At 58.9% G+C, this 56,855-nt stretch carries 51 protein-coding genes (2 of these 51 cut by a window edge); 26 read left to right on the top strand and 25 right to left on the bottom strand.

Features of this window, described 5'->3' with window-relative positions:
• From ACP7A4_RS18550 to ACP7A4_RS18535, 4 genes are all read left to right on the top strand, one after another.
• Positions 1-706, top strand: partial view of an amino acid aminotransferase gene (locus ACP7A4_RS18550; RefSeq protein WP_165599925.1) — the 3' portion only. Its footprint begins 494 nt before the window's first position; 706 of the gene's 1,200 nt are visible here — the last part of the coding sequence; the start codon falls outside the window, past its left edge; the stop codon is at positions 704-706.
• Positions 707-898: 192 nt separating this feature from the next.
• Complete coding sequence (locus ACP7A4_RS18545; RefSeq protein ID WP_255163946.1) at positions 899-1,030, top strand: hypothetical protein; 132 nt, start codon at positions 899-901, stop codon at positions 1,028-1,030.
• 88 nt (positions 1,031-1,118) lie between these two features.
• Positions 1,119-1,295, top strand: coding sequence for a hypothetical protein (locus ACP7A4_RS18540; RefSeq protein WP_087148781.1), 177 nt, complete (start codon positions 1,119-1,121; stop codon positions 1,293-1,295).
• Positions 1,296-1,313: 18 nt separating this feature from the next.
• Positions 1,314-2,492, top strand: a complete 1,179-nt coding sequence (locus ACP7A4_RS18535) for an MFS transporter (RefSeq protein WP_426247924.1) — start codon at positions 1,314-1,316, stop codon at positions 2,490-2,492.
• A gap of 28 nt (positions 2,493-2,520) precedes the next feature.
• Here the strand turns inward: ACP7A4_RS18535 and arfB are convergent, their stop codons facing one another.
• The 8 genes from arfB to ACP7A4_RS18495 all read right to left on the bottom strand — a co-directional run bounded on the left by arfB (position 2,521) and on the right by ACP7A4_RS18495 (position 9,965).
• Positions 2,521-2,934 (bottom strand): alternative ribosome rescue aminoacyl-tRNA hydrolase ArfB, encoded by a 414-nt coding sequence (gene arfB, locus ACP7A4_RS18530; protein ID WP_059763045.1) that lies wholly within the window; start codon positions 2,932-2,934, stop codon positions 2,521-2,523.
• 91 nt (positions 2,935-3,025) lie between these two features.
• On the bottom strand, positions 3,026-4,447 hold the full coding sequence (locus ACP7A4_RS18525) for an amino acid permease (protein ID WP_203302431.1): 1,422 nt from the start codon (positions 4,445-4,447) through the stop codon (positions 3,026-3,028).
• A 674-nt stretch (positions 4,448-5,121) separates the two neighbouring features.
• A complete protein-coding gene (rluB, locus tag ACP7A4_RS18520; protein WP_426247923.1) occupies positions 5,122-6,318 on the bottom strand; it encodes a 23S rRNA pseudouridine(2605) synthase RluB in 1,197 nt (398 codons plus the stop codon).
• 144 nt (positions 6,319-6,462) lie between these two features.
• Positions 6,463-6,654 carry a DUF1289 domain-containing protein gene (locus ACP7A4_RS18515; protein WP_059763047.1) on the bottom strand — a complete coding sequence of 64 codons (192 nt, stop codon included), beginning with the start codon at positions 6,652-6,654 and terminating at the stop codon, positions 6,463-6,465.
• Positions 6,655-6,725: 71 nt separating this feature from the next.
• Positions 6,726-7,619: an SMC-Scp complex subunit ScpB gene (scpB, locus tag ACP7A4_RS18510; protein ID WP_059763048.1), complete on the bottom strand. Its 894-nt coding sequence runs from the start codon at positions 7,617-7,619 to the stop codon at positions 6,726-6,728.
• A gap of 12 nt (positions 7,620-7,631) precedes the next feature.
• Complete coding sequence (locus ACP7A4_RS18505) at positions 7,632-8,330, bottom strand: segregation and condensation protein A (RefSeq protein ID WP_165599927.1); 699 nt, start codon at positions 8,328-8,330, stop codon at positions 7,632-7,634.
• A 128-nt stretch (positions 8,331-8,458) separates the two neighbouring features.
• Positions 8,459-9,088 (bottom strand): L-threonylcarbamoyladenylate synthase, encoded by a 630-nt coding sequence (locus ACP7A4_RS18500; protein ID WP_203302429.1) that lies wholly within the window; start codon positions 9,086-9,088, stop codon positions 8,459-8,461.
• 13 nt (positions 9,089-9,101) lie between these two features.
• The gene (locus ACP7A4_RS18495; RefSeq protein WP_426247922.1) at positions 9,102-9,965 is read right to left on the bottom strand and encodes a PHP domain-containing protein; all 864 of its coding nucleotides are present in this window, start codon (positions 9,963-9,965) and stop codon (positions 9,102-9,104) included.
• An 84-nt stretch (positions 9,966-10,049) separates the two neighbouring features.
• Between ACP7A4_RS18495 and ACP7A4_RS18490 the strand changes: the two genes are divergently transcribed.
• The 6 genes from ACP7A4_RS18490 to ACP7A4_RS18465 all read left to right on the top strand — a co-directional run bounded on the left by ACP7A4_RS18490 (position 10,050) and on the right by ACP7A4_RS18465 (position 14,140).
• Positions 10,050-10,646 carry a septation protein A gene (locus ACP7A4_RS18490; RefSeq protein WP_048366208.1) on the top strand — a complete coding sequence of 199 codons (597 nt, stop codon included), beginning with the start codon at positions 10,050-10,052 and terminating at the stop codon, positions 10,644-10,646.
• Position 10,647: 1 nt separating this feature from the next.
• Positions 10,648-10,947: a YciI family protein gene (locus tag ACP7A4_RS18485; protein ID WP_203302428.1), complete on the top strand. Its 300-nt coding sequence runs from the start codon at positions 10,648-10,650 to the stop codon at positions 10,945-10,947.
• 114 nt (positions 10,948-11,061) lie between these two features.
• On the top strand, positions 11,062-11,469 hold the full coding sequence (locus ACP7A4_RS18480) for a translation initiation factor 2 (protein WP_426247921.1): 408 nt from the start codon (positions 11,062-11,064) through the stop codon (positions 11,467-11,469).
• 12 nt (positions 11,470-11,481) lie between these two features.
• The gene (locus ACP7A4_RS18475) at positions 11,482-12,159 is read left to right on the top strand and encodes a response regulator transcription factor (protein ID WP_059763053.1); all 678 of its coding nucleotides are present in this window, start codon (positions 11,482-11,484) and stop codon (positions 12,157-12,159) included.
• A 135-nt stretch (positions 12,160-12,294) separates the two neighbouring features.
• Positions 12,295-12,726 (top strand): Spy/CpxP family protein refolding chaperone, encoded by a 432-nt coding sequence (locus ACP7A4_RS18470; protein ID WP_059763054.1) that lies wholly within the window; start codon positions 12,295-12,297, stop codon positions 12,724-12,726.
• Between the two features lie 79 nt (positions 12,727-12,805).
• Positions 12,806-14,140, top strand: coding sequence for a sensor histidine kinase (locus ACP7A4_RS18465; RefSeq protein ID WP_426247920.1), 1,335 nt, complete (start codon positions 12,806-12,808; stop codon positions 14,138-14,140).
• Positions 14,141-14,220: 80 nt separating this feature from the next.
• Here the strand turns inward: ACP7A4_RS18465 and ACP7A4_RS18460 are convergent, their stop codons facing one another.
• Positions 14,221-14,781, bottom strand: a complete 561-nt coding sequence (locus tag ACP7A4_RS18460; protein WP_048366202.1) for an NAD(P)H nitroreductase — start codon at positions 14,779-14,781, stop codon at positions 14,221-14,223.
• A gap of 119 nt (positions 14,782-14,900) precedes the next feature.
• Here ACP7A4_RS18460 and ACP7A4_RS18455 point away from each other — a divergent pair, with 119 nt between their 5' ends.
• The 3 genes from ACP7A4_RS18455 (at position 14,901) to ACP7A4_RS18445 (ending at position 18,184) form a co-directional block, all read left to right on the top strand.
• The gene (locus tag ACP7A4_RS18455; protein ID WP_048366201.1) at positions 14,901-16,355 is read left to right on the top strand and encodes a TrkH family potassium uptake protein; all 1,455 of its coding nucleotides are present in this window, start codon (positions 14,901-14,903) and stop codon (positions 16,353-16,355) included.
• Positions 16,356-16,464: 109 nt separating this feature from the next.
• Positions 16,465-17,217: an AraC family transcriptional regulator gene (locus tag ACP7A4_RS18450; RefSeq protein WP_426247919.1), complete on the top strand. Its 753-nt coding sequence runs from the start codon at positions 16,465-16,467 to the stop codon at positions 17,215-17,217.
• Positions 17,218-17,293: 76 nt separating this feature from the next.
• Positions 17,294-18,184 (top strand): DMT family transporter, encoded by an 891-nt coding sequence (locus tag ACP7A4_RS18445; RefSeq protein WP_426247918.1) that lies wholly within the window; start codon positions 17,294-17,296, stop codon positions 18,182-18,184.
• On the opposite strand, the gene ACP7A4_RS18440 is transcribed toward ACP7A4_RS18445, so the two are convergent.
• Positions 18,178-18,465, bottom strand: a complete 288-nt coding sequence (locus ACP7A4_RS18440) for a SelT/SelW/SelH family protein (protein WP_048366198.1) — start codon at positions 18,463-18,465, stop codon at positions 18,178-18,180. The two genes, ACP7A4_RS18445 and ACP7A4_RS18440, sit on opposite strands and share 7 nt — an antisense overlap.
• A gap of 71 nt (positions 18,466-18,536) precedes the next feature.
• On the opposite strand from ACP7A4_RS18440, the gene ACP7A4_RS18435 reads away from it, so the two are divergent.
• Positions 18,537-20,720 carry a patatin-like phospholipase family protein gene (locus ACP7A4_RS18435; protein WP_203302425.1) on the top strand — a complete coding sequence of 728 codons (2,184 nt, stop codon included), beginning with the start codon at positions 18,537-18,539 and terminating at the stop codon, positions 20,718-20,720.
• A gap of 49 nt (positions 20,721-20,769) precedes the next feature.
• On the opposite strand, the gene ACP7A4_RS18430 is transcribed toward ACP7A4_RS18435, so the two are convergent.
• Positions 20,770-21,204 (bottom strand): MarR family transcriptional regulator, encoded by a 435-nt coding sequence (locus ACP7A4_RS18430; RefSeq protein WP_048366196.1) that lies wholly within the window; start codon positions 21,202-21,204, stop codon positions 20,770-20,772.
• A 117-nt stretch (positions 21,205-21,321) separates the two neighbouring features.
• Complete coding sequence (recQ, locus tag ACP7A4_RS18425; RefSeq protein ID WP_059763058.1) at positions 21,322-23,451, bottom strand: DNA helicase RecQ; 2,130 nt, start codon at positions 23,449-23,451, stop codon at positions 21,322-21,324.
• 271 nt (positions 23,452-23,722) lie between these two features.
• Between recQ and ACP7A4_RS18420 the strand changes: the two genes are divergently transcribed.
• Together ACP7A4_RS18420 and ACP7A4_RS18415 are read left to right on the top strand one after the other, a co-directional pair.
• Positions 23,723-24,310 (top strand): YecA family protein, encoded by a 588-nt coding sequence (locus ACP7A4_RS18420; RefSeq protein ID WP_059763059.1) that lies wholly within the window; start codon positions 23,723-23,725, stop codon positions 24,308-24,310.
• A gap of 7 nt (positions 24,311-24,317) precedes the next feature.
• Positions 24,318-24,716: a DUF454 family protein gene (locus ACP7A4_RS18415; RefSeq protein ID WP_203302424.1), complete on the top strand. Its 399-nt coding sequence runs from the start codon at positions 24,318-24,320 to the stop codon at positions 24,714-24,716.
• A gap of 177 nt (positions 24,717-24,893) precedes the next feature.
• Here the strand turns inward: ACP7A4_RS18415 and ACP7A4_RS18410 are convergent, their stop codons facing one another.
• Complete coding sequence (locus tag ACP7A4_RS18410) at positions 24,894-34,250, bottom strand: retention module-containing protein (RefSeq protein WP_426247917.1); 9,357 nt, start codon at positions 34,248-34,250, stop codon at positions 24,894-24,896.
• A 500-nt stretch (positions 34,251-34,750) separates the two neighbouring features.
• Between ACP7A4_RS18410 and ACP7A4_RS18405 the strand changes: the two genes are divergently transcribed.
• Genes ACP7A4_RS18405 through ACP7A4_RS18395 form a run of 3 tightly spaced genes read left to right on the top strand, consistent with a single transcriptional unit; the run spans position 34,751 to position 39,649 of the window.
• Positions 34,751-36,106, top strand: a complete 1,356-nt coding sequence (locus tag ACP7A4_RS18405; protein ID WP_059762053.1) for a TolC family outer membrane protein — start codon at positions 34,751-34,753, stop codon at positions 36,104-36,106.
• Positions 36,107-36,124: 18 nt separating this feature from the next.
• The gene (locus ACP7A4_RS18400; protein WP_059762052.1) at positions 36,125-38,284 is read left to right on the top strand and encodes a type I secretion system permease/ATPase; all 2,160 of its coding nucleotides are present in this window, start codon (positions 36,125-36,127) and stop codon (positions 38,282-38,284) included.
• A gap of 9 nt (positions 38,285-38,293) precedes the next feature.
• Positions 38,294-39,649, top strand: coding sequence for an HlyD family type I secretion periplasmic adaptor subunit (locus tag ACP7A4_RS18395; protein ID WP_059762051.1), 1,356 nt, complete (start codon positions 38,294-38,296; stop codon positions 39,647-39,649).
• A 79-nt stretch (positions 39,650-39,728) separates the two neighbouring features.
• Here ACP7A4_RS18395 and ACP7A4_RS18390 read toward each other — a convergent pair whose 3' ends face one another.
• Together ACP7A4_RS18390 and ACP7A4_RS18385 are read right to left on the bottom strand one after the other, a co-directional pair.
• Entirely contained in the window at positions 39,729-40,331 is a 603-nt protein-coding gene (locus tag ACP7A4_RS18390) for a tRNA-uridine aminocarboxypropyltransferase (protein WP_059762050.1), read from the bottom strand.
• 16 nt (positions 40,332-40,347) lie between these two features.
• A complete protein-coding gene (locus tag ACP7A4_RS18385; RefSeq protein ID WP_059762049.1) occupies positions 40,348-41,241 on the bottom strand; it encodes a LysR family transcriptional regulator in 894 nt (297 codons plus the stop codon).
• Between the two features lie 235 nt (positions 41,242-41,476).
• Here ACP7A4_RS18385 and speB point away from each other — a divergent pair, with 235 nt between their 5' ends.
• Complete coding sequence (gene speB / locus ACP7A4_RS18380) at positions 41,477-42,427, top strand: agmatinase (RefSeq protein WP_048366330.1); 951 nt, start codon at positions 41,477-41,479, stop codon at positions 42,425-42,427.
• A 109-nt stretch (positions 42,428-42,536) separates the two neighbouring features.
• Complete coding sequence (locus ACP7A4_RS18375; RefSeq protein WP_203303875.1) at positions 42,537-43,916, top strand: sodium:solute symporter; 1,380 nt, start codon at positions 42,537-42,539, stop codon at positions 43,914-43,916.
• A 106-nt stretch (positions 43,917-44,022) separates the two neighbouring features.
• Here the strand turns inward: ACP7A4_RS18375 and ACP7A4_RS18370 are convergent, their stop codons facing one another.
• Positions 44,023-44,148 carry a PA1414 family protein gene (locus tag ACP7A4_RS18370; RefSeq protein WP_003441703.1) on the bottom strand — a complete coding sequence of 42 codons (126 nt, stop codon included), beginning with the start codon at positions 44,146-44,148 and terminating at the stop codon, positions 44,023-44,025.
• A 159-nt stretch (positions 44,149-44,307) separates the two neighbouring features.
• Positions 44,308-45,180, bottom strand: coding sequence for a putrescine utilization regulator PtrR (ptrR, locus tag ACP7A4_RS18365; protein WP_203303903.1), 873 nt, complete (start codon positions 45,178-45,180; stop codon positions 44,308-44,310).
• 103 nt (positions 45,181-45,283) lie between these two features.
• Between ptrR and ACP7A4_RS18360 the strand changes: the two genes are divergently transcribed.
• Positions 45,284-46,465 (top strand): MFS transporter, encoded by a 1,182-nt coding sequence (locus tag ACP7A4_RS18360; RefSeq protein WP_426247916.1) that lies wholly within the window; start codon positions 45,284-45,286, stop codon positions 46,463-46,465.
• Here the strand turns inward: ACP7A4_RS18360 and ACP7A4_RS18355 are convergent.
• From ACP7A4_RS18355 to ACP7A4_RS18345, 3 genes are read right to left on the bottom strand one after another with little or no spacing between them, the layout of a single operon-like run.
• Positions 46,413-47,342 carry a DMT family transporter gene (locus ACP7A4_RS18355; protein ID WP_426247915.1) on the bottom strand — a complete coding sequence of 310 codons (930 nt, stop codon included), beginning with the start codon at positions 47,340-47,342 and terminating at the stop codon, positions 46,413-46,415. The two genes, ACP7A4_RS18360 and ACP7A4_RS18355, sit on opposite strands and share 53 nt — an antisense overlap.
• 18 nt (positions 47,343-47,360) lie before the next feature.
• Complete coding sequence (locus tag ACP7A4_RS18350; RefSeq protein WP_059762044.1) at positions 47,361-47,765, bottom strand: DUF2177 family protein; 405 nt, start codon at positions 47,763-47,765, stop codon at positions 47,361-47,363.
• 25 nt (positions 47,766-47,790) lie between these two features.
• Positions 47,791-48,627, bottom strand: a complete 837-nt coding sequence (locus ACP7A4_RS18345) for a CvfB family protein (RefSeq protein ID WP_059762043.1) — start codon at positions 48,625-48,627, stop codon at positions 47,791-47,793.
• 357 nt (positions 48,628-48,984) lie between these two features.
• On the opposite strand from ACP7A4_RS18345, the gene ACP7A4_RS18340 reads away from it, so the two are divergent.
• Together ACP7A4_RS18340 and ACP7A4_RS18335 are read left to right on the top strand one after the other, a co-directional pair.
• Positions 48,985-49,164: a hypothetical protein gene (locus tag ACP7A4_RS18340; RefSeq protein ID WP_019410559.1), complete on the top strand. Its 180-nt coding sequence runs from the start codon at positions 48,985-48,987 to the stop codon at positions 49,162-49,164.
• A 182-nt stretch (positions 49,165-49,346) separates the two neighbouring features.
• Positions 49,347-50,069 carry a TorF family putative porin gene (locus tag ACP7A4_RS18335; RefSeq protein WP_203303876.1) on the top strand — a complete coding sequence of 241 codons (723 nt, stop codon included), beginning with the start codon at positions 49,347-49,349 and terminating at the stop codon, positions 50,067-50,069.
• Between the two features lie 278 nt (positions 50,070-50,347).
• On the opposite strand, the gene ACP7A4_RS18330 is transcribed toward ACP7A4_RS18335, so the two are convergent.
• Both ACP7A4_RS18330 and ACP7A4_RS18325 read right to left on the bottom strand, forming a co-directional pair.
• Positions 50,348-50,740, bottom strand: a complete 393-nt coding sequence (locus ACP7A4_RS18330; protein ID WP_203303877.1) for a transcriptional regulator — start codon at positions 50,738-50,740, stop codon at positions 50,348-50,350.
• A 137-nt stretch (positions 50,741-50,877) separates the two neighbouring features.
• Complete coding sequence (locus ACP7A4_RS18325; protein WP_048366339.1) at positions 50,878-52,224, bottom strand: DEAD/DEAH box helicase; 1,347 nt, start codon at positions 52,222-52,224, stop codon at positions 50,878-50,880.
• 192 nt (positions 52,225-52,416) lie between these two features.
• On the opposite strand from ACP7A4_RS18325, the gene ACP7A4_RS18320 reads away from it, so the two are divergent.
• Positions 52,417-53,715, top strand: coding sequence for a mechanosensitive ion channel family protein (locus tag ACP7A4_RS18320; protein ID WP_059762040.1), 1,299 nt, complete (start codon positions 52,417-52,419; stop codon positions 53,713-53,715).
• Positions 53,716-53,773: 58 nt separating this feature from the next.
• Here ACP7A4_RS18320 and ACP7A4_RS18315 read toward each other — a convergent pair whose 3' ends face one another.
• From ACP7A4_RS18315 to ACP7A4_RS18305, 3 genes are all read right to left on the bottom strand, one after another.
• On the bottom strand, positions 53,774-54,337 hold the full coding sequence (locus ACP7A4_RS18315) for an RBBP9/YdeN family alpha/beta hydrolase (RefSeq protein ID WP_426247914.1): 564 nt from the start codon (positions 54,335-54,337) through the stop codon (positions 53,774-53,776).
• Positions 54,338-54,375: 38 nt separating this feature from the next.
• Positions 54,376-55,236, bottom strand: coding sequence for a carboxylate/amino acid/amine transporter (locus ACP7A4_RS18310; RefSeq protein ID WP_203303878.1), 861 nt, complete (start codon positions 55,234-55,236; stop codon positions 54,376-54,378).
• Positions 55,237-55,452: 216 nt separating this feature from the next.
• The gene (locus tag ACP7A4_RS18305; protein ID WP_426247913.1) at positions 55,453-56,052 is read right to left on the bottom strand and encodes an FMN-dependent NADH-azoreductase; all 600 of its coding nucleotides are present in this window, start codon (positions 56,050-56,052) and stop codon (positions 55,453-55,455) included.
• A gap of 226 nt (positions 56,053-56,278) precedes the next feature.
• Here ACP7A4_RS18305 and ACP7A4_RS18300 point away from each other — a divergent pair, with 226 nt between their 5' ends.
• Positions 56,279-56,855: the 5' portion of a LysR family transcriptional regulator gene (locus ACP7A4_RS18300; RefSeq protein WP_048366344.1), read on the top strand. 347 nt of this gene lie beyond the right edge of the window; only the first 577 of its 924 coding nucleotides appear in the window; its start codon is at positions 56,279-56,281; the stop codon falls past the right edge of the window.

The following is a 56,855-nucleotide window of genomic DNA, read 5'->3' as shown; positions in this document are numbered from 1 at the left end:
GGCCCTGGAACAAGCCCCCAAAGGCGATGTGGTGCTGCTGCATGCCTGCTGTCATAACCCGACCGGGTTTGACTTGTCACAGGAGGACTGGCACCAGGTGCTGGATGTGGTCAAGCGCCGCGAGCTGTTGCCGCTGATCGACTTTGCCTACCAGGGATTTGGTGACGGCCTGGAGCAGGATGCGTGGTCTACGCGCCTGTTTGCCAGCGAACTGCCCGAACTGCTGATCACCAGTTCCTGTTCAAAGAACTTCGGCCTGTACCGCGAACGTGTCGGGGCGTTGATCGTGTGCGCGAGCGACGCCGAAAAACTGACGGACATCCGCAGCCAACTGGCCTATCTGGCCCGTAACCTGTGGTCCAATCCGCCGGACCACGGCGCGGCTGTGGTGGCAACCATCCTGGGCGATGAGCAGCTCAAGACGTTGTGGGCCGGCGAAGTGGAAGCCATGCGCAGCCGTATCGCGCAACTGCGCAGCGGTTTGGTCGAAGCGCTGACGCCGTTTGGTCTGGCCGAACACTTTGCCCACATCAACCAACAGCGCGGGATGTTCTCCTACACCGGCCTCAACGCCGAACAAGTGCAATTGCTGCGCGAGAAACATAGCGTGTACATGGTCGGCTCAGGCCGCGCCAACATGGCAGGCGTCGACGGCACCCGCCTGAGCCTACTGGCCAAGGCGATTGCGCAGGTGTGTACGCACTAACGGTTGCAACGCCAGGCGCGGGCTTGCTCGCGCCTGCTTGCACGACAACAGCAAGATGAAAAGTTCGCCACAAAGCCCCGCCAGACGTAAAAAAAGACAAATTGTCACACCCGCTCATGTATCCTGCCCAAGCTTTTTAAAAGCGCCGATGTACCCAGCGATTTAAAAACACACCTTGCGAGGAGCGCGACGATGCACGAAATCCCAAACCTCCCCTTCCCAAGCCTGCATGAAACTCAGCAGCCGACCCCGCAACACACCAGTGGCGAAAACCCCGCACTGGACGAGGCCCCTGAAAGCCTCAAGGCCGACAGCGAAGACTGACGGTTCGCACTCAGGCGGTGCGAAAAGCTTTCAGCTTTTCATACCGCCTGACACAATCGCCGCACCGTTCTCAACCCCGGATTCCCGCGTGACTGATTCTTTCAGCGACACCCAAGCCAGCGTACTGATCGGCACAGCCGAAAAAATGATCGAGCTGTGGGAGCGCCTGACCCCCGAAAAACAAGCCACCCTGCTCCAGCGTTTCGGCACCCAGGAAAACGCCCTGGCCGCCCTGATTGCAACCCGCCTGGTTGCACCGCTTTAACCCGCAGGACCTGCGCCCATGCCTGAAACACAACGCCCACTGGCGATCACGCTGCAAGTGATGTCCATCGTGCTGTTTACCTTCATTGGCTATCTGAACATCGGCATTCCGCTGGCGGTATTACCCGGCTACGTTCACAACCACCTGGGTTACGGCACCGTCATCGCCGGGCTGGTGATCAGCGTGCAATACCTGGCCACGCTGCTGAGTCGCCCGTACGCCAGCCGCATCATCGACAACCTGGGCAGCAAGCGCGCGGTCATGTACGGCCTGGCCGGCTGCGGTCTGAGCGGCGTATTTATGCTGCTCTCCAGTTGGCTGTCGGCGATGCCCGCCCTGAGCCTTGCCAGCCTGCTGCTCGGGCGACTGGTGCTGGGCAGCGCCGAAAGCCTGGTCGGCTCAGGCTCGATTGGCTGGGGCATCGGCCGCGTAGGCGCGCACAACACCGCCAAAGTGATCTCGTGGAACGGCATCGCCAGTTACGGGGCAATCGCCATTGGCGCTCCGCTGGGCGTGCTGATGGTCAACCACTGGGGCATGTGGAGCATGGGTGCCAGCATCATTGCGCTGGCAGTGCTGGGCTTATTGTTGGCGTGGCCCAAGCTGGCGGCGCCGATCGTCAGTGGCGTGCGCCTGCCGTTTTTGCATGTTCTGGGCCGCGTGCTGCCCCACGGCACCGGGCTGGCGCTGGGTTCTATCGGGTTTGGCACCATCGCCACGTTCATCACCCTGTACTACGCAACCCAGCAGTGGGAAAACGCCGTGCTGTGCCTCAGCTTGTTCGGCGCCAGTTTTATCGGTGCGCGGCTGCTGTTCGGCAACCTGATCAATCGCATCGGCGGCTTCCGCGTAGCCATTGCCTGCTTGAGCGTCGAAACCGTGGGGCTGCTGTTGTTATGGCTGGCCCCCAACCCGCAACTGGCGCTGGTCGGTGCGGCGCTGAGCGGATTTGGCTTCTCGCTGGTCTTCCCGGCGCTGGGGGTTGAAGCGGTGAATCTGGTGCCTGCCTCAAGCCGCGGGGCCGCCGTGGGGGCGTATTCGCTGTTTATCGATTTATCGCTGGGTATCACCGGGCCACTGGTGGGCGCCGTGGCGGCAGGCTTTGGTTTTGCCTCGATCTTCTTGTTCGCCGCACTGGCCGCGTTTAGCGGGCTGATGCTGAGCGTGTACCTCTACCGCCAGGCCCGCGCAACCTAGGGTCCCTGCGTCAACCCCGGCAACGGGATCAAAAATCCACTTTGCCGCGCCCAGCCTTGATAGTGCCGCGCTTGGTTTTGGATTCGAGACGACGTTTTTTTGAACCCAGCGTCGGCTTGGTGGGACGGCGCTTTTTCTCGACCTTGGTCGCGCTCACAATCAACTCCAGCAAACGCTCCAGCGCATCGGCGCGGTTCTGCTCCTGGGTGCGGTATTGCTGCGCCTTGATGATCAATACGCCATCACTGGTAATGCGACTGTCACGCAGCGCCAGCAGTCGCTCTTTGTAAAACGGCGGCAAGGATGAGTGGGGGATGTCAAAGCGCAAGTGCATGGCACTTGAGACTTTGTTGACGTTCTGCCCGCCCGCGCCCTGGGCGCGAATCGCCGTGAGTTCGATCTCGGCGTCGGGGATGTGCACGTTGTTGGAAATCACCAGCATTACAAAAGGGTCCGTTTTCAGGGCGTGCAGGATACCCCACAAACAACAAACCCGGCGCCATGGCCGGGTTGGTTGTCAGTCAGGGTAACGCTTACTTGCCGGCCGAGCCGTAAGCGGCGGTCGAAGCGTGCGCTTCGCGCCTGCCCTTGATCAAGAAGCACACCCACATGAAGGCCACCCACACGGGGATCGCGTACACCGACACGCGAATGCCCGGGATCATCAGCATGATGACCAGGATGAACGCCACAAACGCCAGACAGATGTAGTTGCCGTACGGATACCACAACGCTTTGAACAGCGGAATTTGTGCGGTTTTGTCCATGTGCTGACGGAACTTGAAGTGCGAGAAGCTGATCATCGCCCAGTTGATCACCAGGGTGGCCACCACCAGCGACATCAACAACTCCAGCGCGTCGTGCGGCATCAAATAGTTGAGCAGCACAGCAATCACCGTCACCGCGGCCGAGGCCAGGATCGAGTTTACCGGCACGCCGCGCTTGTCGATTTTGGCCAGCACTTTGGGTGCATCGCCCTGCTGCGCCATGCCCAGCAACATGCGGCTGTTGCAGTAGGTGCCGCTGTTGTACACCGACAATGCCGCGGTCAAGACCACGAAGTTGAGGATGTGCGCAGCAGTGTTGCTGCCCAGCATTGAGAACACCTGCACAAACGGGCTGCTGCTGTAGCTGTCGCCACCGGCGTTGAGCGTTTCGAGCAACGCATCCCACGGCGTCAGGGACAACAGCACCACCAGAGCGCCGATGTAGAAAATCAGGATGCGGTAGATCACCTGATTGATCGCTTTAGGGATCACCGTGCGCGGCTTGTCGGCTTCTGCTGCGGTGAAACCGAGCATCTCCAGACCACCAAACGAGAACATGATGAAGGCCATTGCCATCACCAGGCCGGTGATGCCATGCGGGAAGAAGCCCCCGTGCTCCCACAGGTTACTGACCGATGCTTGCGGGCCGCCACTGCCGCTGACCAGCAAGTAGCTGCCCAGGGCGATCATGCCCACGATGGCCACCACTTTGATGATCGCGAACCAGAACTCGGCCTCGCCAAACACTTTGACGTTGGTCAGGTTGATTACGTTGATCAGCACGAAGAACGCCGCCGCCGACGCCCAGGTCGGGATCTCGGGCCACCAGTAGTGCACGTATTTCCCGACGGCCGTCAGTTCCGACATGCCGACCAGGATGTACAGCACCCAACAGTTCCAGCCCGACATGAAGCCGGCAAAGCCGCCCCAGTATTTGTGCGCGAAGTGGCTGAAGGAGCCGGCTACCGGCTCTTCAACGATCATTTCGCCGAGCTGGCGCATGATCATAAAGGCAATGAAGCCGCAGATTGCATAGCCCAGAATCATCGACGGGCCGGCAGATTTCAGTACCCCGGCCGAGCCGAGGAACAAGCCAGTACCGATCGCGCCACCCAGGGCAATCAGCTGGATATGGCGATTTTTCAGGCCGCGTTTAAGCTCGCCCGAATGCGAGGTTTGTCCACTCATTAAAAAGGGTTCCACACAAGGTTTGATGGCATTCAGTGCGTTTTCGCTTGAGCACCGGCAGTGATCGAAGGGTCTACAACACAAATCAAACCCCAGCGCAGACGCCAGGAATCCATGGTTGTTTCACGAGTCATGCGTCACCTGTTTGTTTTTATCTGTGACGGAATCGAACCCGCAAGGCTTATGGCATTGCGGAGTTAACAAGGCGGGTTAGCCTTGAGGTTTTGGCCAATCAGCACATCGCCGAGCGGCGCAAAAAGCGCGGTTACGCCATTGAGTCACAGTTAAAACGCCGCGCATTGTACACCCGCTCGTAGGCAAGATCCCATCACACAGCCGATAGCAAGACGAAACAAGCCGCAGCTCGGCCCTTAAACGTCACAAATCTGTAAAACGCGGAAAAATTTCTATACACAACCGTGGTTTCCTGGCTCCAAGGGGTAAAAGAGGCAGTATTCGTCACGATTTATTGACTGAGCGTAAAGAAATATTTCCACCCTAAACGCTACATGGACGCGGGCGACCGATTGTCGCAGCCCTAATCCTTTGATTTTGAATGAATATCTGTAGCCCCTGGCAAGGTGCGCAGGCTGCTGCTGACGACGCCACCAGGTTTTACACCCATAAAAAAACGCCAACCCGAGGGTTGGCGTTTTGTTTACCGCGCTACACGCTTACTGCGGCTTGCGACGACCGAAGCCTGGACGCTGACCGGAACCGGCCGGTGCGCCGCGGCGCTTGCCGGACGGTGCATCGTCAACCAGCTTGGGGCCTTGACGCGTCGGCTTGCCCGGGCGCTTGTTCATTTCGCTTGGACGCTCGGCAACCGGTGCACCACGACCTGCTGGCACACGGTCAGTACGCGCCGCTGGCTTGCGTGCCGGGCGCGCGGCTTCATCACGCGCCGGACGTGCTGGACGCTCACCTTCGATGTGTGGCTGGCGTGCTGGACGCGGTGCCAATGGCGCACCCTCGGCCGGACGCACAGTGCGTGCAACACGGTCGGCACGGGCCACAGGGCGCGAGGACTTACGCTGCAAACGCTCAAGCTTGTCTTTGTTCTTGGCATTCATCTCTGGCATGGCAACCGGCGTGAGGCCGACTTCAGCGCTGAGAATGTCCACCTCGTACTGACCCATTTCACGCCAGCGACCCATCGGCAGGTCAGAGTTGAGGAACACCGGGCCGAAACGCACGCGCTTCAGACGGCTGACCACCAGACCCTGAGATTCCCACAAGCGACGTACTTCACGGTTACGGCCTTCCATCACGACACAGTGGTACCAATGGTTAAAGCCTTCGCCGCCCGGCGCCTGTTTGATGTCGGTGAAACGCGCAGGGCCGTCTTCCAGCACCACGCCCGCCTTGAGGCGCTCGATCATCTCGTCATCCACTTCGCCACGTACACGTACCGCGTATTCACGGTCCATTTCGTAGGAGGGGTGCATCAGACGGTTCGCCAGCTCACCGTCAGTGGTGAACATCAGCAAGCCGGTGGTGTTGATGTCGAGACGACCGATGTTGATCCAGCGACCTTCTTTAGGGCGCGGCAACTTGTCGAATACGGTTGGACGGCCTTCCGGGTCGTCACGGGTGCAGATTTCGCCGTCAGGCTTGTTGTACATGATCACGCGGCGCACCGATTCGGCGGCCTCTTCGCGCTTGATCACCTTGCCATCAATGGAGATGGCGTCGTGCAGGTCAACGCGCAGACCCAGGGTTGCATCCTTGCCATTGACCTTGATGCGGCCCTGGCTGATCCAACTTTCTACGTCGCGACGCGAGCCAACGCCGATGCGGGCGAGTACTTTTTGCAGTTTCTCGCCTGCTGGGCCAATTTCCTGGCTGTCTTTAGGGTCTAGATCTTTCATCTGGGCACCTCCCGGTGTGTCAATTCAGGCGAGCGCCTGAGCTGTTAAAAATGGGCCTTGTGACGCAGTTGCGCCGCAAAGGGTCGCGAATCATACGCTGATGTTGCGCATTTCGCATCAAAGGCTAGTCGTGTTCTGCCAGGCTTACTTGTTTTTCCGCCGACCGGTGGCGCCAAGTGCCAGCAAACGCAAGTCGGCTTGCGCCAGCACCGCACGCTTTTCATCCTTGTCGAGTTTCTTCCAGACCTTGATTTCGCGCTTGGAACGTCCGCAGCCGAGGCAAACGTCATCGGCAAATTTACACACGCCAATACAGGGATCTTTGAGGGCACTCATGTGAGACCTCCAGAAAAATACGCAAATACCGTAGGCGCTGGCGCAGGCTGCGCCAGCGCCTATGGGCAACGTCAGTCTTCGCGCTCAAGTCGCTCTTGCTCGATGGCGTCAGCCAGGGCTTGCGCCTCCAACGCTTCATCGCTCATGGCAGGCGCCAGCTCAAGCGCCGCCACGGCTGCCAGCAGTTGGCTGCGTGCCTGTTCGGCATCGGTAGCCGGCACCTCAGGTGCGGGCGCCTCTTTAACCAAGTCTTCACGCAGCAAGTCATCGAAGTCGGTTTTAAGACCTTCTTCCATCGAGTCCAGTTCCGTGAGCAAGCTACGGAAGCTGGTTTCGTCTTTCGGCTCCTCAGGCTCTGCGCTTTCATCCGCCAGCGCCTGAATGTGATCAGGCACCGGGGCATCGTCAAAGTCGAGAATCGGATCGGGTTCAAGCTCGCGCAGTTCAGCGAGCGGCGGCAGGTCGTCGAGGTTTTTCAGGTTGAAGTGATCGAGAAAACCCTTGGTGGTGGCAAACATCGCTGGCCGCCCTGGCACTTCGCGGTAGCCGACGATGCGAATCCACTCGCGCTCCAGCAAGGTTTTAACAATATGGCTGTTGACCGCCACACCGCGCACATCTTCAATTTCGCCCCGGGTAATGGGCTGTCGATAAGCAATCAGCGCCATGGTTTCGAGCATTGCCCGCGAGTAACGCTGCGGGCGCTCTTCCCACAAACGCCCCACCCACGGCGAAAACGTGTCGCGAATTTGCAGGCGATAGCCAGAGGCGACTTCTTTGAGTTCAAACGAACGGCCCTGGCAGGATTTGCGCAGCAACTCCAGGGCCTTCTTGAACACCGGAGGCTGCGGGCGTTCGCCCTCTTCAAACAGTTCAAACAACCGTTCAAGGCTTTGCGGCTTTCCCGAGGCCAACAGAAAGGCCTCAAGCAACGTGGCCAGCTCACGGGGATCAGTCAAATTCATGGTTTCAGCTCTTTATTCGGCTCGCGCCCGCACATGGATCGCCGCGTAGGGCTCGTTCTGTACCAACTCGATCAAGGACTCCTTGACCAGTTCGAGGATGGCCATAAAGGTTACCACCACCCCCAAACGCCCCTCTTCTGCGGTAAACAGCTCACTAAAGGGTACAAAACCGCCGCCTTTGAGGCGTTCCAGCACATCACTCATGCGCTCACGGGTGGACAGCGCTTCGCGGCTGACCTGGTGACTTTCGAACATGTCGGATCGACGCAGCACTTCGGCCATCGACATCAGCAACTCTTCCAACGCCACATCCGGCACCAATTTGCGCGCACGGGCCTGGGGAGCGTCCAGCTTGGGCACGAACACGTCACGTCCGACCCGTTCGAGGCCGTCGATGCCTTCAGCCGCCGCCTTGAACCGCTCGTACTGCTGCAAGCGGCGAATCAGTTCAGCGCGCGGATCGCCTTCGTCTTCTTCGATTTCGACAGAGCGCGGCAGCAACATGCGCGACTTGATCTCGGCCAGCATGGCCGCCATCACCAGATACTCGGCCGCCAATTCAAGGCGCACCGTTTTCATCAGCTCGACATAACCCATGTATTGGCGGGTAATTTCAGCCACCGGGATGTCAAGAATGTCGATATTTTGTTTGCGAATCAGGTACAGCAGCAAGTCGAGCGGGCCTTCGAACGCATCGAGAAACACCTCCAGCGCATCCGGCGGGATGTACAGGTCTTGCGGCATTTCGATGACGGCCTGGCCATACACCATCGCAAATGGCAGTTCTTGCTGGGCACCGGCTTGCGGGTCTACAGCGTCAATCACTTCTACGTCAGACATCAGGCCTCGACCATAAAAGGCGTCGGATCACCACAGCCCACACGTACGACTTCAGGCTCATCACCCGTCAGGTTGATCACGGTGCTGGCCTTGCGCCCACCATCACCGCCATCAATGATCAGATCGACCTGTTTTTCCAGCGCATCGCGAATCGCGTACGGGTCTTCAAGCGGTTCGCTTTCGCCCGGCAGGATCAGGGTCACGCTCATCAGCGGCTCACCGAGTTCGGCCAACAATGCGAGCGCCAGAGGATGTTGAGGCACACGCATGCCGATGGTGCGGCGCTTGGGGTGCAGCAGCAGGCGCGGTACTTCGCGGGTGGCATTGAGAATAAAGGTGTACGGCCCCGGCGTATGCGCTTTGAGCAAGCGAAAGGTGCCGGTGTCGACCTTGGCGAACAGCCCTAACTGCGACAGGTCGCTGCACATCAGGGTGAAGTTGTGCTTGTCGTCCAGATTGCGCAAGCGCTTGATCTTGTCGATCGCGCCCTTATCGCCCATCTGGCAACCGACGGCGTAAGACGAGTCGGTGGGGTAGATCACCACCCCGCCTTTTTTGATGATCTCAACCGCCTGCTTGATCAGACGCGGTTGCGGGTTTTGCGGATGAATCTGGAAAAATTGACTCACGTTATTTACCTGTTCAGACGTTGGCGATGGGCGGATCTAATTTGAACCGACGCCACAATGGCGGCAGATCGTCCGGGATCGCGCGGTACTCGCCAATCTCGGACCAGCCGCCAGGGCCATGAAAGTCACTGCCGGCAGTCACCAGCAAACCAAACTCACGCGCCAGAATCGCCAGGCCGCCTACTTGTTCTGCAGGCTGATAGCCATTGACTACCTCAATCGCGTGCCCCCCCGCTTGAATATAGTCGCCAATCAGGCGTCGGCGCTTGCTGCGGGTGAAATCGTAATGCGATGGATGCGCCAGGCTGACCCAGGCACCTGCTGCACGCAACGTGGCGACGGTGTCTTCCAGGGCGGGCCAATGCTGTTTGACATCGCCCAACTTGCCCGCGCCCAGCCACTTGCGGAACGCTTCGGCGCGATCCTTGACGTAACCGGCACCGACTAAAAAATCCGCAAAATGCGGACGCGCTGGCGCATTGCCACTGTCACCCAGCGCTTGCTGAATTGCCCGCGCACCTTCAAGCGCGCCCGGCATGCCCTTGAGCGCCAGCCTGCGGCTGATTTCTTCGGCACGCAGCCAGCGGCCATCGTGCAGTGCGGCGATGGCAGCGACCAGTGCAGGGGCCTGGGTGTCGAAACCGTAACCGAGCACATGAATGGTCGCGCCACCCCAAGTGCAGGAAAGTTCGATGCCGTTGACCAGTTGCATGTTCAGCGACTGCGCCGCCGTGCGGGCTTCTTCCAGGCCTTCAATTGTGTCGTGATCGGTCAGGGCCAGGACTCGCACACCTTTCTCGAACGCACGCGCTACCAGTACCGCTGGCGCCAAAGCGCCATCGGAAGCGGTGCTATGGCAATGCAAGTCAATTTCCACGGGGATTTAATAACCTCTAGCTGACGCTTTCGCTGTCATTGATGTTTGTTATTATGCCGCCACATCCTGCTTCTGGCTGCCACTGTGAAACAATTCATCGACTTCATCCCGCTGTTACTGTTTTTCATCGTCTACAAAATCGAACCCCGCATCGTCGAAATCGCAGGCCATAGCCTGACCTTCGGCGGGATTTTCAGCGCTACGGCGATGCTGATCCTCAGTTCTGTGGTGGTCTACGGCATTCTGTTTTTCAAGCAACGCAAACTTGAAAAGAGCCAATGGCTGACCCTGATTGCCTGCATTGTGTTCGGCAGCCTGACCCTGGCGTTCCACAGCGAAACCTTCCTCAAGTGGAAAGCGCCGGTGGTGAACTGGCTGTTTGCGCTGGTGTTTGCCGGTAGCCACTTTATCGGTGACAAGCTGCTGATCAAACGTGTCATGGGCCACGCACTGACCCTGCCTGACGCAGTCTGGACGCGCCTGAACCTGGCCTGGATCGCCTTCTTTTTGTTCTGTGGGGCGGCCAACCTGTTTGTTGCGTTCACCTTTCAAAGCATCTGGGTCGACTTCAAAGTATTCGGCAGCCTGGGCCTGACCGTGCTGTTTCTGGTAGGCCAAGGCATTTACCTGTCGCGCCACTTGCATGATTCCGACACTCCAACCTCCAAAACCGAGGACTGACATGCTCTACGCAATCATTGCCACTGACGTCGCCCACTCGCTTGAAGCCCGCCTGGCTGCTCGCCCGGCCCACCTTGAGCGCTTGCAGCAACTCAAACAGGAAGGCCGCGTGGTGCTGGCCGGCCCGCACCCGGCCATCGACAGTAATGATCCGGGCGCGGCCGGTTTCAGCGGCAGCCTGATCGTGGCCGAGTTTGACTCGCTGGCCGACGCTCAACGCTGGGCCGATAAGGACCCGTACGTCGCTGCTGGCGTGTACGCAAATGTGATTGTCAAACCGTTCAAGCAAGTCCTGCCTTAAACCCTCGCTGCGCGACGGAACCGCTCATCGGGTTCGTCGCGTCGCTGTATGGCTCATTATTCTGGTTTAGCGGCCGACAACCTCTGCGAATCCCATCAGGAATGAGGAGTTGCGATGCGCCAAGGTTTGTTGTGTCTGCTGTTAATCATGTTATCGCTGGGCACTCTCGCCCACGCTGAAGACGCTCCTTCCTCTGATAACTCAGTGCCATTGTCACTGAGCGCCGGTGCGCGCATTACGGACTTGCAACAACGCCTTGACGAGAGTGAACGCCTGCGCGGCGAACTGAGCCAAGCCCTCAAAGACGCCGACGCCACCCGCGAAAGCAGCCAGTTGAGCCAACTGCGTCAAGAGAACCTGCGCCTCAAGCAACAGCTCGACAAAGCGCAGTCCAACCCCGGCTTTCACCTGCTGACCGACTCACAACAGTGGTTTGTGATTGGTGGCGCAGTTGCCCTATTGGCCCTACTCTGCGGTATCTTCGCCAGCGGCGGACGTAAACAGCGTCGGCAATGGCTATAAATAGAGTGAGTCATGAGCGACCTGTTACTGATAGATGATGACCAGGAGTTGTGTGAACTCCTGAGCAGTTGGCTGAGCCAGGAAGGTTTCCAGGTGCGTGCGTGCTACGACGGCGTGAGCGCCCGCAACGCGCTGGCCGAGTCCAGCCCTGACGCTGTAGTGCTGGACGTGATGCTGCCCGATGGCAGCGGCCTGGAACTGCTCAAGCAGTTGCGCAGCGATCACCCCGACTTGCCGGTGCTGATGCTCTCGGCCAGGGGTGAGCCGCTGGACCGCATTCTGGGGCTGGAACTGGGCGCCGACGATTACCTGGCCAAGCCCTGCGACCCCCGCGAGTTGACCGCCCGCCTGCGCGCTGTGCTGCGCCGCAGCCATCCGCCCGCCACCTCCAGCCAGATCGAATTGGGCGACCTGTGTTTCAGCCCGATGCGCGGTGTGGCCACCATCAATGAGCACGACATCACCCTGACCGTCTCCGAAAGCCGCATCCTCGAAGCCTTGCTGCGTCAACCCGGCGAGCCACTGGACAAACAGGCGCTGGCGCAACTGGCGCTGGGCCGCAAGTTGACGTTGTACGACCGCAGCCTGGACATGCACGTCAGCAACCTGCGCAAAAAGATCGGCCCGCACCCCGATGGCCGTCCGCGCATCGTTGCACTGCGCAGCCGTGGCTACTTCTACAGCGCCTGAGGGGACGCCGCCTGTGTAAAGGCACGCCACTCCCCTCTTTACCTAAGCTTTACGCTTGATTGACAGCGCTTGACCTTGATCTCCCTAAACTGGGCGCATCCGGATTCACCGGAACGTACTACAAGGAGACACACCATGCGTAAGACTCTTATTGCTTTGATGTTTGCTGCTGCTCTGCCAACCGTCGCAATGGCCATGCCCGGTGGCGATGGCCCAATGGGTCCACGTCACGGCGGTGAGCACCATGGTCGCGGCGACGCGCCTTACAGCCAACTGGACTTGACCCGCGAGCAGCGCCAACAAATCGGCAAGCTGATGGGCGAACAAATGCACGAGCGCAAGCAGCTGGTCGACAAGTACCTGCAAAAACTGCCCGCGGCTGATCAAAAAGCGTTGAAAGACGAAATCGCCGCCAAGCACGAAAAAACCCAGAAAGACATTCGTGCGCTGCTCAAGCCAGAACAGCAAAAACGGTTCGACGAGATGCAAAAACAACGCGCCGAACGTAAAGCTGAATGGAAAGAGTTCAAAGACTGGAAAGCACAGCAGGCGCCAAAAGCGCAATAATCTGCACATTCACCCAGCCCAACGGCCCCCCAGCCGTTGGGCTTTGCTCGTTTGAACCCATTTAGCGTGAGGAATTGCCGTGCGATCACTGTTTTGGCGCATTCTGGCCAGCTTTTGGCTGGCGATAGCCTTGGTCGCAGGGCTGTCGATACTGCTCGGACACATGCTTAATCAGGACGCCTGGATCCTGAGCCGTCATCCGGGTATTTCAAACCTGGCCCAGCAATGGACCGAACGCTATGAAACCCAGGGCGCGGACGCTGCCCAAGATTTTCTGGAGCGGCGCAAACGCCGTTACCACATTGACGTGCAAGTGCTTAACGAAAGTGGCGACCCGGTGGTGCGCGGCACCTTTCCGCGCCGGGCTGCCGCCTGGGAGGCGCGCCAGCATCCAGGACAAGACACGCTGCCGTGGCGACGCCTGACCGTGGAGTACACCAGCCCCAAGACGGCCGACACCTACCTGCTGATTTACCGCATCCCGCACCCCGAGCTGGACGCCTGGCACCGACAAAGCCTGATCTGGCCACTGAGTGCGCTGGGCATTGCGCTGGTGGTGTTGACGCTGTTCAGTTTGCTGGTGACGCTGTCGATCACCCGCCCGCTAAGCCGCTTGCGCGTGGCCGTGCATGATCTGGGGCAAACCACCTATCAACAAAACAGCCTGGCGCGACTGGCCTCCCGACGGGATGAATTTGGCGTGCTGGCCACCGACTTCAACCGCATGGGCGCGCGTTTGCAAAGCTTGATCAGCAGCCAACGCCAGCTGCTGCGCGATGTCTCCCACGAACTGCGTTCCCCCCTGGCTCGTCTGCGCATCGCTCTGGCACTGGCCGAACGCGCCAGCCCCGAGGAACGTGAAAAGCTCTGGCCGCGCCTGACCCGCGAATGTGATCGCCTGGAGTCTTTGATCAGTGAAATCCTGACGCTGGCGCGGGTCGATGCCGACCAGGCGAGCGCCGAGCACGTTGAACTCAATGCGCTGCTCAATAACCTGCAAAAAGATGCCTCACTCAGCGCGCCCGAGCAGCCAGTACAGCTGAATGCAGAACCGGGCCTGGCCCTCAGTGGCTGGCCCACCATGATTGAGCGCGCCGTCGACAACCTGCTGCGTAACGCGCAACGGTTCAACCCGCCGGGTCAACCGATTGAACTCACAGCACAGCGTGAAGGCGAGCACATCACCCTCAGCGTGCGCGATCACGGGCCGGGTGTGGCCGAGGAGCATTTGGCGCAGTTAGGCGAACCGTTTTTCCGCGCGCCCGGCCAGACGGCTGCGGGTCACGGTCTGGGGCTGGCCATTGCGCGGCGCGCGGCAGAGCGTCATGGCGGACGATTGACACTGGCCAACCATCCCGACGGTGGCTTTATTGCCGCGCTTGAACTTCCTCTTACCCCGGATGGCAATCTTTAACGCGGGCAAAGCACCGTGCACTGTGTAAGAGGATTTACCTGCACGATGCCTGACCGCCCACAGAGACCGACTGCCGTGGCTCAGGCGGACCACACCTGTACAAACTCTGCGCTGTCGACCTTGGGCGCATCCCGCATTTCTTTGAGCGGTGTGCCCAAGTACAGGAACGCAATAATCTCTTCACCCGCTTGCAGTCCCAGAGCGGCCGTCACCCGTGGCGCATGGGACAGCTCCCCGGTGCGCCACACCGCACCAATCCCTTGGGCATACGCGGCCAGCTCAATGGCATGGGCTGCGCAACCCGCCGTAATCAGCTGTTCGGATTTCGGCACTTTGAAGTGCTCCTGCAAACGCGCAATCACCACCACGACCAACGGCGCCCGCAACGGCATGGCGCGGGCTTTGTCCAGCGCGGCCTCGGTGACATCACCGCCTTGGGCCTGCACGGCCTGCGCGAGCACTTCACCCAACTGGTTGCGGGCCTGCCCTTCAATGCTCAAAAAACGATAAGGCCGCAGTTGCCCGTGGTCTGGCGCGCGCAGGGCGGCTGCAAAAAGTACTTCACGTTGCTCCCTCGTGGGGGCCGGTTCAACCAGACGCGGGGCAGAAACACGGTTGAGCAAAGCGTCGAGAGCCTCCATTGGCCACCTCCTGAAGAAAATGTGCGGCTATTCTAACGGTATCTGCCGAAGGCTTGGCGGTTTACATACCCCGGCCCACAGGTAGAATGGCGCCCCTCTTTCATGCCCGAGCTGACTTCATGGCGTTGCCGACCCTACGCATCATCGGTTTTGTAATCGGCATCTTCCTGATTACGTTGGCGATCAGCATGGCCGTACCCATGCTCACGCTGGTGATTTACGACCATCTGGGCGATCTGCCGTCCTTTTTGTGGGCCAGCCTGATCACGTTTGTCGCGGGCCTTGCGCTGGTGCTCCCCGGTCGCCCGGAGCAAGTGCACCTGCGACCACGCGACATGTACCTGCTGACCGTGTCGAGCTGGGTGATCGTGTGTATTTTCGCCGCGCTGCCGTTTTTGCTCACCCAACACATCAGTTACACCGACTCCTTTTTTGAAAGCATGTCGGGCATCACCGCCACCGGCTCCACCGTTTTGAGCGGGCTGGACACCATGTCGCCCGGCATTTTGATGTGGCGCTCCATGCTGCACTGGCTCGGCGGTATCGGCTTTATCGGTATGGCGGTGGCGATTTTGCCTTTGCTGCGTATCGGTGGCATGCGCCTGTTTCAGACCGAATCGTCAGACCGCTCCGAAAAAGTCATGCCACGCTCGCACATGGTGGCGCGCCTGATCGTGGCGACGTATGTCGGCATCACCATCCTCGGCAGCCTGGCGTTCTGGTGGGCGGGCATGAGCGTGTTCGATGCCATCAACCACGCCATGTCAGCCATCTCCACGGGCGGGTTCTCGACCTCCGACCAGTCACTGGCCAAGTGGTCACAACCGGCGGTGCACTGGGTGGCCATCGCGGTGATGATCATGGGCAGCCTGCCCTTTACGCTGTACGTGGCCACCCTGCGCGGCCATCGCAAGGCGCTGATCAAAGACCAGCAGGTGCAAGGATTACTCGGCCTGCTGCTGGTGACCTGGCTGGTGCTCAGCGCCTGGCTGTGGTGGACCACCAACATGGCGTGGTGGGATGCGTTCCGCCATGTCGCACTGAACGTGACCTCGGTGGTGACTACTACCGGTTTTGCCCTTGGGGATTACAGCCTTTGGGGCAACTTCTCACTGATGCTGTTTTTCTATCTGGGCTTTATTGGCGGTTGCTCCGGCTCGACAGCGGGCGGGATCAAAATCTTCCGCTTCCAGGTCGCCTATATCCTGCTCAAGGCCAACCTTAACCAGTTGATTCACCCCCGGGCAGTGATCAAGCAGAAGTACAACGGCCATCGCCTTGACGAAGAAATCGTTCGCTCGATTCTGACGTTCTCGTTCTTCTTCGCCATCACCATTTGCGTGATTGCGCTGGCGTTGTCGCTGCTGGGACTGGACTGGATGACCGCCCTCACCGGCGCGGCGAGTACCGTGTCGGGCGTGGGACCTGGATTGGGCGAAACCATTGGCCCCTCCGGCAACTTCTCGACGCTGCCGGATGCTGCCAAGTGGATCCTGTCGCTGGGCATGTTGCTGGGGCGGCTGGAAATTATTACCGTGTTCGTGTTGTGCATCCCGGCATTCTGGCGGCACTGAGATACACACGGGCTAAACCTGTAGCCGCCGCCGAAGGCTGGGCGCTTTTGATTTTATGTACAGATCGAAAGGCCTCAGCCTTGGCCAGCGCCTACGTGAGGGCATCACCATGAGCCACCTCCTTTCGCTGCGCCACTACCGTGATGAGGTGATTGCTCACAGCCATGAGCACGCGCAGGTGGTGATCAATTTATCCGGCTCGCTCGACTTCGAGGTTGAAGGCCGCGCCAGTCTGTTGCGCCAACAGCAACTGATGGTCATCCCCGCTGGCGCGCACCATACCTGCGCCAGCGCACAGGGCAGCCAGTGCCTGGTGCTGGATGTGCCGAGCGAACACTGGTTGGGGCAAACGTTGGGCGCCCACGCCGAACACAGCCGCCGATGGCTCAATACCGTCGGGCAGCATCGGCTCGACCCGCGCCAGCACCAGTTGGTCGATTGGCTCGCGGCCAGCCCGGCGACCGATCCGCTGATCGATCAGCAAGGGGCAATCCTGCTGCTGGCCAGTTTGAATACCCCTCAAGCCGTACCGCGTAAACGCCTGCCCTTCCCTCAGTTCGATACCTACATCGACCAGCACGCCGCCTACCCTGTGCAAGTCGCCGACCTGGCGCGCGTTGCCGACCTGTCCTGCGCTCGCTTGCACAGTCGCTTTCTCAGCGAGTGCGGCCAAACGCCGATGGACTACATCCGCCAACGCCGTTTGCGTAGCGCCTTGAACCTGTTGCGTCACACCACGCTCGCGGTAGGCGAAATCGCCAGCCGCGTTGGCTACGCCTCGCAAAGCGCGTTTTCGGCGGCCATGTTGCGCGAGTTCGGTGCATCACCCAGCGTGTTGCGCCGCGAGTCTGGCGACAACTGAGGCCCGTTTGGCGACAGACAGCGCCTCGCCGCACGCCTTAGACTGCACGCCAGACTGACTCACCCCAAGGACTGCAATGACTGCGCGTAACGCCTTGGGCGCCCTGCATATCGGCGCCTTACTGTTTGGCCTTACCGGCGTGTTCGGCAAGCTCGCGGCAGCTTCAGCCAGTGTGATTGTGTTTGGCCGCGCAGGTTTTGCGGTCATTGCGCTCGCCTGCTTTGCCGCCGTGTCCCGCCGTTCACCCTGGCATGCGTTGACCCGGCGCGATGTGCGCAGCCTTTTGGTCAGCGGCTTGCTGCTGGCCGGGCATTGGGTGAGCTTTTTCATCGCGGTTAAAGTCGCCGGCGTGGCGATCGCAACGTTGGGCTTTGCCAGTTTTCCGGCGTTTACCGTGCTGCTTGAAGGGCTGATCTTTCGCGAACGCATCCGCCTCAACGAAATCATGCTGGTGGTGCTCGTCAGCGTCGGCCTGATTCTGGTCACCCCCACCTTTGATCTGGCGAGCCAGGCCACCGAAGGGCTGCTGTGGGCGATTGCCAGTGGCCTGACCTTTTCCCTGTTGTCTCTCAATAACCGCGCCAACGCAGGACGAGTCCCCGCCGTGCAGGCTGCCATGTGGCAAAACGCTGTGGTTGCGCTGTGCCTGTTGCCCTTCGCAGCGCCGCAGATCAGCAGCGTGCGCCCGCTCGACTGGGTCTGGATCGGCCTGCTTGGCGTGCTGTGCACCGGCGTCGCGCACAGCTTGTTCGTCGCCAGCCTCGCGGTGATCAAAGCCCGCACGGCGGCGGTCGTCTTCGCCCTGGAGCCGGTGTATGGCATCACCCTGGCGTGGCTGTTGTTCCACGAAACCCCGACGCTGCGCATGCTGCTGGGCGGCGCGCTGATCATCGTCGCGATTGTGGCGTCAAGCCGTATGGCCCGCGGCGCTTCACCGGTTAAACCGGCGCTGGACGCCGCTCACTGAACCCGGTCGTTGTGCCCAAGGTCACGCTGGGGGTCAATCTGGTCACGCACGCGCTGCTTGAGCACTTTGGCCTCCGGGAAGCCGCCATCGGCCTTACGCTCCCAGATCTGCACCTCATCACAGGTAATGCGAAACACCCCGCCTGTTCCTGGCTCCAGCGCCACGCGCCCCAGGTCATCGGCGAAGGTACTGAGCAGTTCCTGAGCCAGCCAGGCGGCGCGCAACAGCCACTGGCATTGAGTGCAATAGGTGATGACGATGTGTGGCTTGCTGACTGACATGATTTCAAAAGCTCTTGAAGAGAAAGGCGCCGCTATAATAGCCGCCTTTGTCGCTTGCCCAGAGATTCAAGATGCGCCGCCTGCTTTGTTGTCTACTGCTTTGCCTGTGCCCGCTGATGCTGTTTGCAGCCCAAACACCGCAGCCAAAAATCGGCCTTGTGCTGTCGGGTGGCGCTGCCCGCGGCCTGGCCCACGTCGGCGTGCTCAAAGCATTGGAGGAGCAAGGCGTTCACATTGATGCCATCGCGGGCACCAGCATGGGCGCGGTGATTGGCGGGCTGTATGCCTCGGGCTACAAAATCGACGAACTGGAAAAACTCGCCCTCGGCATCGATTGGCAAGAAGCGTTGTCCGATGCGCCTGCTCGTGAAGACGTGCCCTTCCGGCGTAAACAGGACGACCGTGATTTTCTGGTCAAGCAAAAGTTGAGCTTTCGCGACGATGGCAGCCTTGGCCTGCCGTTGGGGGTGATTCAGGGGCAAAACCTGTCGTTGTTGCTCGAAAGCCTGCTGGCGCACAGCAGCGATGTGCGTGATTTCGACAAGCTGCCAGTCCCTTTTCGTGCAGTGGCCACCGACATTGTCAGCGGCGAAAAAGTCGTGTTTCGCAAAGGGCATCTGCCGCAAGTGATCCGCGCCAGCATGTCGATCCCCGCCGTATTTGCCCCCGTGGAAATCAACGGCCAGTTGCTGGTCGACGGCGGCATGGTCGACAACATTCCGGTGGATGTGGCCCGCGAAATGGGCGTCGACATGGTCATTGTGGTCGACATCGGCACCCCGCTGCGCGGCCGCAAGCAGCTCAATACCGTGTTCGACATCCTCAACCAGTCCATCACCCTCATGACGCGCAGCAACTCCGAAGTGCAGTTGGCCTCCCTGAAGCCCGATGACGTGCTGATCCAGCCCGCGCTGGCCAGCTATGGCGTCACAGACTTTGGCCGTTCGCAAGAAATCATCGACGCGGGCTACCGCGCCACGCAGAACCTCGCCAATCGTTTGAGCGCCCTGCGCCAGCCGTCAGATGTGCAACTCAATGCAGCACGCACGCCCGAAGAGCGCACGCCGGTGATCACGGCGATCAAAATTGAAAACGACTCAAAAATCGGTGACTCGGTCATTCGCTATTACATTCGCCAACCCGTGGGTGAGCCGCTGGATCTGGGACGTTTGCAGCGCGACATGGGCACGTTGTATGGCCTGGACTACTTCGAGCAGGTGCAATACCGCGTGGTGCATAAAGGCGATGATCGAACCCTGGTGATCAGTGCCCGTGGCAAGCGCAGCGGCACCGATTACCTGCGGCTTGGGTTGAACTTGTCTGACGACATGCGCGGCGACAGCGCCTTCAACATCGGCGCCAGTTACCGGGTCAACGGCATTAATACACTGGGCGCAGAATGGCTGACGCGGGTGCAAATCGGCGATCAACAAGAGTTGTACAGTGAGTTCTATCAGCCGCTGGACGCGGGTTCGCGCTACTTTATCGCGCCTTACCTGCATGCTCAGTCGCAGAACGTCGAAGCCATTCTCGACAATGACCCGATTGCCGAATATCGACTGGAACGCTACGGCTTTGGCTTGAACCTGGGCAGACAGATCGGCAATAGCGGCGAGATTCGTCTCGGTGTGGGCGAGGCATGGGGCAAGGCAGACGTCAGAATTGGCGAACGTGACTTGCCGAGCACCAGTTTCAACGAGGCCTTTTATGACATTAAGTACTCGTTTGACTCACTGGATAACGTGTATTTCCCCCACGAAGGTGAAGACATCAGCCTCAGCGTTCGGCAATTCGAGCCGGGGCTGGGTTCTGATGATCGCTACCGCCAATGGGAATTCCACTTGGACAAGGCGCTGAGTGCCGGGCCAAACACCTGGATTTTAGGCGGGCGATACGGCCGTACGCTGGACAAGGCCGAGGTCGTGACGTCAAGTTTCTTGCTGGGCGGTGCGCGCCAACTGTCAGGGTTCCGCCAGGACGCCATCTCCGGGCAAAACATCAGTTTGATGCGCGCGGTGTACTACCGTCGCCTGACCCCACGCTCGTACTTGCCGTTCGACTTCCCGCTGTATGCCGGTGCCTCCCTTGAGCGCGGGCGCGCCTGGAACAACGACAACGAGTTCGACAGCGGCTACATCAATGCGGCCAGTATTTTCATTGGATTCGACACACCCCTGGGCCCGCTCAACTTCAGCTATGGCTTTAACGATGATGATCAAAAGGCGCTGTATCTGAATTTGGGCCAGACATTCTGACCTCCCCCAGTAGGCGCAGCCTGCGCGAGCGCCTACGAGACAGGGAGCATCAGTTTTTTTCGAGGTTGTCCAAAATTCGCTTGTGAACGCGCATGCAGATGCGCTGTTCTTCTTCGGTAATGCCCACAAACAATTCCTGGCGCAGGGACGTGGCAATCGCTTCAATTTGTGCGATCAATGGCCGCGCGGTTTCACTCAGGATGATTTTTTTCGCACGGCGGTCTTCAACCACGGCATGACGCTGAACCAGCCCCTGCGCCTCAAGACTGTCGAGTAAACGCGCAAGCGTTGGCCCTTCTACCCCGACGCTTTGTGCCAGTTCGCGCTGAGTGGGCGCCTCGTCAAAACGGGCCAGGTGCAGCAGCACCAGCCACCGCGCCTGCGACAGACCCAAACCAGCAAGGCGCCGATCCAGCTCAGCCCGCCAACCCCGCGACATTTGGGCCAATTGCATACCGAAACGGTGTTGATCGGTTAAAGGCATAAAAAACTCAATGATTAGACTGAAATAGAGTGAAACGAATTGTTAGCCAGCTAAGCATGGAGTTTGTCAATAGGCAAGGCCCTAAAGTCACTGAAACGTTACATATCGCCATTTCGTTTAAATTTCGAACTCCGATTGCAGTGCAGCGCGCACGCAATACAGCACACCTTCTGGTACACGCCCCTTGAATTGCTCGGCGATGCTGGCCACGCTCGGCAGCTCGCCTTCGCCATCAAGGAAGGCATCCTGCACTTCTTCCATCAGCTCTTCGGGCAAGTCCAGCGCTTGTTCCAGCGACAGTTCCTGACGGCCAATGGCTTCAGCCAGCATCGTGTACACATTTTTTTCCGAGCATTGCAATTGACCGGCAATTTGCATGGGCGTCATGCCTGCACGGGCCAGGCTGATCAACTCGTGACGAATGTCGGCCACCACTTTTGGGGTCTCAGCCTGACCGCCCAACACTTCAAGGAACGCCTCGCCATAACGCTCCAGTTTGCGTGCGCCAATGCCGCTGACCTTGGCCATGTCCGACAACGACGTCGGCTGGCTGCGCAGCATTTCAAGCAACGTTGAATCGGGGAAGATGACGTAAGGCGGCACCCCATGCTCTTCGGCCAGTTTGCGCCGCAGCGCACGCAGCGCCTCCCACTGTTCGCGCTCTTCGCCGCGCACCAATTGGCTGGCCGGGCTGGCAGAGCTGCTTTTGACCGTGGTTTGTGGCTTGAGCTCACGGCGCAGTTCAAGGGTCACTTCACCGCGCAGCAGGGGGCGGCAGCTGTCGCTCAGGCGCAAACCACCGTAGCCCTCGATATCAATATCCGCCAGACCGCGCGCCACTAATTGCCGGAACAATGTGCGCCACTCACCTTCTGCGCGGTCTTTACCCACACCAAACACAGATAAATGCTGATGCCCAAAACTGCGCACCTTTTCGTTGTCGCGCCCCAACAACACATCGATCAAATGCCCCGTGCCATAGCGCTGGCCGGTGCGGTAGATAGCCGACAACGCCTGACGCGCAGGCTCGGTGGCGTCCCAGGTTTGCACACCATCGACACAGTTATCGCAATGCCCACACGGTTGCGGCATCTCTTCATCAAAGTAGGCAAGCAGGGTCTGACGACGGCAGCGGGTTTCTTCGCACAAGGACAACATGGCGTCGAGCTTGTGATGCTCAAGGCGCTTGTGACGCTCGTCACCTTCGGAGTTTTGCAGCATTTGCTTGAGCATCACCACGTCTTGCAGGCCGTAGGCCATCCACGCGTCCGCCGGTAAGCCATCACGCCCTGCGCGGCCGGTTTCCTGGTAATAGGCCTCAAGGGATTTAGGCAGATCCAGGTGCGCCACAAAACGCACGTTGGATTTGTCGATGCCCATGCCGAAGGCGATGGTGGCAACCATAATCAGCCCTTCCTCGTTGAGGAAGCGCTTCTGGTTGGCGGCCCGGGTTTCGCTCGGCAAGCCTGCGTGATACGGCAAGGCCGGGAAGCCCTGATCGCAGAGAAACTTGGCCACTTCGTCGACTTTTTTGCGCGACAGGCAATAGACGATGCCCGCATCGCTGCGCCGCTCCGAGAGAAACGCCAGCAATTGTTTGCGTGGCTGCTCTTTAGGCACGATGCGGTAAAAAATATTGGGCCGGTCAAAGCTCGACAAAAAACGTTCGGCATCTTGCAGATGCAAGCGGGTGACGATTTCTTCGCGGGTACGCTTGTCTGCCGTGGCGGTCAGGGCAATGCGCGGCACATGGGGAAACATCTCGGCCAACTGCCCCAGTTGCAGGTATTCGGGGCGGAAATCATGGCCCCACTGCGAAACACAATGCGCCTCGTCAATGGCGAACAGGGCGATGTCCAGGCTCTGCAAAAACGCCATCATGCGCGGCTGTACCAGACGCTCGGGCGCCAGATAGAGCATTTTCACTTCCCCGCGCTTGATCCGGTTGGCCAGTTCACGTTGCTGGTCGGCACTGAGCGTGGAGTTCAGCGCGGCTGCGGCCACCCCCAGTTCCTCAAGCGTTGCCACCTGATCATCCATCAAGGCGATCAAAGGCGACACCACCACCGCCAGGCCGTCACGCAGCAGCGCAGGCACCTGGAAGCACAAGGACTTGCCACCGCCCGTGGGCATCAGCACCAAAGCGTCGCCACCCTTGGCCACGCGCTCAATAATGTCACCCTGGCGGCCACGGAAACTGTCGTAGCCGAAGATGTCTTTGAGTACGCGTTGAGCCTGTTCGAGCATAGAAACTCCAGAAATCGCCGAAACACCCCTGCGCAGGCGGTATCCGGCGCGGCCTCAAGCCTGGTTAAAGGCTCGGGCGCAGGGCGCAGGACCCGCTGCATTAAGCGCAGGGCATCACAAAACGCGGCAGTATACCCGAGCGTTCTGTTGCGCAGGGCCTTGTAATTGCATGACCGATCACCGGGAAGTGATGGCAAATGCACCCTGCGGCTGGCCTGTAGCCTCAAGAAAGCCTAGAATTCGGCATCGTATATTTTCTAGGTAGTCCTTAATGTCCTTCGCTGAGCAACTAACCCGCCTGCAAGTCTTCCTCGACGCTGACGAACTGCATGACGAGGCGCTGGACTACGTGGCCACCCACGGTTTTCTGACCGCCCTGTCCATCTGTTCCGAACAAGTGCCTGAGCGTGAATGGATCGATGCGATCTTCTCCGAGCCGCCGCACTACACTGACGACGCTCAACGCAAAGAGATCGAAGAAACATTGATTCAACTTAAAGCTCACATCGCACGCCAACTGGCGTCCGACGAAGAGTTCGAGCTGCCGTGTGATCTGGACCTGGGCGACGAACCGGACGACTCCGACTTGCGCGGCTGGTGCATCGGGTTCATGGAAGGCGTGTTTATGCGCGAAGCCGCCTGGTTCGAAACCGCCGAAGACGAAGTCAGCGAAATGCTGCTGCCCGTCATGGTCGGTTCGGGTCTGTTCGATGATCAGCCCGAGTTCGAAGACATCGCCAAAGATGCCAACCTGATGGACGACATGATCGTACAAATCCCCGAAGCCCTGACCGCTCTGTACCTGCTGTGCCAGGCACCTGACGAAAAACCGGCGATCCTCAAGCCTCGCCATCACTGAGTGTTCAGTGACTAACCCCTTACCCGGCAACCGGCCCCGGTTGCTGCGCTACACACTGTTCGCCATCGGCTGGCTGAGTGTAGCGCTGGGGGTTATCGGTATCTTCCTTCCCGTTTTACCCACCACACCCTTTCTGCTATTGGCCGCCGCCTGTTTTGCCCGCAGCTCGCCGCGTTTTTATCAGTGGCTGGTTGAACACCCGCGCCTGGGGCCGTGGATTCGCGACTATCTGGACGGCAACGGCATCCCCCTCAAGGGCAAGGTCTATGCCATCGGCTTGATGTGGTTGAGCATTGGCGTGTCGTGTTACCTGGTGCCATTGCCGTGGGCACGCGGGTTTATGCTGATCAGTGCCGTGCTGGTGAGTGTTTACATCCTGCGGCAAAAGACCCTCGAAAAGCCCTGAACCGAAAACCCCGTAACCACTGCTGCACGGGCATCCGGCGACAACGTCGTCGTAGAGCCTGGGTTCGCGACATTCTGGCAACACGCAATCACCCGCGTTTACGATCGCCGCGCAATCGCACCTCGCCTGCGCCAACGGCAGCGCAGGCCCGTCACCCCCTAGCAGCTGCGTAGCCGATTACACCGTGTCCACCTTCAACGAATGATCATTGAGCATGCCGTTGATGATGGTGGCCGTATCGGCTCCGCCCGCTATAAGCCCGCCCGCACCCGGTGTGACCCCGTACTGGGTCGCCAGATTGACCCCGGCCAGATCAATGGTCTGGGTCGGCGTGGCCCCGGCGACCGCGCTGATGTCGATGCTGCTCACCAACGTGGCACCAGACCCCGTCACTTTGAAGTGCAGGTAATCATCCAGCGAGGCGGCCGTGGCATTCTCGCCTTGCAACAATTGCGACAAGTCGAGTTTGTCCGAGCCAAACGTGAAGTCGGTCACGGTGTCACGCCCCGTGTTGCCTTGCTGGTAAAGGAAGGTGTCATTACCCGTGCCGCCGGTCAGGGTGTTGTTGCCCATCCCGCCAATCAGAATGTCGTCACCGCCGCCGCCGTTGAGGGTGTCGTTACCCAGGCCACCATTGATCACGTTGGCATTGCCATCGCCCGTCAGTACGTCATTGAAGTTGGAGCCGGTCAGGTTTTCGATCGACACCAGCGTATCCAGGCCCGCGCCGACGGTGTTTTGCTGTGCCGTGCTCGCCAGCGTGACCGTGACCCCGGCCGCCGAGTGGGCATAACTGGCAGTGTCATTGCCCGTACCGCCATCGAGCAGATCGTTGCCCGAGCCGCTGAACAACAGGTCATTGCCCGCATCGCCATAGAAGTTGTTGTTGCCGGTGGTCCCTGACAGCACGTCATTGCCGTCGCCGCCATGCACCGTGTTATTACCGGCAGCCACCAGCATCACGTCATCCCCCGCCGTGCCGGTCAGTGATGTCCCGGCTTGATACGTGAGCGTCACACCCCCGCTGTCACTGCCACCGTGGGAATCGCTGGCGATGTAACTGCCCGAAAAGTTCGGCGACACGGTGGTGTTGGCATAACCAATGGTCATGTTCAGGTTGTAGGTTTCAGCCGCATTACTGTTATCAGGGTTGGTGATGTTCGTGATGTGGATTTGATAAGTGCCAGTTTGCCCTGCGGTAAACGTCCCGCCGTCTGCGATGGCCGTGTAGGCCCCGCCGTTGAACGAGTACTCCATGCCAATCCTGCCAGCCAACAGGTTGTGGTCCAGATTGAGCGTCTCGCCCTGTTTGAGGCTGACGCTGATCACGTCCTCGGCATTGGGGTTAGCGGCCGCATTGGTGACGGCCCCCAAATAACCGCTCACCAACAACGCGGCGGTCATGGTGCTGGTGTTGATCTTGAAGGACGAACGATCAACGGTCAGTTGTTGGTTGGCCAGCGCATTCGCCGTTGCGTTGAACGTGCCTGTAGGCAATGTGCCCGTGGTGCTGGTGAAGCCTGCCCCCTTCGCGCCCCACAGCGTGGTGAACGTGGTAGGGGTTGCCGACAAAGGATCACCATTGGCGTCTGTGTCATTGGCCAGCAACACATCACCGGGCACCGCAATCGTCGGCGCCAGAATGTTGGTGATGATGTTGTCATTGCCTGCCACGGGGGCGACGTTTGGATTGACATGAATGACCACGCTGGAACCTGCCAGATCGCCATCATTGTCGCTGACCACAAATCCGATGGTTTCATTGAACGGCGTCGCCGCGACAGTTTGCGGCGTGTAAGAGTACGCGCCAGTGTCCAGGTTAATCACCAGATTGGCGCCACTGTTGGTGGCGATGGTCAGGGTGTTGTCGACCGTATTGAACGTCCCGTGGTTCACCGTACCCGTAAACGTCAGCCCGCCCGCACCATTGCTGGCTTTGGGATCATAGGTGTAGGTGGCGCCGTCCACCGTGATCGACTTGATAAAACCACCGTCGGCGCCAAATGAGCCGCCTTCCAGCAGCGTGCCGGTCACCGTCGGTGCAATCACGGTGCCTGCCAACACCGAGTTGAGTTGCGACAGATCCGTTACCACTACCGCGTTGGTGTCGGTGTGGGTGCTGCCGTCATACGCCAGCGGGTTGAGGTTGGCGTTGCTGACCCCAGTGCCCAGGCCGATGGCGTAGTTTTTGATGCTGTTGGCATCCAGAAAAGCTTTCAAGGCCACTTCATCGCTGGCACTGATGTTCTGCCCTGCCGTCGGCGCACCATCAGAGAAGAAATACCCGACGTTTTGCGCACCTGTCAGCTTGCCGCTCGAATTGAAGGCCGTCTGCGAGGTTGCGACGGCGCCATCATAGTTGGTGCCCCCGCCTGCGGTGAGCGAGCCCACAAATGCCTTGGCCTGCGCCACGGTTACCCAGCCACCGCTGACATTCGTCGCCGAGCTGCTGAAAGCCACGACTTGTACCAGCACATCGCCCATGCCGGCGTATTTGTCCAATAACGCGTTGATGGCTTGCTTGGCCAGTTGCAGACGGTTCAAGCCCGGCACACCGGACGGATCGCCCATGCTCCCGGACACGTCAATGGTCAGCAACAGGTTTGAATCCACCTTGACCGTGGTCACCGAACGTTCGGCGGCGACGGCTTTGGGCACGTCATCGACGATGTTGATCTGGATCGTACCGGTGGTGGTGTTGCCCAGTGAGTCTTTGGCTTGATAGTTAAACGTTTCGCCCACAACCGTGTTGGGACCGTCATTGGCATTGGGCGTGGTTTTCGGGGCCGAGGTCAGGGTGTAGGTGTATTTACCATCGCTGCCGAGTTGCAATACGCCATAAGTGCCCGTGGTACTGCCCTGCAAGGTGAAGGTCAATGGCCCTACGCCACCGGTGGTGGTCGTCGTCAAATCGCCGGTAGCCGTTTCTGCTGTTGACGCAGGCGTGCTGCCCGTCACCGTGCCTTGTGCCAAATCGGCGCCATCCTTGACCAAGTCCAGCGCATTTTCAAACACAGTCGTCTGTGAAGCACTGGTTACTTTTAGTCCACTGTCCGTCAAATTGAACGTCACCGTGGCAGTGCTTTGATCGCCGTCGCCATCGCGGATGGTGTAGGTAAAGGTGTCAGTGGCGGTCGGCGTCGTCACCAGGTTTGGTGTGCCTTTGTACACCGCCGTGCCATCTGCCGAGATGGTCAGCGTGCCGTAGGTGCCGTTGATCACCGTGCTGCCGCCGCTGGTGACGGTGACTGCCGCGTTGCTGCCCGCTTTGATGGCGACCACTGCGCCGCCTGCCGCCCCGCCGTCTGCGCCGAGAATGTCGTTGGCCAGTACGTTAAGGGTCGAGGTGCCGCCTTCAATCAGCGTGCCGGTGTCGTTGGTGGCCTGCGGCACATCGTCGACGATGCTGATTTTGATCGTGCCGGTGGTGGTGTTGCCCAGTGCGTCGGTGGCCTGGTAGGTGAAGTTCTCCAGACCGGCCACGGTGTTGGCGCCGTTGTCGGCACCCGGTGTGGTTTTTGGCGCCGATGTCAGGGTGTAGGTGTATTGGCCGTTGGCATTCAGTTGGATTTGGCCGTAGGCGCCCGCTGTATTGCTCAAAAGTACAAAGGTCAGAGCGCCCGAACCGCCCGAGGTGTTGGCGGTCAGGTTGCCGGTGACGGTTTCAGCGGTTGAGGCTGGCGTACTGCCAGTCACCGTGCCTTGCGCCAAATCGGCGCCATCCTTGACCAGATCCAGCGCGTTTTCGAACACCGTGGCTTGCGCATCACTGACGACTTTCAAACCGCTGTCAGTCAGGGTGAAGGTTACTGTTGCAGTGCTTTGATCGCCGTCGCCATCGCGGATGGTGTAGGTAAAGGTGTCAGTGGCGGTCGGCGTCGTCACCAGGTTTGGTGTGCCTTTGTACACCGCCGTGCCATCTGCCGAGATGGTCAGCGTGCCGTAGGTGCCGTTGATCACCGTGCTGCCGCCGCTGGTGACGGTGACTGCCGCGTTGCTGCCCGCTTTGATGGCGACCACTGCGCCGCCTGCCGCCCCGCCGTCTGCGCCCAACACATCATTGGCCAGTACGTTGAGGGTCGAGGTGCCGCCTTCGATCAGGGTGCCGGTGTCGTTGGTGGCCTGCGGCACATCATCGACGATGCTGATTTTGATCGTGCCGGTGGTGGTGTTGCCCAGTGCGTCGGTGGCTTGGTAGGTGAAGTTCTCCAGACCGGCCACGGTGTTGGCGCCGTTGTCGGCACCCGGTGTGGTTTTTGGCGCCGATGTCAGGGTGTAGGTGTATTGGCCGTTGGCATTCAGTTGGATTTGGCCATAGGCACCAGTGGTGCTGCCGAGCAAGGCAAACGTCACAGCACCCGAACCGCCCGAGGTGTTGGCGGTCAGGTTGCCAGTGACAGTCTCAGCGGTTGACGCTGGCGTACTGCCAGTCACCGTGCCCTGCGCCAGATCGGCGCCATCCTTGACCAAATCCAGCGCGTTTTCGAACACCGTGGCTTGCGCATCGCTGACCACTTTCAGACCGCTGTCAGTCAGGGTGAAGGTCACTGTTGCAGTGCTTTGATCGCCGTCGCCATCGCGGATGGTGTAGGTAAAGGTGTCAGTGGCGGTCGGCGTAGTCACCAGATTCGGTGTGCCTTTGTACACCGCCGTGCCATCTGCCGAGATGGTCAGCGTGCCGTAAGTACCGTTGATCACGGTGCTGCCGCCACTGGTCACGGTCACCGCCGCGTTGCTACCGGCTTTAATCGCCACTACTGCGCCGCCTGCCGCCCCGCCGTCTGCGCCCAACACATCGTTGGCCAGTACGTTAAGGGTCGAGGTGCCGCCTTCGATCAGAGTGCCAGTGTCGTTGGTGGCCAGTGGTACATCGTCGACGATGCTGATTTTGATCGTGCCGGTGGTGGTGTTGCCCAGCGCGTCGGTGGCCTGGTAAGTGAAACTTTCTTGGCCATCAATCACATTGGCGCCGTTATCAGCACCCGGTGTGGTTTTTGGCGCCGAGGTCAGGGTGTAGGTGTATTGGCCATTGGCATTCAGTTGGATTTGGCCATAGGCGCCCGCTGTATTGCTCAAAAGCACGAAGGTCACAGCGCCCGAACCGCCCGAGGTGTTGGCGGTCAGGTTGCCAGTGACCGTCTCAGCGGTTGATGCCGGGGTGCTGCCAGTCACCGTGCCTTGCGCCAGATCGGCGCCATCCTTGACCAAATCCAGCGCGTTTTCGAACACCGTGGCTTGCGCATCGCTGACCACTTTCAAACCGCTGTCGGTCAGGGTGAAGGTCACCGTGGCGGTGCTTTGGTCGCCGTCGCCGTCGCGGATGGTGTAGGTAAAGGTGTCAGTGGCCGTCGGTGTAGTCACCAGATTCGGTGTGCCTTTGTACACCGCCGTGCCATCTGCCGAGATGGTCAGGGTGCCGTAAGTGCCGTTGATGACGGTGCTGCCGCCACTGGTCACGGTCACCGCCGCGTTGCTACCGGCTTTAATCGCCACTACTGCGCCGCCTGCCGCCCCGCCGTCTGCGCCCAACACATCATTGGCCAGTACGTTAAGGGTTGATGTGCCGCCTTCGATCAGGGTGCCGGTGTCGTTGGTGGCCTGCGGCACATCGTCGACGATGCTGATTTTGATCGTGCCGGTGGTGGTGTTGCCCAGCGCGTCGGTGGCCTGATAGGTGAAGTTCTCCAGACCGGCCACGGTGTTGGCGCCGTTGTCCGCGCCGGGTGTGGTTTTTGGCGCCGAGGACAGGGTGTAGGTGTATTGGCCATTGGCATTCAGTTGGATTTGGCCATAGGCGCCCGCTGTATTGCTCAAAAGCACGAAGGTCAGAGCACCCGAACCGCCCGACGTATTGGCGGTCAGGTTACCGGTGACAGTCTCAGCGGTTGACGCTGGCGTACTGCCAGTCACCGTGCCTTGCGCCAGATCGGCGCCATCCTTGACCAGATCCAGCGCATTTTCAAACACCGTGGCCTGCGCATCGCTGACCACTTTCAAACCGCTGTCGGTCAGGGTGAAGGTCACTGTTGCAGTGCTTTGATCGCCGTCGCCATCGCGGATGGTGTAGGTAAAGGTGTCAGTGGCGGTCGGCGTGGTCACCAGGTTTGGTGTGCCTTTGTACACCGCCGTGCCATCTGCCGAGATGGTCAGCGTGCCGTAGGTGCCGTTGATCACGGTGCTGCCGCCACTGGTCACGGTGACTGCGGCGTTGCTGCCCGCTTTAATGGCGACCACTGCGCCGCCTGCCGCCCCGCCGTCTGCGCCCAACACATCGTTGGCCAGTACGTTAAGGGTCGAGGTGCCGCCTTCAATCAGCGTGCCGGTGTCGTTGGTGGCCTGCGGCACATCGTCGACGATGCTGATTTTGATCGTGCCGGTGGTGGTGTTGCCCAGTGCGTCGGTGGCCTGGTAGGTGAAGTTCTCCAGACCGGCCACGGTGTTGGCGCCGTTGTCCGCGCCGGGTGTGGTTTTTGGCGCCGAGGTCAGGGTGTAGGTGTATTGGCCATTGGCATTCAGTTGAATTTGGCCATAGGCGCCCGCTGTATTGCTCAAAAGCACGAAGGTCAGAGCACCCGAACCGCCCGAGGTGTTGGCGGTCAGGTTGCCAGTGACCGTCTCAGCGGTTGAATCCGGTGCGCTGCCGGTCACGCTGCCTGGAGCCAGATCGAGACCGTCCTGAGTTTGGTCGAGTGCATTTTCGAACACCGTGGCCTGCGCATCGCTGACCACTTTCAAACCGCTGTCGGTCAGGGTGAAGGTCACCGTGGCGGTGCTTTGGTCGCCGTCGCCATCGCGGATGGTGTAGGTAAAGGTGTCAGTGGCGGTCGGCGTAGTCACCAGATTCGGTGTGCCTTTGTACACCGCCGTGCCATCTGCCGAGATGGTCAGCGTGCCGTAGGTGCCGTTGATCACGGTGCTGCCGCCACTGGTGACGGTGACTGCGGCGTTGCTGCCCGCTTTAATGGCGACCACTGTCGCGCCGTCTGCACCCAACACATCGTTGGTCAGTACGTTAAGGGTCGAGGTGCCGCCTTCGATCAGGCCGCCGGTATCATTTGCCGCGCTCGGCACGTCATCGACGATATTGACGTCTACCGTTCCCGTGGCAGTGCTGCCATCGACATCGGTGGCAACGACAGCAAACTGTTCACTCACGCTGTTGGTGCCGTCGCCTGCCGGATGCTGATCCGCGCCAGTGAGTGTGTAGCTGTAGGAAACAACGCCCGTCACCGGGTTGTACCCGTTGACGGTAAAGGTGTTGTTCAGCCCGGTGCTGATGGTTTGCACACCCGTATTGATGACGCCGTCCTTGATGATGTCGATACCGCCGACGCTCAAGTTTTGCAGGCCATCGAGCGAGGTGACGGTGAATGTGCCCGACTGGGTCAATGGCCCTTTGGCATCCACGGGTGTACTGCCCGCAGGCAGATTGCTTTCATACAAGGTCAGCTCGCCACCCCCCACGTCCAACCCGGTCAAGACCACCGGATCATTGTTGTTGTGAACGTTCAGCACCAGTTGCGCGGTGCTGGCGTCACCGTCCGAGTCGGTCAGGGTATAGGTGAAGGTGTCGGTGCCATTACCGCCGCCTTTGAGGGCCAAAAAGGCAGGATCGGTCGAATGCACGGTGTAGGTATAAGTACCGTCAGTGGCCAGCACCAAGGTGCCATAGGTCCCGGTAAACGTACCCGCCGTGATCGGCCCAGCGCCAACGCGGTCGGCGCCCTGAACATCGTTGGTCAGTACGTTGCCTGTGAGTTGCAGATTGCTTTCCGAGGCAATGCCGTCGTTGTTGTCATTGACCGCCGTGGGCACATCGTCGATCACGTTGGCGATCAGCGTACTGGTGCCGGTGGTGCCATTGGTATCGGTGGCTATGACGCTGAATTGTTCACCCAACACGTTTGCGCCATTGCCCGCTGCGTGCGAGTCATTGCCGTTAAGTGTGTAGGTGTAAGTGACGATACCCGTGGTGGCATCGTAACCGGTGACTGTCAGCGTGTTGTTCAGGCCAGTGGTGATGGACTGGCCGACACCGCTGACCACCCCGCCGCTGATCACGTTAATGCCGCCCACAGACAAACTCTGTAAACCATCGGGCGCGTTGATCGTGAAAGAGCCTTGCTGAGTCAGCGCGGCGGCATCGGGGGCGGAGCCGGTGGGCAAGTGAGCCTCATTGAGCGGCGTGAGGTTGCCATTGATGCCGGGGACGATACTCACCGTATCGTCGTTGTTGTGGATGTTGAGCACCAGGTTGGCCGTGCTGCTGTCACCGTCTGAGTCAGTCAGGGTGTAACTGAAGGTTTCGGTGCCATTACCCCCGCCTTTGAGGGCCAGAAAATCAGCATCCTGAGGGTTCAGCGTGTAGGTATAAGTACCGTCTGCGGCCAGGGTCAACGTGCCGTATGTGCCCGTAAAAGTACCCGCCGTCACAGGCCCCGTCGCTACACGGTCTGCACCCTGACTATCGTTGGTCAGTACGCTGCCACTGAGCGTCAGTTGAGTTTCGGACGCCACCCCCGCGTTGCTGTCGTTAACCGCCGTGGGCACGTCATCGACCACGTTGATGTCCAGACTGTTGGTGGCGGTGCTGCCATTACTGTCGGTGGCGATGACTGAGAAATGTTCGCTCAGGCTGTTGGCGCCCTGCCCCGCAGGATGTGTGTCATTGCCGTTGAGGGTGTAGCTGTAACTGACAACGCCAGTCGTCGGGTTGTAGCCCGTAATGGTCAATGTATTGCCCAAGCCGGTGGTGATGGATTGACCTACACCGCTCGCAACTGAGCCATTGACCACCGTTATGCCGCCGACATTCAAAGTCAAAAGCCCATCAGGCGCAGACACGCTGAAGGTGCCGCTTTGCGTCAGGGCCGCCGGGTTACTGGCCGAACCCAGCGCCAGACTGGCTTCACTCAGCGTCAACTCGCCGCCTTCCACCGACAGGCCGGTCAAGGTGACAGGGTTATCGGGAGGCACGACGACCGGTGGCGGCACAAACGCGCCATCGTCGTCATCGCGCAGGCCAATCACCCGCTCCTCAACGAATTCGGGAATACCATTGAACCCGGCGGTCGGAAAACCAATGATCGGGTCAACGCGACCTGCCACCTCTTCAAGCAGCACAAAGGTGTGCCCGCCACCCACTTGACCACCTGGCGCACCGGTGGCCGCCGGACCAGCGGCAGTTGCTTCAGCCACTTGGGTCGGGTCTTCGCCTGCCGCGATGGCCGCCTGGAGTTTTTCAACGTCTGTCAGTTGGGCTTCGCTGGGGGTCAACGTTTCAGGGGAATCAACGTGGGATGCCGGGTTTGGGCTCAGCAATGCAGAGGACAGGGTCATGGTGCTTTCGCGGCCCATGGTCAGCTCACCACCACCTCCTTGCAAATGGATTGCCACCGCACCCGCAGTGCCCGTCTCCAGTTGCTCACCGGCAAACACACGATCACCTTCAATCAGCACTCGGCGGGAACCATCACTGGCAATCGCAACTACCTGGCCAACCACGTTGCTAACGACACCGATCAAACTAGCCATGTCCATTCCCTCTGCTGCCGAGCGCATTCGGCCTGTGTGATCACGAGGACATGCAAAAGCTCAGGCAGGGAGGCTGGATCAATAGCGCGCGATGGCAAAAAACGTGGCCGGTTTAAATCATTTGGCCTGCACAACCCGCTTAAAAACCCAACAAAAACAGCGGTCAAATTGCCATCAGTCAATTAGTTGACATTTTTTCACCGCTGACCCAGCCACCCTTCCAAGCCCATTTGCTGCACATCCGAAAAATAGTTTTGAACTTTTAAGACCCTAAAAAACGCCCTGAAAAAAGCGAAATACGGGCTTTTCAGTGAGAACTGTGTCTCGGATCCTAAAGAAGTCATAAGTTTATTTCGGACTAATACTTATGAGAAATGCTTCTTAGCTCGCGCCAAAGATGTTCTTAGCTTGGTTGTTACAAGCCTGAAACGGTTTGACCTAAAAATTACGTCATTTTTTTGGCGACAGCTAAGCATCATTGATTCAGGGAGAAGTACCTCATGCGCGTTTTGAACCCTCTTTGCAGCGCTATTTTACTGGCCATGGCGTGCAGCCAGGCGCAGGCCATGTCCATTACCGAGGCGATCCAGAGCACCATCAATACGCACCCGGAACTGCAAGCCAGCGAGAACAATCGCCTGTCTGCCAACGAGGATGTCAACGTCGCCAAAGGAGGGTTTTATCCATCTGTTGATTTGACCGCCAGCTACGGTCGAGGCTACAGCGATAACCCCAACACCCGGGGTTTGAACAGCCACAACACGGAAACGCTGAACTACACGACCTCTGAACTGCGCCTGCGGCAAATGCTGTTTGACGGGTTCAACACCTCCAACGAAGTGGGTCGCACTCAAGCGGTGGTCAATTCGCGCGCCTACTACGTGCAGGGCACCGCCGAGAGCCTGGCACTGCGCACCATCGAGGTGTACCTCGAAGTGCTCAAGCGTCGCGAAATGCTGACCCTGGCCAAAAATAATTTGCAGGCCCACTTACGGGTAAACGATCAAATCGGCATGCGCAGCGAACGCGGCATCGGCAGCATCGCTGACCAGGACCAATCCATCGCCCGTCGCGCACTCGCCGAAAACAACTTTCAGACAGCCGAAGTGGACTTGGCCGACGCCGAATCCAATTTCTTCAGCGTGGTCGGGCGCCTGCCTGATCAATTGGAAACGCCGCCCTCGATCAAGGGGGAGCTGCCGGGCAATTTCACCGCTGCCCAGCAAAGCATGCTGATCAATAACCCGTACCTGAAGTCGGCACAGGCCGACGTGCAAGCCGCCGAGAAACAGTACGAAGTGGCCAAGTCACCGTTTTACCCGCGTTTTGACGGCGAACTGGCCGTGGGCGCCAACGATAACGTGCAAGGTCAGGTAGGCCATGACAACGAATGGCGCGCCGGGGTGGTGATGAACTACAACCTGTTCAAGGGCGGCAGTGACAAGGCGCGCTTGAAATCGGACTCGCACAAAATCAATCAGGCGATGGACATCCGCAATAACGCGCTGCGCATGCTCAACGAAAACCTCAACCTGGCCTGGCACGCCATGAACAATGCGCGCCTGCAAACACCGACCGCACGTCAATACGCTGAAACATCGGCCAAGGTGCGCGTGGCGTACCAAGATCAGTTCGGCCTGGGCCAGCGCACCCTGCTTGACCTGCTCGACAGTGAAAACGAGGTATACAACGCCAACCGCCGCTACACCGAAGTGCGCTACACCGAAGAGTTTTCGATGTACCGCGTACTGGCGAACATGGGGGAATTACTGCGTAAGGAAAACGTTGTCATGCCCGCAGAATCTATCGCCCAGACCGAAGTAAAAAGCGATGCCCGTTTGCCGGAAATGAAGTAAGCGCCTGGAGTGAACCCTTTGACCACCTTGCAAGAAATAGGGCAAGGCGTAGATCCACGCCTGAGCTTTGATGACCCGTTGTTGGATGGTCTGTTGATACTGTGTCAAGTGCACGGGGCCACTGTCAGCCGAGCCAGCCTGACCGCTGGCCTGCCGCTGCCCGAGCAGCGCCTGAGCCTGGACTTGCTGACCCGCGCCGCCGCACGCGCAGGTTTACAGGCGCGGGTATTGCGCCGCGAGTTGAGTGCCATTTCGGCGCTTAACTTGCCCGTATTGCTGATTCTCAAAGACAGCCGTTGCGCCGTATTGCGCCGGTGGGGCGAAGACGGCAAGGCACTGATCCTGCCCAGCGAAGCCGAAGGTGGCGAGCAATGGGTCAGCCGTGAAGAGTTGGAGCAGGACTACAGCGGACAGGCTTTGTTCGCACGGCCGCGGCACGAACTTGAGGACCTGCGCGCGCCGCTGGTGCCGCGGGTCAGTGCGTGGTTTCGCGACACCCTCAAATTGTCCCGCTGGCTCTACAGTGACGCCATCCTTGCCAGCTTGCTGATCAACGTCCTCGGCTTGATGGTGCCGCTGTTCGTGATGCAAACCTACGACCGCGTGGTGCCCAACCAGGCCACCTCCACCTTGTGGGTATTGGCCATTGGCCTGCTGATCGGCACCGGGTTTGAAATGGTGCTGCGACTGGTGCGGGCGCACCTGCTGGACCAGGCAGGCAAGCGCACCGACCTGATCCTGTCGGCGACGTTGTTTGAACGCATCACCGGCATGTCGATGAAAGCCCGGCCCGCGACCATTGGCGGTTTCGCGCAAAGCATTCACGACTTTCAGGGGTTACGCGAGTTTCTCACAGCCGTGACCCTCACCAGCCTGATCGACCTGCCCTTTGCCGTGCTGATGCTGGTGGTGATCGGTTTGCTGGGCGGGTGGCTGGTGCTGATCCCATTGATCGCCTTCCCCATCACCATAGGCTTTGCCTGGTTGATTCAGGTGCGCTTGCGCGACACCGTGCAAAAAAGTCTGGCATTGGGCGCTGAGCGCCAGGCATTGCTGATCGAAACCCTCAGCGGCCTGGAAACCCTCAAAGCCTGTAGTGCAGAAAGCGAGCGCCAGCATCACTGGGAAAGCACCCACGCCGCCCTCACCCGGCTTGATGCCCATGCCCGCAACCTCTCGGCGCTGGCCACCAATGGCACGCTGTTCATTCAGCAACTGTGCGGCATGGCGACTATCGTCGCCGGGGTGTACAGCATCATTGCCGGCAACCTGAGTGTCGGCGCACTGGTAGCGACTTACATGCTGGGCAGTCGGGTCCTAGCTCCACTGGGACAAATCGCCGGGCTGATTACTCGTTATCAACAAGCCCAGTTGACCATGCGCAGTACCGATGCACTGATGTCGCTGCCCCAAGAACGTGATCCGAAACAGCGCCCTCTGGAGCGCACCCAACTCACAGGTGCAATCGAAGCCAGCCGCGTGACCTTTCGCTACGCCGGGCAAAGCAGCCCGGCACTTGCCGACATCAGTTTCAGTATCAAGGCCGGAGAACGGGTCGGCATCATCGGGCGCAGCGGCTCGGGCAAAAGTACGCTGGGGCGTTTGGTGATGGGCTTCTTTGCCCCCGATGAAGGGCAAATCCTGCTCGATGGCCTCGACCTGCGGCAGCTGGACGTGGCCGACCTGCGCCAACAAATCGGCTATGTGGCCCACGATCTGCCCTTGTTGGCGGGCAGCCTGCGCGACAACCTGACCCTGGGCGCGCGCTACATCAGTGACGCGCGCATGCTCGAAGTGGCCGAACTGACGGGCGTCAGCGAACTGGCCCGCCAGCACCCGCAAGGCTTTGACCGCCCGGTGGGTGAGCGCGGGCAACTGCTCTCGGGGGGTCAACGCCAAGCCGTGTTATTGGCGCGGGCGTTGTTGCTAAGCCCACCGATCATGCTGCTCGACGAACCCACCAGCGCGATGGACAACGCCAGCGAAGACGCCCTGCGCCAGCGCTTGCACACCTGGATGCAAGGCAAAACCCTGCTGCTGGTCACCCACCGCACCGCCATGCTCAGTTTGGTCGACCGCCTGATCGTGCTGGATAACGGCCGGATCGTTGCAGATGGCCCCAAAGAAGCGGTTATTGACGCGTTGCGCAAGGGCCGTGTCGGCTCTGCCGCCGTTTAGGAGAGATGTATGTCTGCACGCTCCGGCTTGCGCAGTTATCTGGACAGTTTCAAGAAAAGTGGCGAAAGCGACTACATGCCCGAGGCCACCGGGGCTTCACTGCAAGACTCACCGCGCCTGTCGCGCATCACCGTGTGGATCGCGGCGGCGTTGATTATTGTGGCGCTGCTGTGGGCCAAGTTCGCGGTACTGGACGAAGTGACCGTGGGCGATGGCAAGGCCATTCCTTCGAGCAAGGTACAAGTCATCCAGAACCTTGAAGGCGGGATCGTCACTGAGCTGTTGGTGCGCGAAGGGCAAATGGTCAATAAGGGCGATACGCTGCTGCGCCTGGATGACACGCGCTTTTTGTCCAACCGTGGCGAAAGTGAAGTCGACCGTTACGCCCTCACCGCCCAGGTTGAACGCCTGTCAGCCGAAGCCGAGGGACGGCCGTTTGAACTGTCACCCGAAGTGATCGCCAAAGCGCCGCAAGTGGCTGAAGACGAAAAATCGCTGTTCTTGCAACGTCAGCGGCGGCTCAACAGCGAGCAGCGCACGTTGACCGAGCAATTGCGCCAAAAAACCCAGGAGTTGGCCGAGTTTCGTTCCAAACAAGAGCAGTTTCGTAACAGCCTGGCGTTGTTGAATCAGGAGATGAACATGTCGGCGCCACTGGTGGGTACGGGTGCGGTATCGCCGGTCGAAATCTTGCGTCTCAAACGCAGCGCGGTCGAAATTCGCGGTTCGCTGGACTCCACGACCCTCGCCATTCCGCGCGCTGAAGCGGCGATGAATGAAATCCGCAGCAAGATCGACGAATCGGTACAAACCTTTCGCTCGGACGCGGCCAAGGAGCTGAATCAAAAACGCACCGACCTGTCGAAAATCACCGCCACCAGCATCGCCATTGACGACCGGGTAAGCCGCACCACGGTGGTATCGCCGGTCCACGGCATCGTCAAACAGCTGAAGGTCAACACCATTGGCGGCGTAGTCCAGCCGGGCAGTGACATGGTGGAAATCGTACCGCTGGAAGATAACCTGTTGATCGAGGCCAAAGTACGACCTCAGGATGTCGCGTTTCTGCATCCTGGACAGAAAGCCATGGTCAAGTTCAGCGCTTATGACTACACGATTTACGGAGGCATGAGCGCCAAACTGGAATTGATTGGTGCCGACACCATCACCGACGACAAGGGCAACAGCTTTTACCTGATCCAGGTGCGCACCGACAAAAACCACTTGGGGGGTGATCAAAAACCCCTGCTGATCATTCCTGGCATGACCGCGGCAGTGGACATCGTCACCGGGCAGAAAAGCGTGCTGGATTACTTGCTCAAACCGGTGTTGAAAGCCAGAACAGAGTCATTGCGCGAACGCTAGGACACCTGGGAACTGACGAGTCAGGCGCGGCTGTGATCGACGCCACAGCCGTCGTAAAGTCTTAGACGCGCGCCTGTCGTCAGGCTTTATCAAGGTGGTTGCGCTGGTAGGTTTGGGCGCCCATCGCTTCAATCTGCCCTTCAATCAAGGCTTCAAACGGGCGCAATAAAGGCTCGAATACACGCGGCGCTTCAAGTAGTTCCAGGGTCTGCACGATCGCTTCCAGCGTGGATAACGCGCCAGGCCCCGGCGCCTTGCGTAATCGATAGCGCGACTGCGCGCCCTCGGGCAGGGTCACCCGCGGCAAATTCGCCAACAGGGGGTTAAGGTGCAATAACTTGCGCGCCTTACGCCATGTACCATCCGGCACCACCAGCAACCACGGCAGACTGTCTTCAGCCTTATGCGCCGCAATCAGTTGCGCCCCTTGCCCCGGAAACAACAGCCGCGCCTGATAACCCGGCGGGTTGAGCAATGTCTCCAGATCGTCAAACACTTCACCCACCCGTAACTCTGCATTGCTCAGGCCCAGCGCGGCCAGGCGTGCGGTATTGAGCGCATGGCCGACCTCGCTCGGATGCTGTAGGAGTAACACGCGGGTGCGGCTGTGCAGGTGAGGGATCAGTTCGCACAAGCAGTGCGACTGAGGGCGCAGGCAGCGAGGGCATTGGGCTCGGGACATGGAGGAACGCTCGTCGTCAGGACTGGTTGAGCTGCGCTTTAAGCAGATCACGGAAAGTTTGAATCAACGGTTCGCGGCTGCGGCCACGGCGCACAATCATCGAAAACGGCGCCTGATAGCCGAACGTCGCAGGCAGCAATACGCGCAAGTCGCCTTTATCCACCCACGGCTCGGCATAGTGCTGGGGCAAGTAGCCAATGTAGGCCCCTGAAAGCACCAAGATCAGTTGCGCCTCCATGCTGTCGACCGTGGCCGCGCTGTGTTTGAAACCGTGGCGCGCTAACTCGGCCTGGCTCCAGTAACCCCGCCCGACCATGCGTTGTTGCGTAATCACCGGCTCGGGAATGCGTCGTTCGCTGAACAATGGATGCCGCGCGCTGCAATACAGCCAATGCTGCTCGCGGTACAGCGGCTGATAAACCAGGCCGCTCATGCGCGACGAAAACGCGCCAATCGCCAAGTCCAGCCGGTTGTCTTGCACACCGAGCTGGAGTTCATACGGGCTCATCACGGATAAATGCAGGTGCACGGCCGGGTGTTCCTGGCTGTAGGCACCAATCGCCTCGGCAAACGGCAGCGCCTTGTCACTGACCGTGGAGTCGATCACGCCCAGGTTCAACGTGCCGCGTAACTCGCCTTTGAGCGCGGCGGCGTACTGCTCGAACCCCTCGAGTTCGCCCAGCAGGCGCAAGGTTTCCTGATGGAACAACTCGCCCTTGCTGGTCAGGCTGAAACCACCGCGCCCACGGTGGCACAGCACCAGGCCCAGGCTTGCTTCCAACTGGCTCATGTAAGTGCTGATCGCCGAGGTCGAGAGGTTCAGTGCCTGTTGTGCATTGGCAAAGCCCTGGTGGCGGACCACGCTGGCGAAAATACGTAATAGTTTCAGATCGGGTAAAGCGTTGGCCATCAGAGACTCACTTATACCGAGTGGCACCCACCTCACAACGCACGGGAGCAGGAAAATGGCGATGCCAGAATCGCAAGCTGCACGTTAGGCAGATGATATTGAGCGTTAGCCTAACCGCTTGGTCGACATTAGTTTAGAAAAATCTGAACTAAGTATTTGCCTGTAGGGATTCTTCCCGTCGTCGGCCTTTCGCAGAATCGGTCGCCATAACCACAACAAACGACGAGGTCTACCCGTGGACAAAATTCTGCACCAACCACTGGGCGGTAACGAAATGCCGCGCTTCGCCGGCATCGCCACCATGATGCGCTTGCCTCACCTGCAATCAGCCGCCGGGCTGGACGCGGCTTTTATCGGTGTACCGCTGGACATCGGCACCTCGCTGCGTGCCGGCACCCGCTTCGGGCCACGGGAGATCCGCGCGGAATCCGTGATGATTCGCCCCTACAACATGGCCACCGGCGCAGCCCCATTCGACTCGCTGTCGGTGGCTGACATCGGCGACGTAGCAATCAACACCTTCAACCTGCTGGATGCGGTGCGGATTATCGAACAAGCCTACGACGAAATCCTCGAACACGCTGTCATCCCGCTGACTCTGGGGGGCGATCACACCATCACCCTGCCGATCCTGCGCGCGATCCATAAAAAGCACGGCAAGGTCGGGCTGGTGCACATCGATGCCCACGCCGACGTCAACGATCATATGTTTGGCGAGAAGATCGCCCACGGTACGACCTTCCGCCGGGCCGTCGAAGAAGGCTTGCTGGACTGTGATCGCGTGGTGCAAATCGGCCTGCGCGCACAAGGCTATACCGCTGAAGATTTCAACTGGAGCCGCAAACAGGGGTTTCGCGTGGTGCAGGCCGAAGAGTGCTGGCACAAATCCCTCGCGCCGCTGATGGCCGAAGTCCGTGAGAAAGTCGGCGGCGGCCCGGTGTACCTGAGCTTTGATATCGATGGCATCGACCCGGCCTGGGCGCCTGGCACCGGCACCCCGGAAATCGGCGGGCTGACCACGATCCAGGCGATTGAGGTGATTCGCGGCTGTCAGGGCCTCGACCTGGTGGGTTGCGATCTGGTAGAAGTCTCGCCGCCTTACGACACCACCGGCAACACCTCGTTGCTAGGCGCTAATTTGCTCTACGAAATGCTCTGCGTGCTCCCCGGCGTAGCGCACCGATAAGGACATCGTCAACCCGTGCCAACGGCGCTTTGCAGTCTTGAACTGACGGCACCGTTGCACACTGCTGTGCGTTTGCATCCATAAAAAAAATAATTGGAGATTCGCCATCATGGCTATAGATCTACTGGTCGTCCTTATCTACGCAGCGGCAATGCTGGTGCTCGGCTACTACGGCATGCGCAAGGCCAAAACCCACGAAGACTATTTGGTGGCCGGGCGCAACCTGGGCCCCACGTTGTACATGGGCACCATGGCCGCCACCGTGTTGGGCGGCGCGTCGACGGTGGGCACGGTACGCCTGGGGTATGTGCACGGCATTTCGGGTTTTTGGCTGTGCGCGGCGCTGGGCTGCGGGATCATCGCGCTGAACCTGTTTTTGGCGAAACCGTTGCTCAAGCTGAAAATTTTCACCGTCACCCAAGTGCTGGAAAAACGCTACAACCCGATGGCGCGTCAAGCCAGTGCGGTGATCATGCTGGCCTATGCGCTGATGATTGGCGTGACTTCGATTTTGGCCATCGGCACGGTGCTGGAAGTGCTGTTCGGCCTGCCATTTTGGGTCTCGATATTACTCGGCGGTGGCGTGGTGGTGGTGTATTCGACCATCGGCGGCATGTGGTCGCTGACCCTGACCGACATCGTGCAGTTCGTGATCAAGACCGTGGGCCTGATGTTTGTCCTGCTGCCGATCTGCCTGTATCGCGTGGGCGGCTGGGATGAGCTGGTGAGCAAGTTGCCCGCGTCCAACTTCAGTTTCACCAGCATTGGCTGGGACACGATCGTCACCTACTTCATGATTTATTTCTTCGGCATTCTGATCGGCCAGGACATTTGGCAGCGGGTATTTACCGCCAAAACGGCCAAAGTTGCCAAGTACGCCGGCACCTTTGCAGGCTTCTACTGCATCCTTTACGGGCTGACCTGCGCCTTGATCGGCATGGCCGCGCACGTATTGATCCCGGATCTGGACAACGTCAACAACGCCTTTGCGGCCATCGTTAAAGTCTCGCTGCCGGACGGTATTCGCGGGTTGGTGATTGCAGCCGCCCTGGCCGCCATGATGTCCACCGCAAGTGCGGGTTTGCTGGCAGCGTCCACGGTGCTCACCGAAGACCTGTTGCCCAAACTGCGCGGCGGCAAGCAATCGAGCCTGTCGATCAATCGCCTGTTCACACTGCTCACCGGGATAGCGGTATTGGCCATCGCGCTGGTGGTCAACGACGTGATCAGTGCGCTCACTCTGGCGTATAACCTGTTGGTCGGCGGGATGCTGGTGCCCTTGATCGGTGCCATTTACTGGAAACGCGCGACCACCGCAGGCGCGATTTGCAGCATGAGCCTGGGCTTTATTACCGCGCTGGTGTTTATGTTCAAGGACGGCCTGGACGCCAATACACCGATTTATTACAGCCTCGGCGTCGCGTTGATCAGCTTTATTGTGGTCAGCCTGATGGCACGTCGCCCAGCCACGGTGGTGAGCGCCGTCTAAATAGGTTTTCTGTGGGGCAATGCTTATTTCAGCGGGTGCGACGTCGAAACTCGTACCCGTTTTTTCTGGACAGCAAACACCCTGCGTTCACTGCACTCGCCAGCGTTTAACGGCGACGTTGCGGGCGACGACGCGGATCTTCGACAGGAATCGGTACAGGTTGCAGCGGCGGCTCAATCAGGCCAAGCGCCACACCCACGTCATGCAGCCAGGTTTGCAGTTTGTCTTTCATAAATCCCCCTTGGGGTTACACCGGCGACCCCTAATCTTTGGTCGCTTCGTACAGATAATAGTCCTAAGTCCTACGCAATGCTTGCCGGAAGTCAATGAACTTTTGGCTAATTTCGCACAAATGCGACTGATGCCGATACGTGAAGTTACATTGCAGGCATTACGCCATGTTGCAGGGCTGTGTGTGTTGCAATTCAATCCAGGCATTGAGGTTGGCGCCCATCATGCCTTTGCGCCACATCAACCAGGTGGTTGCGCTGTCAAACGGCGGTTGCAAGGGGTGCGCACGCACGCTTTCACGCCCCGGCAAACTGGCCAGCATCGATTCTGGCATCAGCGCCACGCCCGACCCTGCCACGACACATGCCAGCATGCCTTGGTAAGACTCGATCTCCATTACCCGTCCCATGGCGGCACGGTCGCTGGCGTACCACGCTTCAAGCCGTGAGCGATAGGAACACCCCTGGCGGAAGGTGAAGACTTCACGACCTTGCACATCTTGCGCGCGGGTGATTGGCTCGTGGTCCAGATCACTGATCAGCACCAGGCGTTCTTGGCAAAACGCCACGCCATCCAGCCCGGCCAACTCCAGCGGACCGTCCACCAGCGCGGCGTCCAGCCGACCGGTCAGCAAACCTTCAAGCAGCTCGCCGCTGGGCGCGGATTGAACGTGCAAATTCACCGCCGGGTAGCTGCGGTGATAACGCGCCAACAAGGCGGGCAAGTGTATGGCCGCCGTGCTGTACATCGTGCCCAAGGTGAATTTGCCCGCTGGCACCCCACCCTGCACTGCGCCCAATGCTTCTTCACGCAGGGCAAACAGTCTCGCGGTGTAATCGAGCAGCACCTTGCCCGCCGCTGACAGTTGCAAACGCTGACGTTCGCGCACAAACAACTCGACGCCCATCTGCTCTTCAAGCTGCTTGAGCCTTGTCGACAGGTTCGACGGTACGCGGTGCAGGCGTTCCGCCGCGCGGGTGATGGAGCCTTCCTCGGCCACGGCCTGAAAAATGCGTAATTGGCTGAACTCCACACCTTTCTCCAAAACAGAATAAGTCACTCACTATTATTCAATTTTAATGAAAGTCAATCCTCTCTAGCCTGACGGTCATTGTCTTCTTGCAGGAATTGCTGCCATGTCTGCTCTGTTGCGCCTGTTCGCCAGCTTTATCGCCCTTGTCATGGCGATGGGGATTGGTCGGTTTTCGCTTACGCCACAACTGCCGCATTTAATCAGCGAAGGTCAGATTGACCTGACCGGCGCGGGGCTGATCGCAGCCGCCAATTACCTGGGCTATTTGATCGGTGCGCTGGACGCCATCCGCGCCCGACGTCCTGCCCAAGTGCGTAACCGCCTGCTAAGCGGTTTATGGCTGTGCGTGGGCCTGACCTTCGTTTCGTTCTGGGCACAAGGCTTTTGGCCACATTTGCTGCTGCGATTTGGCACCGGTGTCGCCAGCGCCTGGGTGATGGTGATGATCACCTCCCTCAGCCAACACTTGGCCGTGTCGACCCATCGCCCACGCCTCGGGGCACTGGTCTTTGCCGGGCCGGGGGTCGGTGTACTGCTCACCGGGTTGCTGGCGCTGGGCGCCAATGTCACGGGCCAAAACTCCGCGACGTTATGGCTGATTTATGCGGTCGCTGCACTGATCATGCTGTTGGCTATTTTGCCGATGCTGCCCACGCCCGCTGCGCAGCCTTCACCCTCTGTCACTGTAGCGCCCAGTGCCCGTACGCCCGGCATCTCACGTTTGGGCGCCATTTATGGGCTGTATGGTTTGGGCTACATCATCCCGGCAACGTTTTTGTCACAGATGGCCAATGCTCGCTTTCAGGGCCAATGGCAGGCTGATCTGTTCTGGCCCGCCTTCGGTCTGTGCGCCGCACTGGGTGTGCTGTTGATCAGCTTTAGACGCATCAACCCACACACCACGCGCTATTGGTTGATGGGCGGGTTATGGATTCAAGCACTGGGCGTGCTGGCCTGCTTGTTACCCAGCAGTGCGGGCCTGGCACTGGGTGTGATCTTGTGCGGGACACCCTTTTTGGCCTGCATGCCTTTGGTGATGCAACGCTCGCGGGACCTTGCGCCCCACGCCACGCAACGTAACGCCGCGTTACTGACGGCCTGCTTCGCGGTGGGACAGTTGAGCGGCCCGTTACTGGCGGCGCTCAGCAGCCATTTCAGTGGCGGCTTGCAACCTGCGTTAGGGGTGGCGGCCTGTGGCTTGCTGGTCGCAGGCGTACTGGCTTTGCACTCGGTCAGTTCCCCAACAGCGTGCGCACCCTGCGACGCATCCACTGCTCTGCGCTGACAAACGTGATGCCAAATAGCACGAAAATCGCGCCCACCACGAAGTTGACACTCAGCGGCTCATCAAGCACCAGCACGCCGAACGTCACGCCAAACAGCGGGGTCATAAAAGAAAACACTGCCAGGTTGGATGCCAGATAGCGCTGGAGCATCCAGAACCACACCAGATAGCTGAAAAATGAAACCACCAACCCCTGAAACAGCACACTGGCCACCGCAACGGTGGTCAGGCGGACATGGCTGATTTGACCACTGAGGGCGGCAATCACCAGCAAACCGACAAAGCCGATGATCAACTGGTAAAACAGCGTCAGCGTGACCGGCGCCTCAGATAAACGCGAACCCCGGACCACCACCGTGGTGGCGCCCCACGCCATGCCCGCCAAAATCCCATAGGCGTCACCCAGCAGCATGTTGCGGTCCATGTCAGCCAGCGATACGCCACCGGCAAAGGCGAACACGATGCCGACGAATGCGAGAAAAATCCCCAGCCACTGCAACGGCCGCAAACGCTCGCCGGGCAACAGCCAGTTGACGCCCAAGGCGGTGAAGATAGGCGCGGTGTAGAGAAATACCGACATGTGCGCGGCGCTGGTCAGTTGCAATCCTTCAGAAATAAAGAAGAACTCAAGAGCAAACAGGCTACCCGCCAACAGGCCGCCACGCCAAGTGACCGGCACCTGGTTCCAGCCGCCTTTGCAGCAAATCAACACGCCCACCAGCAATGCGGAAATGCCCGACCGGGCAGCCGCTTGCATCACCGGAGCAATGTCCAGGGCAGCGGTTTTGATCACCACTTGTTGTACGCCCCAAATCAGGCACAAGCCCAACATGACTTGCAGTGCGAAGGCATCCGTTGCTCGCCGCGAAACACTCATATCAACACCTTGAAAACATCAAGCCGCCAGTTTGCGGGCGGTCCAATAACCTGAAAGCGACGCCAGGCAGGTCAACAGCGTGCCCCACGCCATGTCCATCAACGCCAGCTGCGCAGACCAGCCATTGAGCGTCGCCCAGTTGGTCATGTCGTAAGTGCCATAGGCGATCAGGCCGAAGAATGCACCGCTCAGCGCTGCCCTGCGGGCACTGCCACGCGCCAGCGCGGGGCGCACCACAAAAAACACCACACCGAGGACGTACATCAAATAGAAGACGATGGCCGGGCCCCACTTGGGAGGCTCCAGCATCAAGGGGCCGAACAGCTCTTTATAGGTAGAGCTCATGAGCAGGCCCAACCAAAGGCCGTCGAGTATCAGAAAAGCCAGTAACGCACCGATATACGCCCAAACACTTTTCCGCATGTCGACAGCCCTCTTGGCAGTTGGATCAGATCAATTGAATGCGGTCCGGGTGGATCGCAATCTTGCCTTCCTTGTACAACGAGCCGATGGCTTTTTTGAAGTTGCCTTTGCTGACACCAAACAGGCTGCTGATCAGCTCTGGATCGCTTTTGTCGCTCACCGCCAACACGCCATCGTTATCGCGCAGTTTGCTCAGGATCTTGGAGTTCAGGCTGCTGGCCGCTTCCTGACCGACGGGCTGCAAGCTCAAACTGATTTTGCCGTCAGCGCGGATTTCTTTGATAAAGCCTTTTTCTTGCTTGCCCGCCCGCATGAACTTGAAGATTTCGTTCTTGTGGATCAGGCCCCAATGCTTGTTATTGATCACCGCCTTGAAGCCCATGTCGGTGGCTTCAGCCACCAGCAGGTCAACTTCCTGGCCGACTTGATACGTGGCCGGGGTTTTATCCAGGTAGCGATCCAGGCGCGCAGTGGCCGTGATGCGACGGGTGTGCTTGTCGAGATAGACGTGCACCACCACGTATTCGCCCGCCGTCATCTGGCGTTTTTCTTCGGAATACGGCAACAGCAAATCTTTGGGCAAACCCCAATCGAGGAATACACCGATGCTATTAACTTCAACCACTTTCAGACTGGCGAACTCACCCACCTGAACTTTTGGTTTTTCAGTGGTGGCAATTAACTTGTCATCACTGTCCAAATAAACAAAAACGTTGAGCCAGTCTTCATCTTCACTGGGAATGTCTTTGGGAATATAACGGTTGGGCAATAGAATTTCGCCGTCTGCCCCGCCGTCCAGATACAAACCAAAGTGGGTGTGTTTCACCACTTGCAAACTGTTGTAGCGACCGATTAAAGCCATGTCCAATACCCTCATTACGTGGGCGGCATTCTACCCGAGTTTAGGGGGGTACATCGAAGCTGTAGGACGCCGCCCCGAAAAAATCTGCCAAGCGCCCGGTTTACGGGCATCGGCCAGCGCTGTTGCGCGCCGCTCGTCAGCCCGACCGGCGAAAACCTGCGCCCGAGCCCCGTCTTTAGCCTGCAATAAACCAGTGAATGTTTTTAATTAAAACAGCCAGTTAGCCGGTGATTACGAGAGTGAATATATTCAAGACCCGGCGCCTTATATTATTTTACGGAGATATTTAACAAGCAATTGTCAAGCATTTCAGGTACTATCGCTGGCCAAGTTATTTTCTACAGGTCAATAGCCGTCATGCGCGTAAAAGCATCCGCCAGCAAAGCAAAGCCAGCTCCCGCAGTTGAAACCAGTGATTCGATCAATGCGCAAATCGCCGCATTCTTGAAATCCGGTGGCGAGATCCAGCAAATTGACAAAGGCGTCAGCGGCCAGACCTTCGGCCCGTCCAAGCAAATCACGCTGGGTAAAAAGTAACACCCTCGCGTCACTAGGTCCTCATGCGCTTTGCCTGCACAAAGCGCTAGGACTATCGGTTACCTCCCCTCTAAATGCTTGTCTGGCTCGATAAATCGACGAACGGCACACTGTGGCCGGCATTCACCCGTATTCTCTAAGCCCTCTAGATCAAGCCTCTGCGCGGACACCAGGAGGAATGCATGCTCACACGGGCGTTAATGCTGACCGGCACTCTGCTGGCCAGCACGTTAGTTGATGCACAGGTCTTCTCCCGCGAACTGGGGGATTTCGACCTCAAACTCGGCACTCAACCCAGCCGCAGCATGGCCCAAGGCCTGGTAAAACCCACCAGCCCCGGCTCGACCTTTCATGGCGGCCTGGACTTGACCCACGACAGTGGCTGGTACGTCGGCCAGTGGGCGCCGACGATGGGTATCAAGCCCGGCACCAACCTCGAAGTCGACTCCTACCTGGGTTACAAACACCCTTTCGACCAAACCCTGAGTTACGAGCTGGGAATGATCCATTACAGCTACCCCAAACTCAGCCCGCTCGACAGCCAGCAGTTCTACGCAGGATTAACGGTACTCGGAACCCGCTTCGGCGCAGCGTTCAGTAACGACCCGGATCGCCATGACAGCACCGTGTTTGCCGACCTTGGGGTCAACCAGCCGTTTGGCATTGGCGTGAGCATGAAATACACCACCCACCAACTGGGCACCCCGGTGTCGATTGCCGAGGGTGGCAGCGTGCGCGCCTTCAATGACTGGTCAATCAAGTTATCCCGCCCCTTCATGGGCATCGACCTCAACCTGATCTACAGCGACTCCAGCCTGGAGGGCGCGCAGTGCTCAGCGTATTCGGGGCAGAACAGCCAATGTGATGGCTTGGTCACGCTCAAGGCTGAGCGAGCGTTTTACTGACTCAAAAGCCTTGAACCGCCGCCCTGGGCTGCTCGATCCACAGCCGCTTCCTCAGTTCAAGCTCGCCAGCTTGCTGCGCCTCCCACATCTTTCGTGCTCAGACGGACTATGATTCACGCCGCCATATGGCCTGATATTGCGCCCGCCGCCTCGGTTGACGCTCAAATGATTTAACGCTATCTCGGTGTGATTCACCCCACAGGTAAAGACCTGCGACGACGCAGTCGTTGAGGCACAAAACCCTGGCCGTCCTGCGACAAAACGGCCAGAGAGTGCACTCAAGCTATTTGCGCCTTGGCCGCCAGCTCATCAAACGTCGCGGGATCAAGCGGGTACTCCTCATCATCCAGCACCTGCAACGGGTGAGCATTGCCTGGAATGGCGCTGTCGATCAAGCTCAGCAACTGCGACCCGCGCTTAGTCAGGACAAAATTCTCACCTGTCCCCCCCTCGTTTTCACGACGCGGCTCGATAAAACCTTGTTTGAGCAACAGCGCTTCGTAATTGCAGGCCAGTACTTTCAGCTCATCAACATCGCCCACCGGCTGCTCCTGATTCTGGAGGTCTACAGCGTACTGTTCGGCATACACCCGTGGTGCAAACGGCTTACCTGCGCCATTTTGTACCTCGTGCAGAAGACGCTCGATCAGTGCCCAGTTATAAGTGGCCATCAGCTTCACTCCCCTACGGTTAGATGAAATGTCCTTCTTGAGTAGTGACTGATAATCCCGGCAGACGTTCAGGCGCTTTTGGCCAGACAATAAAAAACCCGGCCGAGGCCGGGTTTTTGCACCTTTATACCTGCGCTTTATTCAGCGGCGGGTGCTTCTGGCTTGCGGCGCTTGAGCGGCGCCATGCCGTCTTTGCTGACCAATGACAGAGCATCGGTCTTAGGGCGGTTAGCGATTTTGCGCTTGGTCGGTGCCTTGGCGCCCGACTTCTTCTTAACGCCTTTGGCGTCAGTCTTTTTCTTCTTCACGCCAACCGCTTTGCCCGAAGCCTTGACGTTTTTCGGTCCGCCGTAGGTGCCTTTGACTTCCTTGATGGTGCGACGCTCGAAGCTTTGCTTCAAGTAACGCTCAACGCTGGACATCAGGTTCCAGTCGCCGTGGCAGATCAACGAGATCGCCAAACCTTCGTTGCCAGCACGGCCGGTACGGCCGATACGGTGTACGTATTCGTCACCGCTGCGTGGCATGTCGAAGTTGATCACCAGGTCCAGGCCTTCAACGTCCAGGCCACGGGCTGCCACGTCAGTGGCCACCAGAATCTTGACCCCGCCTTGCTTGAGGCGGTCGATGGCCAGTTTGCGGTCTTTCTGGTCTTTCTCACCGTGCAAGACAAACGCTTTGTAGTCCTGAGCCACCAGACGGCCGTAGATACGGTCAGCCATGGCGCGGGTGTTGGTGAAAACAATGGCTTTTTGATACGTCTCGTTGGCCAGCAACCAGTTAACAATCTGCTCTTTGTGCTGATTATGGTCGGCGGTGATGATTTGCTGACGCGTGGTGGCGTTCAGCTGGCTGACCTGGTTGAGCTGCAAGTGTTCGGCGTTGTCCAGCACTTTGCCGACCATTTCACGCAGCCCCGAACCACCGGTGGTGGCCGAAAACAGCATGGTCTGTTGACGGTTCTGGCACTCGTCGACCAGACGCTGCACGTCCTCGGCGAAGCCCATGTCGAGCATTCGGTCAGCTTCGTCGAGTACCAGCACTTCAACTTCTTTCAAGTCCAGGTTGCCGGCGTTCAGTTGCTCCAGCAGACGGCCCGGCGTACCGATCAGGATATCCGGCACCTTGCGCAGCATGGCAGCCTGGACCTTGAAGTCTTCACCGCCAGTGATCAAACCGGACTTGATGAACGTAAACTGCGAAAAACGCTCCACTTCCTTGAGCGTTTGCTGTGCCAGCTCGCGGGTAGGCAGCAGGATCAGCGCTTTGATGCTGACGCGGATTTTGGCCGGGCCAATCAGGCGGTTCAGAATGGGCAAGACGAAAGCAGCGGTTTTGCCACTCCCGGTCTGAGCTGTCACCCGCAGGTCACGCCCTTGGAGCGCGAGCGGAATGGCCGCTGCTTGCACAGGCGTAGGCTCGACAAATTTAAGCTCGGCCACAGCTTTAAGCAGGCGTTCGTGCAGGGCGAAATCGGAAAACACGGGTGCTACCTCGAAGAAATGCAAAAAATCAGCGGCATAGAGTAAACGTTTCGAGCGCTCAGGCCGAGTGACTTTGCATGAACGGCGTGAAAGAAATGAATTTTTACGCTCTTTAGTCCCACATCAGCCCATTGAACACCTGTAAATGCTCTAATCCCCGAGCCATTTACTTCTGGGGTAACGTTTTCGCTTATGGATATTCAACAACTCTGGGTTCAATTCCAGACGCTTTGGGCCCACCTCGACGAGCATCCTTGGCTGTCTGCGCTACTGGGCCTGATCGTATTGGTGGGCATCGCGCTGATCGCGGGCCACGTTGCACGCATCATCGTTTTGCGCGTGACCAAGATGCTGGGCCGCCAACCGGCGCTGCACTGGATCAACGATTTACGCGAACACAAGGTGTTCCATCGTCTGGCGCAATTGACGCCGTCGTTGATGGTGCAATTTGGGCGCAACCTGGTGCCGGACATGAGCGACAACGGTCGCCACTTCCTCGGCAACCTGGCGCTGGCGATTACGATTTTCGTCCTGACGCGGGTGATCAGCGCGCTGCTGGACGCCATGCTCGACATCTATTCGCGCACCAATTACGCCAAAACCCGGCCGATCAAAGGCTACGTGCAGCTGACCAAAATGCTGCTGTATGTGTTTTCGGCCATCATCATCGTCGCCACCTTGATCGACCGCTCACCCATGCTGCTGCTTTCGGGTCTGGGCGCGATGTCGGCGGTTATTTTGTTGGTCTACAAAGACACCTTGCTGTCGTTCGTGGCCAGCGTGCAATTGACCAGTAACGACCTGCTGCGTGTAGGGGACTGGATCGAAATGCCGCAGGTGGGCGCCGATGGCGATGTCATCGACATCACCCTGCACACGGTCAAGGTGCAGAACTTCGACAAGACCATCGTCTCGATTCCGACCTGGCGCCTGATGTCCGAGTCGTTCAAAAACTGGCGCGGCATGCAGCAGTCCGGTGGACGCCGAATCAAGCGCAGCCTGTTTATCGATGCCGCTGAAATCGGCTTTTTAACGGATGAGCAAGAACAGCGCCTGGAGCAAGTGCGCTTGCTCAGGGATTATCTGACGCGCAAAAAGGCCGAGCTCAAAAGCTGGAACGAGGCCCAGGGCAACGTCGCCGCCATGTCCGCCAACCGTCGACGCATGACCAACATCGGTACTTTCCGCGCCTATGCGCTGGCCTACCTGAAAAGCCATGCTGAGATTCAGCCGAACATGACCTGCATGGTGCGTCAGATGCAAACCACCGCCCAAGGCGTGCCGCTGGAGGTGTACTGCTTCACCCGCACCACGGTGTGGGATGAGTACGAGCAGATCCAGGGCGATATTTTTGACTATTTGCTGTCAGTGATGCCTGAGTTCGGTCTGAGCGTGTATCAACAGCCAAGCGGCAATGATTTGCGCAACGGCTTGTTGAATAAGCTTCAAACTCCGCTGGTGGTTGAGCAAGCGGCAAACGCTGACGATTGAGAAACTGGATGCCAGGGTCTTGGAGCGCATGCTTGCAAGACCCTGACATACACCGGCATTACGCCTGTTTGAACTGCTGATCGCCCGTCAATTTAAATAACAGGTCAATGCCCTGCGGCCACTTGCCATAGCCACGCTCACCATTGATATGCCCTGCATTGGGTAGATGCACCAAGGTGCTGCCCCAGGCATCACTGAACATTTTGGCGCGCTGGACGCTGACATAAGGGTCGTCAGTGCTTGCCACCGTGATCGATTCAAACGGCAGTAAATTCAGTGGCATCGGTGTAAAACCGTGAGTGCCGCCCGGATAACTGTCGGCTTCGGTATCACTGGGCGCGACCAACAAAGCCCCTCGCACCATCTTTTGTGCAATGTCTGGATACTCATGCGCCCAGCGGGCGATCAAGGTACACGCCAGGCTGTGGGCCACCAGCGCGACAGGTCGCTCGCTGGCAGTGACCTTTTCATGCAAGCGTTGCACCCAGTCTGCACAGGTCGGCGTCTGCCAATCGGTCTGTTTAACGCGTTTTAACCCGCTAAAACGCTGCTCCCACTGCGATTGCCAGTGATCGGGACCGGAATCAAAAAGCCCCGGCAATATCAACACTCTGACGGTCATCCCTGCTCTCCTGTGGATGCTGGATAGGTCCCAAGACCTTAGCTCGTCACGGCCCTGCGGTCGAGGCGACTGATCCAAACAGCGACCAGAATCACCAGCCCGCCCAAAAACAAACGGCCCAACGGTTCATGCTGGTTCCAGATCAGCAGGTTCAGCAGCAAGCCGACCGGCACGTGCAGGTTGTTCATCACCGCCAGCGTGCCGCCACTGACCAGGCACGCGCCTTTGTTCCACCAGTACATGCCGAGTGCCGTTGATACCAGCCCCAAAAATACCAGCACCCCCCACTGCAACGGTGCGTCCGGTAAAAAGTGCGCTTTGCCAAACAGCAAAAATGCAGGCAACACCACGGCCAGCGCGCCCAGATAGAAATAACCAAAACGCCGGTAATGCGGCAGATCGCTGGGGTAACGCGCCACCAGATGCTTGTACATCACCTGGCCGGCAGCGTAAGTAAAGTTGGCCAATTGCAGCAACAGGAAGCCTTTGAAGAAGTCCGGGCTGATGCTGTCAAAACGAATCACCGCTGCCCCGCTGACGGCCACCAGTGCCGCCACCAACGCCCACGGATTGAAGCGCCGATTGAGCGCATCCTCAATCAACGTCACATGCAGCGGCGTCAAAATGGTGAACAGCAATACTTCTGGCACCGTGAGCACGCGAAAGCTCAGATAAAGGCACACGTAAGTGATGCCGAACTGCAAAGCACCGATCAGCAACATGCCGCGCATAAAACCGGGTTCGACCTTGCGCCAGCGCGTCAACGGGATAAACACCAGACCCGCCAGCACCACCCGTACCAGCACCGCAAAGTAACTGTCGACGTGGCCTGCCAGATACTCGCCAATCAGGCTGAAGGAAAACGCCTGTATCAGCGTGACAATCAACAAATAACCCATAAATCTTTCGCCTGCTGCCCAACGGAATGTGCGCGACCTTAGCGGTTTTCGTTGTGCAACGAAATGCCGGGCAAAAAAAACCCGATCTGGCACAGAGGCTGATCGGGTTGGAGCACTCAGGAGCAAAGTGCAAAGGGAGGTTCGATGCGCGAACCGCATGCTTGAAGGAGCAATGAAACGATTAAGCCTGTCGCCGATTATCTGTCGATTAACAGCTCATGCCACTTGTGAAAGCCGGGACTTGGCTTGGTTCAATCCTTTTTCCTGAAAGTCACCGCCCAGGTTCATACCCTCGGCGTGGATAAACGTCACATCGTGAATACCGATAAACGCCATCACCTGACGCAAATACGGTTCTTGATGGTCCGCGGTGCTACCCGCATAGATACCGCCACGGGCGGTCAGCACGTAAGCTTTCTTGCCGGTGAGCAAGCCTTGCGGCCCGGTTTCGGTGTATTTGAAGGTCACCCCGGCGCGCAGCACGTGGTCCAGCCAGGCTTTGAGCGTGCTGGGAATGGCGAAGTTGTACATCGGCGCGGCCATCACCAGCACATCCGCCGCCAGCACTTCATCGGTCAATTCGTTTGAACGCTGCAAGGACGTTTGCTCTGCCTCGCTGCGTTGATCTTCAGGCTTCATCCAGCCGCCCAGCAGGTGAGCATCCAGATGCGGCACCGGATTGAGCGCCACATCGCGCATCGTCATCGGGTCCTCAGGATGAGCTGCGTGCCATTGGCTGATGAACTGGCGGGTCAATTCACGGGAAAACGAATCGTGTTGGCGGGCGCTGCTTTCAATAATCAGGACACGGGACATGAGAGATAGGCTCCATCTTTAAATGCTGTAAGGCGATGGAGTGAAGACTAAACAGCATTGGTTCGATGAAAAAGCGCAAATACCTGCTACAACCTATCTATTAAGTTGTTTATTAAAACACCGGCTGGTGCGATTATTTGGCTCGTTTCTCGTAGCCGCGCCTAACACCGAACGCAGCCTTCGGTAGCGGCTACGCATTAATCCATTCATCTTTGAGGCATTCATCGTGAAAGCGCCCCGCGTGACCCTTGATCAATGGCGCACCCTGCAAGCGGTGGTCGACCACGGCGGCTTTGCCCAGGCCGCCGAGGTGCTGCACCGCTCGCAATCGTCCGTCAGTTATACCGTGGCCCGCATGCAGGACCAGCTCGGGGTGCCACTGCTGCGCATCGACGGCCGCAAAGCGGTGCTCACCGAGGCGGGCGGCGTATTGCTGCGCCGCTCGCGGCAGCTGGTCAAACAAGCCAGCCAGCTCGAAGACCTCGCCCACCACATGGAGCAAGGCTGGGAAGCGGAAGTTCGCCTGGTAGTGGACGCCGCCTACCCCAACGCACGGCTGGTTCGCGCGCTGACCGCATTTATGCCGCAAAGCCGCGGCTGCCGGGTTCGCCTGCGTGAAGAAGTGCTGTCCGGCGTAGAGGAAGTCCTGCTCGAAGGGGTCGCTGACCTGGCCATCAGCAGCTTCAATATTCCAGGCTATCTGGGCACTGAGTTGAGTGCGGTAGAGTTTGTCGCCGTGGCTCACCCGGACCATCCGCTGCACCGCCTGCAACGTGAACTGCAATTTCAGGACCTTGAAAGCC

This window comes from Pseudomonas sp. TWR3-1-1 (assembly GCF_049896545.1).
Lineage (GTDB): Bacteria > Pseudomonadota > Gammaproteobacteria > Pseudomonadales > Pseudomonadaceae > Aquipseudomonas > Aquipseudomonas weihenstephanensis.
Note: the sequence above shows the minus strand (reverse complement) of the source record. Positions and strands in the feature narration are given on the sequence as shown.

What these genes read in the sequence shown, in the direction of transcription:
- ACP7A4_RS18545 (WP_255163946.1), top strand. Translation starts at nt 899, where the DNA reads ATGCACGAAATCCCAAACCTCCCCTTCCCAAGCCTGCATGAAACTCAG.
- ACP7A4_RS18535 (WP_426247924.1), top strand. Translation starts at nt 1,314, where the DNA reads ATGCCTGAAACACAACGCCCACTGGCGATCACGCTGCAAGTGATGTCC.
- arfB (WP_059763045.1), bottom strand. Translation starts at nt 2,934, where the DNA reads ATGCTGGTGATTTCCAACAACGTGCACATCCCCGACGCCGAGATCGAA.
- ACP7A4_RS18525 (WP_203302431.1), bottom strand. Translation starts at nt 4,447, where the DNA reads ATGAGTGGACAAACCTCGCATTCGGGCGAGCTTAAACGCGGCCTGAAA.
- rluB (WP_426247923.1), bottom strand. Translation starts at nt 6,318, where the DNA reads ATGAAAGATCTAGACCCTAAAGACAGCCAGGAAATTGGCCCAGCAGGC.
- ACP7A4_RS18515 (WP_059763047.1), bottom strand. Translation starts at nt 6,654, where the DNA reads ATGAGTGCCCTCAAAGATCCCTGTATTGGCGTGTGTAAATTTGCCGAT.
- scpB (WP_059763048.1), bottom strand. Translation starts at nt 7,619, where the DNA reads ATGAATTTGACTGATCCCCGTGAGCTGGCCACGTTGCTTGAGGCCTTT.
- ACP7A4_RS18485 (WP_203302428.1), top strand. Translation starts at nt 10,648, where the DNA reads ATGCTCTACGCAATCATTGCCACTGACGTCGCCCACTCGCTTGAAGCC.
- ACP7A4_RS18480 (WP_426247921.1), top strand. Translation starts at nt 11,062, where the DNA reads ATGCGCCAAGGTTTGTTGTGTCTGCTGTTAATCATGTTATCGCTGGGC.
- ACP7A4_RS18475 (WP_059763053.1), top strand. Translation starts at nt 11,482, where the DNA reads ATGAGCGACCTGTTACTGATAGATGATGACCAGGAGTTGTGTGAACTC.
- ACP7A4_RS18470 (WP_059763054.1), top strand. Translation starts at nt 12,295, where the DNA reads ATGCGTAAGACTCTTATTGCTTTGATGTTTGCTGCTGCTCTGCCAACC.
- ACP7A4_RS18460 (WP_048366202.1), bottom strand. Translation starts at nt 14,781, where the DNA reads ATGGAGGCTCTCGACGCTTTGCTCAACCGTGTTTCTGCCCCGCGTCTG.
- ACP7A4_RS18455 (WP_048366201.1), top strand. Translation starts at nt 14,901, where the DNA reads ATGGCGTTGCCGACCCTACGCATCATCGGTTTTGTAATCGGCATCTTC.
- ACP7A4_RS18450 (WP_426247919.1), top strand. Translation starts at nt 16,465, where the DNA reads ATGAGCCACCTCCTTTCGCTGCGCCACTACCGTGATGAGGTGATTGCT.
- ACP7A4_RS18445 (WP_426247918.1), top strand. Translation starts at nt 17,294, where the DNA reads ATGACTGCGCGTAACGCCTTGGGCGCCCTGCATATCGGCGCCTTACTG.
- ACP7A4_RS18440 (WP_048366198.1), bottom strand. Translation starts at nt 18,465, where the DNA reads ATGTCAGTCAGCAAGCCACACATCGTCATCACCTATTGCACTCAATGC.
- ACP7A4_RS18435 (WP_203302425.1), top strand. Translation starts at nt 18,537, where the DNA reads ATGCGCCGCCTGCTTTGTTGTCTACTGCTTTGCCTGTGCCCGCTGATG.
- ACP7A4_RS18430 (WP_048366196.1), bottom strand. Translation starts at nt 21,204, where the DNA reads ATGCCTTTAACCGATCAACACCGTTTCGGTATGCAATTGGCCCAAATG.
- recQ (WP_059763058.1), bottom strand. Translation starts at nt 23,451, where the DNA reads ATGCTCGAACAGGCTCAACGCGTACTCAAAGACATCTTCGGCTACGAC.
- ACP7A4_RS18420 (WP_059763059.1), top strand. Translation starts at nt 23,723, where the DNA reads ATGTCCTTCGCTGAGCAACTAACCCGCCTGCAAGTCTTCCTCGACGCT.
- ACP7A4_RS18410 (WP_426247917.1), bottom strand. Translation starts at nt 34,250, where the DNA reads ATGGCTAGTTTGATCGGTGTCGTTAGCAACGTGGTTGGCCAGGTAGTT.
- ACP7A4_RS18405 (WP_059762053.1), top strand. Translation starts at nt 34,751, where the DNA reads ATGCGCGTTTTGAACCCTCTTTGCAGCGCTATTTTACTGGCCATGGCG.
- ACP7A4_RS18395 (WP_059762051.1), top strand. Translation starts at nt 38,294, where the DNA reads ATGTCTGCACGCTCCGGCTTGCGCAGTTATCTGGACAGTTTCAAGAAA.
- ACP7A4_RS18390 (WP_059762050.1), bottom strand. Translation starts at nt 40,331, where the DNA reads ATGTCCCGAGCCCAATGCCCTCGCTGCCTGCGCCCTCAGTCGCACTGC.
- ACP7A4_RS18385 (WP_059762049.1), bottom strand. Translation starts at nt 41,241, where the DNA reads ATGGCCAACGCTTTACCCGATCTGAAACTATTACGTATTTTCGCCAGC.
- ACP7A4_RS18375 (WP_203303875.1), top strand. Translation starts at nt 42,537, where the DNA reads ATGGCTATAGATCTACTGGTCGTCCTTATCTACGCAGCGGCAATGCTG.
- ACP7A4_RS18370 (WP_003441703.1), bottom strand. Translation starts at nt 44,148, where the DNA reads ATGAAAGACAAACTGCAAACCTGGCTGCATGACGTGGGTGTGGCGCTT.
- ACP7A4_RS18360 (WP_426247916.1), top strand. Translation starts at nt 45,284, where the DNA reads ATGTCTGCTCTGTTGCGCCTGTTCGCCAGCTTTATCGCCCTTGTCATG.
- ACP7A4_RS18355 (WP_426247915.1), bottom strand. Translation starts at nt 47,342, where the DNA reads ATGAGTGTTTCGCGGCGAGCAACGGATGCCTTCGCACTGCAAGTCATG.
- ACP7A4_RS18350 (WP_059762044.1), bottom strand. Translation starts at nt 47,765, where the DNA reads ATGCGGAAAAGTGTTTGGGCGTATATCGGTGCGTTACTGGCTTTTCTG.
- ACP7A4_RS18345 (WP_059762043.1), bottom strand. Translation starts at nt 48,627, where the DNA reads ATGGCTTTAATCGGTCGCTACAACAGTTTGCAAGTGGTGAAACACACC.
- ACP7A4_RS18340 (WP_019410559.1), top strand. Translation starts at nt 48,985, where the DNA reads ATGCGCGTAAAAGCATCCGCCAGCAAAGCAAAGCCAGCTCCCGCAGTT.
- ACP7A4_RS18335 (WP_203303876.1), top strand. Translation starts at nt 49,347, where the DNA reads ATGCTCACACGGGCGTTAATGCTGACCGGCACTCTGCTGGCCAGCACG.
- ACP7A4_RS18330 (WP_203303877.1), bottom strand. Translation starts at nt 50,740, where the DNA reads ATGGCCACTTATAACTGGGCACTGATCGAGCGTCTTCTGCACGAGGTA.
- ACP7A4_RS18320 (WP_059762040.1), top strand. Translation starts at nt 52,417, where the DNA reads ATGGATATTCAACAACTCTGGGTTCAATTCCAGACGCTTTGGGCCCAC.
- ACP7A4_RS18315 (WP_426247914.1), bottom strand. Translation starts at nt 54,337, where the DNA reads ATGACCGTCAGAGTGTTGATATTGCCGGGGCTTTTTGATTCCGGTCCC.
- ACP7A4_RS18310 (WP_203303878.1), bottom strand. Translation starts at nt 55,236, where the DNA reads ATGGGTTATTTGTTGATTGTCACGCTGATACAGGCGTTTTCCTTCAGC.
- ACP7A4_RS18305 (WP_426247913.1), bottom strand. Translation starts at nt 56,052, where the DNA reads ATGTCCCGTGTCCTGATTATTGAAAGCAGCGCCCGCCAACACGATTCG.